Origin of the sequence: Paenibacillus sp. JZ16, from assembly GCF_015326965.1 — a bacterium.
GTDB lineage: Bacteria > Bacillota > Bacilli > Paenibacillales > Paenibacillaceae > Paenibacillus_AQ.
In genome coordinates this window covers 1,787,816-1,845,486 of the sequence record NZ_CP017659.1, presented here as the reverse complement: position 1 = coordinate 1,845,486, position 57,671 = coordinate 1,787,816, and the positions used below count along the sequence as shown (strand labels likewise).

Annotated in this window: 56 protein-coding genes (2 of these 56 running past the window's edge); 45 read left to right on the top strand and 11 right to left on the bottom strand. The window is 49.6% G+C overall.

Annotated elements, in window-relative coordinates:
- From dapG to BJP58_RS08190, 6 genes are all read left to right on the top strand, one after another.
- Positions 1-424, top strand: the 3' portion of a protein-coding gene (gene dapG, locus BJP58_RS08215) for an aspartate kinase (protein ID WP_194543540.1). 791 nt of this gene lie to the left of the window's left edge; 424 of the gene's 1,215 nt are visible here — the last part of the coding sequence; the start codon falls outside the window, past its left edge; it ends in the stop codon at positions 422-424.
- A gap of 106 nt (positions 425-530) precedes the next feature.
- Positions 531-1,412 carry a 4-hydroxy-tetrahydrodipicolinate synthase gene (gene dapA / locus BJP58_RS08210; protein WP_194543539.1) on the top strand — a complete coding sequence of 294 codons (882 nt, stop codon included), beginning with the start codon at positions 531-533 and terminating at the stop codon, positions 1,410-1,412.
- Positions 1,413-1,636: 224 nt separating this feature from the next.
- Positions 1,637-3,316 (top strand): ribonuclease J, encoded by a 1,680-nt coding sequence (locus tag BJP58_RS08205; protein WP_071220133.1) that lies wholly within the window; start codon positions 1,637-1,639, stop codon positions 3,314-3,316.
- Positions 3,317-3,602: 286 nt separating this feature from the next.
- Entirely contained in the window at positions 3,603-4,361 is a 759-nt protein-coding gene (locus BJP58_RS08200; RefSeq protein ID WP_374198234.1) for a ClpP family protease, read from the top strand.
- Complete coding sequence (locus BJP58_RS08195; RefSeq protein WP_194543537.1) at positions 4,358-4,600, top strand: YlzJ-like family protein; 243 nt, start codon at positions 4,358-4,360, stop codon at positions 4,598-4,600. The genes BJP58_RS08200 and BJP58_RS08195 overlap by 4 nt, the downstream gene beginning before the upstream one ends.
- A gap of 61 nt (positions 4,601-4,661) precedes the next feature.
- Positions 4,662-7,316 (top strand): FtsK/SpoIIIE family DNA translocase, encoded by a 2,655-nt coding sequence (locus BJP58_RS08190; protein ID WP_442953956.1) that lies wholly within the window; start codon positions 4,662-4,664, stop codon positions 7,314-7,316.
- Positions 7,317-7,391: 75 nt separating this feature from the next.
- Here the strand turns inward: BJP58_RS08190 and BJP58_RS08185 are convergent, their stop codons facing one another.
- Positions 7,392-8,252: a helix-turn-helix transcriptional regulator gene (locus BJP58_RS08185; RefSeq protein ID WP_194543535.1), complete on the bottom strand. Its 861-nt coding sequence runs from the start codon at positions 8,250-8,252 to the stop codon at positions 7,392-7,394.
- A gap of 196 nt (positions 8,253-8,448) precedes the next feature.
- On the opposite strand from BJP58_RS08185, the gene uxaC reads away from it, so the two are divergent.
- The 27 genes from uxaC to BJP58_RS08050 all read left to right on the top strand — a co-directional run bounded on the left by uxaC (position 8,449) and on the right by BJP58_RS08050 (position 36,803).
- Positions 8,449-9,873 carry a glucuronate isomerase gene (gene uxaC, locus BJP58_RS08180; RefSeq protein WP_194543534.1) on the top strand — a complete coding sequence of 475 codons (1,425 nt, stop codon included), beginning with the start codon at positions 8,449-8,451 and terminating at the stop codon, positions 9,871-9,873.
- Between the two features lie 3 nt (positions 9,874-9,876).
- The gene (locus BJP58_RS08175) at positions 9,877-11,388 is read left to right on the top strand and encodes a tagaturonate reductase (RefSeq protein WP_194543533.1); all 1,512 of its coding nucleotides are present in this window, start codon (positions 9,877-9,879) and stop codon (positions 11,386-11,388) included.
- Positions 11,385-12,899 (top strand): UxaA family hydrolase, encoded by a 1,515-nt coding sequence (locus BJP58_RS08170; RefSeq protein ID WP_194543532.1) that lies wholly within the window; start codon positions 11,385-11,387, stop codon positions 12,897-12,899. Before BJP58_RS08175 ends, BJP58_RS08170 begins: the two co-directional genes overlap by 4 nt.
- Before the next feature lie 44 nt (positions 12,900-12,943).
- Positions 12,944-14,056: a glycoside hydrolase family 88/105 protein gene (locus BJP58_RS08165; protein WP_194543531.1), complete on the top strand. Its 1,113-nt coding sequence runs from the start codon at positions 12,944-12,946 to the stop codon at positions 14,054-14,056.
- A 191-nt stretch (positions 14,057-14,247) separates the two neighbouring features.
- Positions 14,248-15,060, top strand: coding sequence for a spore cortex-lytic enzyme (gene sleB, locus BJP58_RS08160; protein ID WP_194543530.1), 813 nt, complete (start codon positions 14,248-14,250; stop codon positions 15,058-15,060).
- A 125-nt stretch (positions 15,061-15,185) separates the two neighbouring features.
- Positions 15,186-16,466, top strand: a complete 1,281-nt coding sequence (yfmF, locus tag BJP58_RS08155) for an EF-P 5-aminopentanol modification-associated protein YfmF (RefSeq protein WP_194543529.1) — start codon at positions 15,186-15,188, stop codon at positions 16,464-16,466.
- Positions 16,467-16,469: 3 nt separating this feature from the next.
- On the top strand, positions 16,470-17,750 hold the full coding sequence (gene yfmH, locus BJP58_RS08150) for an EF-P 5-aminopentanol modification-associated protein YfmH (RefSeq protein WP_194543528.1): 1,281 nt from the start codon (positions 16,470-16,472) through the stop codon (positions 17,748-17,750).
- On the top strand, positions 17,750-18,520 hold the full coding sequence (ymfI, locus tag BJP58_RS08145) for an elongation factor P 5-aminopentanone reductase (protein ID WP_194543527.1): 771 nt from the start codon (positions 17,750-17,752) through the stop codon (positions 18,518-18,520). Before yfmH ends, ymfI begins: the two co-directional genes overlap by 1 nt.
- A gap of 108 nt (positions 18,521-18,628) precedes the next feature.
- The gene (locus BJP58_RS08140) at positions 18,629-18,883 is read left to right on the top strand and encodes a DUF3243 domain-containing protein (RefSeq protein WP_009589302.1); all 255 of its coding nucleotides are present in this window, start codon (positions 18,629-18,631) and stop codon (positions 18,881-18,883) included.
- 203 nt (positions 18,884-19,086) lie between these two features.
- On the top strand, positions 19,087-19,854 hold the full coding sequence (locus tag BJP58_RS08135; protein WP_113058682.1) for a DUF3388 domain-containing protein: 768 nt from the start codon (positions 19,087-19,089) through the stop codon (positions 19,852-19,854).
- Positions 19,855-19,901: 47 nt separating this feature from the next.
- The gene (locus BJP58_RS08130; protein ID WP_194543526.1) at positions 19,902-20,939 is read left to right on the top strand and encodes a helix-turn-helix domain-containing protein; all 1,038 of its coding nucleotides are present in this window, start codon (positions 19,902-19,904) and stop codon (positions 20,937-20,939) included.
- Positions 20,940-21,016: 77 nt separating this feature from the next.
- Positions 21,017-21,190, top strand: a complete 174-nt coding sequence (locus BJP58_RS08125) for a DUF4175 domain-containing protein (protein WP_146746999.1) — start codon at positions 21,017-21,019, stop codon at positions 21,188-21,190.
- A 149-nt stretch (positions 21,191-21,339) separates the two neighbouring features.
- A complete protein-coding gene (locus BJP58_RS08120) occupies positions 21,340-21,831 on the top strand; it encodes a YajQ family cyclic di-GMP-binding protein (RefSeq protein WP_194543525.1) in 492 nt (163 codons plus the stop codon).
- Between the two features lie 258 nt (positions 21,832-22,089).
- Positions 22,090-22,677 (top strand): CDP-diacylglycerol--glycerol-3-phosphate 3-phosphatidyltransferase, encoded by a 588-nt coding sequence (pgsA, locus tag BJP58_RS08115; RefSeq protein ID WP_194543524.1) that lies wholly within the window; start codon positions 22,090-22,092, stop codon positions 22,675-22,677.
- 103 nt (positions 22,678-22,780) lie between these two features.
- Positions 22,781-24,055, top strand: coding sequence for a competence/damage-inducible protein A (locus tag BJP58_RS08110; RefSeq protein ID WP_194543523.1), 1,275 nt, complete (start codon positions 22,781-22,783; stop codon positions 24,053-24,055).
- Positions 24,056-24,329: 274 nt separating this feature from the next.
- Entirely contained in the window at positions 24,330-25,391 is a 1,062-nt protein-coding gene (gene recA, locus BJP58_RS08105) for a recombinase RecA (protein ID WP_194544872.1), read from the top strand.
- 142 nt (positions 25,392-25,533) lie between these two features.
- On the top strand, positions 25,534-26,271 hold the full coding sequence (locus tag BJP58_RS08100; protein ID WP_194543522.1) for a regulatory protein RecX: 738 nt from the start codon (positions 25,534-25,536) through the stop codon (positions 26,269-26,271).
- A gap of 360 nt (positions 26,272-26,631) precedes the next feature.
- A complete protein-coding gene (gene rny / locus BJP58_RS08095; protein WP_194543521.1) occupies positions 26,632-28,173 on the top strand; it encodes a ribonuclease Y in 1,542 nt (513 codons plus the stop codon).
- A gap of 127 nt (positions 28,174-28,300) precedes the next feature.
- Positions 28,301-29,104, top strand: a complete 804-nt coding sequence (locus tag BJP58_RS08090) for a TIGR00282 family metallophosphoesterase (RefSeq protein ID WP_113058861.1) — start codon at positions 28,301-28,303, stop codon at positions 29,102-29,104.
- 129 nt (positions 29,105-29,233) lie between these two features.
- Positions 29,234-29,494 carry a stage V sporulation protein S gene (locus tag BJP58_RS08085; RefSeq protein ID WP_006211249.1) on the top strand — a complete coding sequence of 87 codons (261 nt, stop codon included), beginning with the start codon at positions 29,234-29,236 and terminating at the stop codon, positions 29,492-29,494.
- Between the two features lie 90 nt (positions 29,495-29,584).
- A complete protein-coding gene (locus BJP58_RS08080) occupies positions 29,585-30,541 on the top strand; it encodes a dipeptidase (RefSeq protein ID WP_194543520.1) in 957 nt (318 codons plus the stop codon).
- A 178-nt stretch (positions 30,542-30,719) separates the two neighbouring features.
- Positions 30,720-31,292: a phosphate propanoyltransferase gene (gene pduL, locus BJP58_RS08075; RefSeq protein WP_071220154.1), complete on the top strand. Its 573-nt coding sequence runs from the start codon at positions 30,720-30,722 to the stop codon at positions 31,290-31,292.
- A 316-nt stretch (positions 31,293-31,608) separates the two neighbouring features.
- Complete coding sequence (miaB, locus tag BJP58_RS08070; RefSeq protein WP_194543519.1) at positions 31,609-33,168, top strand: tRNA (N6-isopentenyl adenosine(37)-C2)-methylthiotransferase MiaB; 1,560 nt, start codon at positions 31,609-31,611, stop codon at positions 33,166-33,168.
- 103 nt (positions 33,169-33,271) lie between these two features.
- Positions 33,272-33,721, top strand: coding sequence for a YlbF/YmcA family competence regulator (locus BJP58_RS08065; protein WP_071220156.1), 450 nt, complete (start codon positions 33,272-33,274; stop codon positions 33,719-33,721).
- Between the two features lie 163 nt (positions 33,722-33,884).
- A complete protein-coding gene (locus BJP58_RS08060) occupies positions 33,885-34,670 on the top strand; it encodes an NUDIX hydrolase (protein ID WP_071220157.1) in 786 nt (261 codons plus the stop codon).
- A gap of 63 nt (positions 34,671-34,733) precedes the next feature.
- Positions 34,734-35,291 carry a cysteine hydrolase family protein gene (locus BJP58_RS08055; protein ID WP_194543518.1) on the top strand — a complete coding sequence of 186 codons (558 nt, stop codon included), beginning with the start codon at positions 34,734-34,736 and terminating at the stop codon, positions 35,289-35,291.
- A gap of 57 nt (positions 35,292-35,348) precedes the next feature.
- Positions 35,349-36,803 carry a nicotinate phosphoribosyltransferase gene (locus BJP58_RS08050; protein ID WP_194544871.1) on the top strand — a complete coding sequence of 485 codons (1,455 nt, stop codon included), beginning with the start codon at positions 35,349-35,351 and terminating at the stop codon, positions 36,801-36,803.
- Positions 36,804-36,882: 79 nt separating this feature from the next.
- Here BJP58_RS08050 and BJP58_RS08045 read toward each other — a convergent pair whose 3' ends face one another.
- A complete protein-coding gene (locus BJP58_RS08045) occupies positions 36,883-37,683 on the bottom strand; it encodes a hypothetical protein (RefSeq protein ID WP_194543517.1) in 801 nt (266 codons plus the stop codon).
- 211 nt (positions 37,684-37,894) lie between these two features.
- On the opposite strand from BJP58_RS08045, the gene BJP58_RS08040 reads away from it, so the two are divergent.
- Positions 37,895-38,893 carry an NADPH:quinone oxidoreductase family protein gene (locus BJP58_RS08040; protein ID WP_194543516.1) on the top strand — a complete coding sequence of 333 codons (999 nt, stop codon included), beginning with the start codon at positions 37,895-37,897 and terminating at the stop codon, positions 38,891-38,893.
- 92 nt (positions 38,894-38,985) lie between these two features.
- Positions 38,986-39,513 (top strand): hypothetical protein, encoded by a 528-nt coding sequence (locus tag BJP58_RS08035; protein WP_194543515.1) that lies wholly within the window; start codon positions 38,986-38,988, stop codon positions 39,511-39,513.
- A gap of 60 nt (positions 39,514-39,573) precedes the next feature.
- Here BJP58_RS08035 and BJP58_RS08030 read toward each other — a convergent pair whose 3' ends face one another.
- On the bottom strand, positions 39,574-40,092 hold the full coding sequence (locus BJP58_RS08030; RefSeq protein ID WP_194543514.1) for a MogA/MoaB family molybdenum cofactor biosynthesis protein: 519 nt from the start codon (positions 40,090-40,092) through the stop codon (positions 39,574-39,576).
- 107 nt (positions 40,093-40,199) lie between these two features.
- Here BJP58_RS08030 and BJP58_RS08025 point away from each other — a divergent pair, with 107 nt between their 5' ends.
- The 7 genes from BJP58_RS08025 to BJP58_RS07995 all read left to right on the top strand — a co-directional run bounded on the left by BJP58_RS08025 (position 40,200) and on the right by BJP58_RS07995 (position 46,377).
- Positions 40,200-41,255 carry a CobW family GTP-binding protein gene (locus BJP58_RS08025; RefSeq protein WP_194543513.1) on the top strand — a complete coding sequence of 352 codons (1,056 nt, stop codon included), beginning with the start codon at positions 40,200-40,202 and terminating at the stop codon, positions 41,253-41,255.
- 126 nt (positions 41,256-41,381) lie between these two features.
- Positions 41,382-41,720, top strand: a complete 339-nt coding sequence (locus tag BJP58_RS08020; protein WP_194543512.1) for a four-helix bundle copper-binding protein — start codon at positions 41,382-41,384, stop codon at positions 41,718-41,720.
- Positions 41,721-41,930: 210 nt separating this feature from the next.
- A complete protein-coding gene (locus tag BJP58_RS08015; protein WP_194543511.1) occupies positions 41,931-43,151 on the top strand; it encodes an ROK family protein in 1,221 nt (406 codons plus the stop codon).
- Between the two features lie 60 nt (positions 43,152-43,211).
- On the top strand, positions 43,212-44,102 hold the full coding sequence (locus BJP58_RS08010; RefSeq protein WP_194543510.1) for an ATP-binding cassette domain-containing protein: 891 nt from the start codon (positions 43,212-43,214) through the stop codon (positions 44,100-44,102).
- Positions 44,102-44,830, top strand: a complete 729-nt coding sequence (locus tag BJP58_RS08005; protein WP_233355003.1) for a hypothetical protein — start codon at positions 44,102-44,104, stop codon at positions 44,828-44,830. The genes BJP58_RS08010 and BJP58_RS08005 overlap by 1 nt, the downstream gene beginning before the upstream one ends.
- A gap of 79 nt (positions 44,831-44,909) precedes the next feature.
- A complete protein-coding gene (locus BJP58_RS08000) occupies positions 44,910-45,374 on the top strand; it encodes a hypothetical protein (protein ID WP_071220184.1) in 465 nt (154 codons plus the stop codon).
- Between the two features lie 67 nt (positions 45,375-45,441).
- Positions 45,442-46,377: a protease complex subunit PrcB family protein gene (locus BJP58_RS07995; RefSeq protein WP_194543509.1), complete on the top strand. Its 936-nt coding sequence runs from the start codon at positions 45,442-45,444 to the stop codon at positions 46,375-46,377.
- Positions 46,378-46,498: 121 nt separating this feature from the next.
- On the opposite strand, the gene BJP58_RS07990 is transcribed toward BJP58_RS07995, so the two are convergent.
- Positions 46,499-48,604: an ABC transporter ATP-binding protein gene (locus BJP58_RS07990; protein WP_194543508.1), complete on the bottom strand. Its 2,106-nt coding sequence runs from the start codon at positions 48,602-48,604 to the stop codon at positions 46,499-46,501.
- Positions 48,605-50,362, bottom strand: coding sequence for an ABC transporter ATP-binding protein (locus tag BJP58_RS07985; RefSeq protein ID WP_194544869.1), 1,758 nt, complete (start codon positions 50,360-50,362; stop codon positions 48,605-48,607).
- Between the two features lie 584 nt (positions 50,363-50,946).
- Between BJP58_RS07985 and BJP58_RS07980 the strand changes: the two genes are divergently transcribed.
- Both BJP58_RS07980 and BJP58_RS07975 read left to right on the top strand, forming a co-directional pair.
- Positions 50,947-51,252 (top strand): HesB/YadR/YfhF family protein, encoded by a 306-nt coding sequence (locus BJP58_RS07980; RefSeq protein ID WP_100537990.1) that lies wholly within the window; start codon positions 50,947-50,949, stop codon positions 51,250-51,252.
- A gap of 46 nt (positions 51,253-51,298) precedes the next feature.
- A complete protein-coding gene (locus BJP58_RS07975; protein ID WP_113058703.1) occupies positions 51,299-51,748 on the top strand; it encodes an NUDIX domain-containing protein in 450 nt (149 codons plus the stop codon).
- 142 nt (positions 51,749-51,890) lie between these two features.
- Here BJP58_RS07975 and BJP58_RS07970 read toward each other — a convergent pair whose 3' ends face one another.
- A complete protein-coding gene (locus BJP58_RS07970; protein ID WP_194543507.1) occupies positions 51,891-52,403 on the bottom strand; it encodes an ADP-heptose synthase in 513 nt (170 codons plus the stop codon).
- A gap of 249 nt (positions 52,404-52,652) precedes the next feature.
- Between BJP58_RS07970 and BJP58_RS07965 the strand changes: the two genes are divergently transcribed.
- Complete coding sequence (locus tag BJP58_RS07965) at positions 52,653-54,398, top strand: ABC transporter ATP-binding protein (RefSeq protein WP_269468913.1); 1,746 nt, start codon at positions 52,653-52,655, stop codon at positions 54,396-54,398.
- 76 nt (positions 54,399-54,474) lie between these two features.
- Here the strand turns inward: BJP58_RS07965 and BJP58_RS07960 are convergent, their stop codons facing one another.
- The 5 genes from BJP58_RS07960 to BJP58_RS07940 all read right to left on the bottom strand — a co-directional run.
- Positions 54,475-55,767 (bottom strand): DUF6080 domain-containing protein, encoded by a 1,293-nt coding sequence (locus BJP58_RS07960; RefSeq protein ID WP_194543506.1) that lies wholly within the window; start codon positions 55,765-55,767, stop codon positions 54,475-54,477.
- Positions 55,768-55,831: 64 nt separating this feature from the next.
- A complete protein-coding gene (locus BJP58_RS07955; RefSeq protein WP_194543505.1) occupies positions 55,832-56,152 on the bottom strand; it encodes an EamA family transporter in 321 nt (106 codons plus the stop codon).
- Positions 56,142-56,483, bottom strand: a complete 342-nt coding sequence (locus BJP58_RS07950) for an EamA family transporter (RefSeq protein WP_194543504.1) — start codon at positions 56,481-56,483, stop codon at positions 56,142-56,144. The genes BJP58_RS07955 and BJP58_RS07950 overlap by 11 nt, the downstream gene beginning before the upstream one ends.
- Positions 56,471-57,103: an HAD family hydrolase gene (locus BJP58_RS07945; protein WP_194543503.1), complete on the bottom strand. Its 633-nt coding sequence runs from the start codon at positions 57,101-57,103 to the stop codon at positions 56,471-56,473. Before BJP58_RS07945 ends, BJP58_RS07950 begins: the two co-directional genes overlap by 13 nt.
- Before the next feature lie 29 nt (positions 57,104-57,132).
- A protein-coding gene (locus BJP58_RS07940; protein ID WP_194544867.1) for a decaprenyl-phosphate phosphoribosyltransferase crosses the window boundary here: on the bottom strand, positions 57,133-57,671 show its 3' portion. It continues 388 nt past the right edge of the window; 539 of the gene's 927 nt are visible here — the last part of the coding sequence; its start codon lies off the right edge, out of view — the gene reads right to left on this strand; the stop codon is at positions 57,133-57,135.

The following is a 57,671-nucleotide window of genomic DNA, read 5'->3' as shown; positions in this document are numbered from 1 at the left end:
GGGAGTTGCTTATGTAAGCAATATTACGCAAATCTCAGTGGAGTGCGATCGCATGGAAGGTCTTCAGCTGAAGGTTTTCAAATCGATGGCGGAACATTCCATCAGCGTGGACTTTATTAATGTTACCCCTACAGGAGTCCTTTATACGGTATTTGACAGCGATTCGGAGAAGGCGATTGAAGTGCTGCAGAGCCTGGATTTGAAACCAAAAAGCTTGTCCGGCTGTGCGAAGGTATCCGTTATTGGCGGGGGCATCAACGGAGTTCCCGGCATCATGGCCAAAATCGTGGAATCCTTGAGCGAGCACGATATTCCGATTCTGCAATCGGCAGATTCGAACACAACGATCTGGGTGCTTGTGAAGAAGGAAGATATGGCTCAAGCGCTGCGCGCGTTGCATCACAAATTCGAACTTCACCGATAAGGACCCGGGATGATCTGTTCGTTAAACGTTTGATAGGAAATACTATATATAAGATTACTTACGAAGGAAGCTTGCCCGCTGGGGACAGCTTTAAGGAGGAATCATTGTGGATTTCGGAAGATTGATTACGGCTATGGTAACCCCATTTGATCAGAATGGCGAGATCAATTGGGACGAGACTGCGAGATTGATTGAGCACCTGATTGTGGAACAGAAATCGGACTCCCTGGTCATTGCAGGGACGACGGGCGAATCGCCAACGCTTCGCGAAGACGAAAAGCTAGAATTGTTTAAGTTCGCAGTGAAGCAGGCGGATGGACGGAGCAAGATCATTGCAGGTACCGGCAGCAACGATACGGCACATTCTGCAGAATTGACGAAAAAAGCGGAAAGCTGCGGAGTCGACGGTATTTTGCTTGTCGCTCCGTATTATAATAAGCCGAACCAGGAAGGGCTCTACCAGCACTTTAAGGTTATCGCTGAGGCAACTTCCTTGCCTGTCATGCTGTACAACGTACCGGGGCGGACGGGCATCAGCCTAAGCACGGCCACCACCCTGCGTCTGGCTGAAATACCGAACATCGTTGCAACCAAGGAATGTGCTTCGATTGACCAGGTTACGGGCATTGCCGCAGGGGCTCCGGACGGGTTCATCGTATATTCCGGCGACGATTCCGCAGCACTGCCTGCTCTGGCCGTTGGTGCTTACGGAATCGTAAGCGTGGCCAGCCATATCGCTGGTGCCCGTATGAAGGATATGATCCAAGCTTATGTGGAAGGAAACGTGAAGGAAGCTGCCAAGCTGCATCAATCCTTGTTTCCGCTGTTCAAGGGCCTGTTTGAATGTCCTGACCCGCTTCCGAACCCGGCGGCGGTTAAATTCGCTCTGAATGAGCGGGGCTATCAGGTCGGCGGCGTTCGCCTGCCGCTCGTTTCTCCTAGCGAGAATGAGGCTGCATTTATCCGTAAGATGCTGTCATCCTTGTAACCTGCGCACCCACCATACTCAAGCCACTGCCTTCCACGAAGGCAGTGGCTTTCTTCGTTTTAAACCCTTCTGTTTCTGGGTATCCTATGGCTCACGAAGGTGGTTGACTTGTGTTTTCACTTTTTCATCATGTATAATGAATTCAAGTGACTGGGTGCGGTATTTTTTTGAAATTTAATATAACAATGGTACGACGTCCAAAACTATAGGAGGGTTAGATACATTTGTCTAAGAAAATAAGCAACGATAAACTATCGATTTTTGCCTTGGGCGGCGTCGGTGAGATCGGGAAGAACATGTATGTCATTCAATATGCCAATGACATCGTTGTCGTGGATGCGGGATTGAAGTTCCCAGAAGAAGATATGCTTGGGATTGATATTGTTATTCCTGATATTAGCTATTTAACGGAGAATCGAGACAAAGTGAGAGGGATTTTGCTGACTCACGGTCACGAGGACCATATCGGCGGCCTCCCTTACGTATTGAAACACTTGAATGTTCCTGTATACGGAACGAAATTGACGCTCGGACTCGTGGAAAACAAGCTCAGAGAAGCGAATTTGCTTGGTGAGACGAAACGGATTCTGATCCATGCGGATTCGGAAGTACAACTCGGAAACACATTGAAAGCGACCTTCTTCAAGACCAATCACAGTATTCCGGATTCCGTCGGAATCTGTATCGAAACACCGGAAGGCAATGTAGTGCATACGGGAGACTTTAAGTTCGACCATACTCCGGTAAATGACCAATATGCGGATCTGCAGCGTATGGCTGAGATCGGAAGCAAGGGAGTATTGGCTCTTCTGTCAGACAGCACGAACGCAGAAAGACCAGGCTTCACACCTTCCGAGAAAAACGTGGGCATCGTGCTGGAAGATATTTTCCGCAAGGCCGAGCAGCGGGTGGTTGTTGCAACGTTTGCATCCAATGTGCACCGCATCCAACAGGTTGTCAACGCAGCCGAATCCACGGGCCGTAAAATTACGGTTATCGGAAGAAGCATGGTCAATGTGGTGTCCATTGCCGCTGAGCTTGGGTACTTGTACATTCCGGACGGCATGCTGATCGAACCTGAAGAGGTTAACAAAATGGCGGCCGACCGCGTTGTCGTATTGTGTACAGGCAGTCAAGGTGAGCCGATGTCAGCGCTCACACGCATGGCACGCTCCACTCACCGCAAGGTGGATATTCTGCCAGGGGATACGGTTATCATTGCAGCAACACCGGTTCCAGGTAATGAAAAATATGTCGGCCGTACGATTGATGAGTTGTTCCGTCTTGGAGCAGACGTGATTTATAGTGGATCCAATTCGGGTGTCCACGTCTCGGGTCACGGCAGCCAGGAAGAACTTAAGCTGATGCTGAATCTGATGAAACCGCAATTTTTCATCCCTGTCCATGGCGAATACCGGATGCAGCGCCGTCACGCTTTGCTAGCAGAGTCCGTTGGTGTTGATCCCGATAACATCTTTATTACCGATATCGGTGAAATTGTGGAAATTCAGGGCGGCTCGGCCCGCAAAGCCGGCAAAGTAACCGCTGGCAATGTTCTGATTGACGGACTTGGCGTTGGTGACGTAGGAAACATCGTACTGCGCGACCGCAAGCTTCTGTCCCAGGACGGAATTCTGGTCGTTGTCGTTACCTTGAGCAAGCAAAACGGTTCCATCGTATCCGGTCCTGATATTATTTCGCGTGGATTCGTATACGTACGGGAATCCGAAGGGCTTCTGGATGAAGCCAATCGTATCGTTTCCAGCACGCTTCAGAAGCTGATGAGTGAAAACGTGAATGAATGGGCGTCACTGAAGACCAGCGTAAAAGACGCTTTGGGACGCTTCTTGTATGAACAAACACGTCGCAGACCGATGATCTTGCCGATCATTATGGAAGTCTGATACAAGATAACAACATAAATCAGGCACACAGTCGCCCCTTTTTCGCAGGTAATAATTGGACGGTTCCCGCGAAAGAGGGGCTTTTTATAGGTTAATCCTAAAACTTCTCCGAGTCATTTCGGCAGAAGTTTTTTTGTGGTTTCTGCAATGACGACCTCATGCTCAAAACATCGGATAAGCATAAAATAGTCCCGTCATTTGCCATACTAAGGTTTAGCTATGTGTTGGTTGCAGCAGCTAGACATTAAGATAAAGGCAGGGATGCGAAGTGGACAACGATCAATGGATGACCGGCAGCAGAAAAGGAGAATGGACTGGTGAAACGGAGGCTCCTCAGGTCGTCCCCACCGAGGAAGCCAAGAAAGCGGCCGTGACGGAAACCATACAGCAGCTGGGACAGACGGGCCTTCCGACCGGCGGGGAATCGAACGTATTTTGCATGACGATAATTGGACAAATCGAGGGCCATATCGTGCTGCCGCCGCAAAATAAAACGACCAAATACGAGCATATGATTCCACAGCTCGTGGCAGCCGAACAAAACCCGCGGATCGAAGGCCTCTTGATCATTCTCAATACCGTTGGCGGTGACGTGGAAGCCGGACTTGCCATTGCCGAGATGATTGCATCGCTCAGCAAACCGACCGTAACGGTAGTCATTGGCGGCGGGCATAGTATCGGCGTCCCGATCGCTGTAGCGGCAGACCACTCGATCATCGCGGAGAGCGCGACGATGACCATTCACCCGATACGCATGAGCGGGTTAGTCATTGGCGTGCCGCAAACCTTTGAATACATGGAGAAAATGCAGGAGCGTGTCGTTCGTTTTGTGACGAGCCATTCGAGGATAACAGAGGAACAGTTTAAGGATCTGATGTTTAAAACCGGTGAATTGAACAGGGATATCGGTACCGCGGTTTCGGGTACAGATGCCGTCAAATACGGCCTCATGAACGAAGTGGGGGGAATCGGGCAGGCCTTAAGCCGGTTGAACAGTATGATTGCAGAACGTAAAACGATAAGCCCTGGGGGGATCACGCAATGATATGGTACAGCGTCATCCCTTTGGATTCGGCCGGGCTGCTGCAAGGAGAGCAGGCAGCCGTTACGTCCAGGGAAATTCGGGTTGAAGGAATACTGATGGAAGTTGAACCGATGTCAGAGGACCAGGCGAAAATTGTCCGTTTACTCGACTGCGGGCTTCAAGATTACTTGAATCCACGCTATTCTCCGGGGGCAATGATTCGCTATATTCCGACGGTAGAAAATGAGGCTAAAGGCTGAAAACAGAACATAGGTACGCCACCGAATATTATGCTATAATATGGATTCGGGGGTGACACTTTTGGCAAAACGGAAAAGAAAGAAGAAGGCAGCCTTTGCAGCCGTTTTGAAGTATGAAATTTATGGGATTGTATTGATGACACTTTCGGTCATTGCATTATCCGGAGAAGCACCGGTGGGGCGTTCCCTGTCCAAGATGTCGGGATATCTGCTGGGCAAGTATTATTTTATCATCCCCCTAATCGGCATTTATTACGGGTTAATGGTGATGATTCACCGGAAATGGCCCAAACGCTGGAACAGCAGACGCACCGGTGTCCTTCTCTTGGTGTTATCGCTAACTTTAATGAGCAGTATTGCAGGTTTGGAGTCGAAGCTGGCCCCGATTGGACAATTGAATGCGTCAAATGCGATGAGCCAGATACATAGTGATTTGCAAGGCGAGCTCCTTCATGCCGGGGCAGATGATGGACATCATCCCGTCATGGGCAGAGACATTAGCGGCGGTTACATTGGAGCGTTGCAGTTTGCCTTTCTGTTAATGCTGTTTGGCAGCATAGGGGCCAAGTTGATTGTGATTGTCATGCTGGTTATCAGCTTCATGCTGATCACCAACCTGTCCTATGTTGATTTAATGCGGATGTTCCGCGTGAGGGTTGTAAAGGCCGGAGAACGGATTCAGAAAAAAGTGAACAGCCACCAGACCAAATCAAGAGCGGCAGCAAAATCAAGCGCGAAGGAACAACGCATGCAGCTGCCGGAGGATCTGGATGAGGACGATGATCTGGATGATATGGAGGGCATGAGGTTACCGCGCCGCAAAGCGCCGCAATTCTTTCAGCTGTTCGGTTCCAAAGGGGGCAAACGGGACGAAGCAGTAGAAGAGGCCCGGGATGCTGCGGATGAAGCGTCCCCGGTATTTACGGTTGGTAACGGACATGGTGCTAAGGAGAAAGAGGAGGTCGTCCTCTTCAACAGTCAGGTCCAACCGGAGGAAGAAGCGGACGTGATTTCTCCTGCAGTGGAATCCGTGCCTTCATCGCCGATTATTCGCGATTTCTTTGAGCAAGTGAAACAAGAAGGGCGCCTGGATGACGAGTACGATGATCACGAAGCGGTGATACCTCCTGTGCAAGAGGAATCTCCGGGGGATACCGCAGCGAGTCCTGAGGCCACTGTTGGCAGCCTTGAAGCTTCAAATGGCGAGTTGAGCGGAGCTACACCAGCTACTACGGATAACGGAGGGCAGGAGGGAACAGCACCGGCAGCGCCGCCGGCTCCCCCACCCAAGCCGTACAAGCTGCCTCCATTCCGGCTGTTATCCAAACCCAATAACGGCGGTAAGGGTGGAGACCAGAACGATTATATGCAGACAGCGCGCAAGCTGGAAGCGACGCTGGAAAGTTTCGGCGTTCGAGCCAAGGTGCTGGAGGTTGTTCGGGGGCCATCGGTAACCCGCTATGAAATTCAGCCGGACATCGGGGTTAAAGTCAGTCGGATCGTCAATCTGACCGATGATATTGCACTTGCGCTTGCGGCCAAGGATATTCGGATGGAAGCGCCGATTCCCGGCAAATCAGCCATCGGGATCGAAGTGCCGAACAACGAAGTTTCACTAGTTACGATGAGAGAGGTTATGGAGACGCCGACGTTCCAGGACGCGGAATCGAAGCTATCGATTGCATTTGGCCGTGATATTTCCGGCCAGACCATTGTCGGTAACTTGGCACGGATGCCCCATCTTCTTGTTGCAGGTGCAACGGGTTCGGGTAAATCCGTATGTATCAACGGCATTATTACCAGCATTCTGTATAAAGCGAAGCCGGATGAGGTTAAATTCCTGATGGTCGATCCGAAGATGGTCGAGCTTAATGTCTACAACGGGATTCCGCATTTGATGGCACCGGTGGTAACCGATCCGAAGCGGGCATCCTTGGCACTTAAGAAAATCGTGGTAGAGATGGAGAAGCGGTATGAGCTGTTCTCCAAATCGGGAACGCGAAATATTGAGGGCTACAACAATCTGATGAAGGATAATTTGCCGGCAGTGTTGCCGTATATCGTCGTTATCGTGGACGAGCTGGCCGATTTGATGATGGTTGCAGCCAACGATGTGGAAGACGCGATCACACGACTGGCCCAAATGGCCCGTGCTGCGGGGATCCACTTGATCATCGCGACGCAGCGTCCATCAGTCGACGTTATTACCGGGGTCATTAAAGCGAACATTCCGTCGCGCATTGCCTTTGGTGTGTCATCGCAGGTCGATTCCCGAACGATTCTGGACATGGCGGGGGCGGAGAAGCTGCTCGGCCGCGGGGATATGCTGTTTATGCCGATGGGCTCCTCCAAGCCGATCCGCGTCCAGGGTGCTTTCATGAGTGATCATGAAGTCGAGAATATCGTGGATTTTGTCCGGGACCAAGGACAGGCGGAGTATGACGAGTCGCTGGTGCCTGAGATAGAGGAATCCGCTGGCGCAGACGAAGAAGAATTGGATGAGTTGTATGAGCAGGCGGTGACTATCGTACTGGAAGCTAAGCAAGCGTCCGTATCGCTGCTGCAGCGGAGAATGCGCGTAGGTTATACCCGTGCAGCACGTCTCATCGATTCGATGGAGGCACGCGGGGTTATCGGACCTTATGAGGGAAGCAAACCGCGGGAAGTGCTAATGTCCATGGAGCAATATCAACAACAGCAGAATCGAATCAGTTAAGGGAGCCGATCCCACAACTTCAAACAAAGGAAGCGAACAACCAGACTGTTGGGTTGATCGCTTCCTTTTTTTTGTTTACGTGGTGCTATTCATTTTGCGGTATTTGCTTGCCGTCATTTTCATAATTTTCTTAAAGGTTCGGTCAAAATGCGTCAGGCTTTCAAAGCCGATGGATTCGGCGATGTCCACGATTTTCAGGTCCGTATCCGTTAGAAGGCGCTGCGCTTCGCGAATACGGGTGAGGTTCAAATAATTAATGATCGTAAAGCCTGTAATTTCTTTGAATATCCGGGACAGGTAGAACGGGCTGATGTAGAAGGTTTCGGCTAATTGCTGCAGCGTGATTTTGTCTGCATAATGGACGTGAATATATTTAACGACGTCCGTGATTTTCTGATGGAGCGGATTCATGGACGTGTGAGCAGGCAGCGAGGCGGAATGGGATAACCGAGAGGTTTTAATGAGTAACTCCGTAAGCAGCACCTGCAGCATATACTCGTACGAAGCGGAGCTTTCTCGTATTTCATCGGCCATTTTATTCAAAATTTGCATGATGATTGCTTGCTCTGGAACGGTTAAACGCAGCAGGGGTCTATCCTGATTAAACATGCCCAGCAATCCGGATGCCAGCAAGGGATGGCCTTTTCCCAGAAAAGAATCGCTAAAATTAATGACGATACGTTCATGCTCCGGATCGCCTTGTCCCGAAGTTTTATGAACGTCGAATTTATTGATGAGAATGAGGTCTCCCGCCTGGATGGTGTACAATTTTTCTTTTATAAAATAATGACGCTCGCCTGTAACCAAATAGTAGATTTCATAGGTTCCGTGATAATGGTTATTTCGTTCAAAGGGCTTGGTGCGATGAATGCGATGGTAGTAAAATTCCCCTTCTTCTTCCCCGTAGGTTACGGTATGGGTATCGCTGGATATCATAATCTGCCCCCGCTTCGTTTCAATTCATTCATGATCAGGTTTATTCTAATACTTCAGTTATATTGTACCAACTTCTATTAAGCAAAACAAAGCAAGATATGTTGAATGAGCCTTCAATTTCGCAATAAAAGTGAAGAAATCCAACTGATGATGCTGTAGCATAGTAGGTAAATCTACAGAAATGGACGGTGTTATCATGAGACCTTTTATGGATGAACATTTTTTGCTCAATAATGAGACTGCACGCACCTTATACCATGATTATGCAAAAGACATGCCAATCATCGACTACCACTGTCATCTGAGTCCGCAGATGATCGTTGACAATCACAGGTTTGAGAACTTGACCGAAGCGTGGATTAACGGCGATCACTACAAATGGCGGGCAATGCGAGCCGCTGGAGTAGAAGAGGCATACATCACGGGCGGCCCGGGTGTGAGTGATTATGATCGCTTCTTGGCTTGGACGCGCACCGTTCCGATGACGATTGGCAATCCGTTATTCCATTGGTCTCATCTGGAGCTGCAAAGACTATTCGGCATTCAGGATATCATTAATGAACAGAATGCTCCGCAGATATGGGAAGCAGCAAACAAGCGACTGCAGGATAATGATTTGACCACACGGGGATTGATCCTATCAAGCTGCGTGAAAGTGGTCTGCACGACCGATGATCCGACGGATAGCTTGGAATATCACATCAAGCTGGCGGAGGAAGGCGATGCCGGTTTTCAGATGCTTCCATCATTCCGTCCGGACAAGGGACTGGAGATTAACCGGGAGACGTTCCTTCCGTGGGTGAAAATGTTGGCGGACCGAAGCCGGATGGAGATTACGGAGTATTCGGCATTCCTGAAGGCACTTGAGCAGCGGGCAGAGTTTTTCCATTCGGTTGGCGGCCTTGTATCCGATCATGCGCTGGATTACGTGCCTTATCAAGAGGTTACCGAGACTCAAGCGGCTGACATCTTCCTGAAAGCGCTTAATGGGGAGCGGGTTTCCCGTCTGGAAGAGGAACAATTCAAAACGTATACGCTGCTTTTTCTGGGCCAAATCTACGCAAGACTCGGCTGGGTCATGCAATTTCATATTAACGCCCAGCGCAACAATAACACCCGGATGTTCCGACAATTGGGTCCGGATACCGGTTATGATTCCATTCACGATAGTCCAATCGCCGTACCGCTTGTAAAGCTGATGGATCGGCTCGATCAAGAGCGGTCACTTCCAAGAACGATTCTGTATTCGCTTAACCCAAGCGATAACGATATTCTTGCAGCACTTATCGGCAGTTTTCAAGGCGACGGTATTCCGGGCAAAATCCAGTTCGGTTCCGCGTGGTGGTTCAACGATACCAAAGACGGTATGGTCGACCAGATGAGCAAACTCGGCAATATGGGATTATTAAGCCGATTTGTCGGCATGCTGACGGACTCCAGAAGTTTCTTGTCTTATACCCGTCATGAGTATTTCCGGCGGATTCTTTGCAATCTCCTCGGAGAGTGGGTTACACGGGGAGAAGCACCGGATGATCTTCCATGGCTCGGGGGAATCGTCCAGGATATTTGTTACAACAACGCCGAGAGCTATTTTCGATTTGGCCGGACGGAAGGGAGATAAGACATGGATGCGAAGACAGATCGTGGCCGGGTAATGAGGTTGGTAGGACGCGATTCTTTACAAATACAACAGCGGCATGACCAGGATATGTTGAACCTTCCCGTTAAAGTGCTGCAAATAGGCGAGGGAAATTTTCTAAGAGGGTTCTTCGATTGGATGATATATGAATGCAATCGGCAGGGTCTGTTCCAGGGAAGCGTGGCCGTCAGTCAGCCAAGACCTGGTGGAGCACGCAAGCTGGAGCAGCTTCGGGAACAGGACGGGATATACGGCTTGCTGACCCGAGGCCTGCAGGATGGCCGGAAGATCGAGGAGGAGTTATGGATCCCGGTGTTCTCGGAGATGATTGACCCCTATGCGGAATGGGGGCATTTCTTGAGTGTGGCCGAGTTGGATTCCCTGGAGATCATAGTCTCCAATACAACGGAAGCGGGTCTCGTTTATCAGTTTAGTGACTGGAATCCGTCGGAAGCGCCGATGTCATTCCCCGCTAAGCTGACCATGCTTTTACATCGGCGTTATGAGCGTTATGAAGGCTCGCCGGACAAGGGCCTGTTGATCCTCCCATGCGAGCTGCTGGAACGAAACGGGGATATCTTGCGATCGATTGTGTTGCGGCATGCGGAGGATTGGGGACTTTCGCCGGCTTTTAGGAGCTGGGTTGAGGAATGCAACCTGTTTCTTAACTCGCTAGTGGATCGGATCGTAACCGGATATCCGGAAGAGGCCGAGCGCTATTTTGACAAATGGGGTTATGAAGACCGATTGTTGAACACGGCGGAGCCCTATTATTTCTGGGCTATTGAGGGCGACCCCTCATTGGAGTCCAGGCTTCCCCTCCAGTCAGCGGGTCTACAGGTAAGGTGGGTGCCCGATCTGACTCCGTACCAGGTAAGAAAGGTAAGAATCTTGAATGGAACGCATACGCTGATGGCTTCCATCGGCTTGCTTCACGGTTTCACTGAAGTGAAAGAAATCGCAGAGAGTATGGAATGGGGAGAAGATATTCGCAGCGCAATGCTGCAAGAAATCGTCCCCCTGGTGCCTCTCCCGCCGGAAGAGGTTACGGCTTATGCAGAAACGGTGTGGGAGCGATTCCGCAATCCTTTTCTTCGGCATAAGCTCCAGGATATTGCCATGAACAGCATCTCCAAGTTCAAGGTAAGGCTTTTGCCAAGCTTAAAGGAATATGTCAGTTCGCACAATACGCCCCCAAGCCTCATAACTGTGGGATTGGCCTCTTTGATCCGTCTGTATCATGCCAAACAAGTAGAAGGGCAGTGGTACGGAACGCGTCTTGATGGTGAACGGATGCTGTTAAGAGATGATCCGGACAGTCTGATGACATTCTATCAAGCGTGGCAAAAGGTAGAAGACGGCGAATGGAGCATACGTCAGCATGTGGCATCCATTCTTGGCGATCAGGCTTTATGGGGCGAGGATTTGAACCGGATACCCAATCTTCATGAAGCGGTAAGCCGTTATATCGAAGAAATGGAGCTGATCGAGACATGAGCGACATCGTCATACTTCATCACAAGGACGACGTCGGTATCGCGCTTCGTCCCTTGTCGGCAGGAGAACATGCCATCGGGCTTCTGAACGGGAAGGAGCATGCGATCGAGGTAACTGAGAATGTGCCAAAAGGTCACAAGGTAGCTCTTCGATTGATAGAGCCGGACAGCCATGTTTTGAAATTCGGCTATTCGATCGGATTGGCGAAGGAAGTCATTTTGCCGGGGAGATGGATCCATACCCACAATTTGAAAACCGGACTATCCGGTGAAGTGGAGTATCAGTATAAGCCTGGTGCAGAAGCAGCGGCTCAGGAATCACCGACGGTTATGGAGTCCCCAACGTTCCAGGGGTATATCAGACCCAGCGGTCAGGTTGGGATCCGCAACGAAATTTGGATCATCAACACCGTCGGCTGCATTAACAAAACCTGCGAGCTGTTAGCGCGCATGGCTGGCCAGCAGTTTCAGGGGAGAGGCATTGATGGGGTTTATCACTTCCCGCATCCCTACGGCTGCTCGCAGCTCGGAGATGATCTAAGCTATACCCAGCGTCTGCTCTCGTCCCTGGCGCAGCACGGCAATGCGGCAGGCGTGCTTATTATCGGGCTCGGCTGCGAGAACAACCAGATCGATCAAATGCAGGCCATGATAGGCGAGCAGGACGGGAAACGAATCCAATATATGCGTGCTCAGGACATGGAGGATGAATTGGAGGAGGGCTTGTCCCTCATCTCGGAGCTCGTGGAATATGCCGAGACTTTCAAACGGTCTGCGGTTCCTCTGTCCAAGCTGAAGATCGGACTGAAATGCGGCGGGTCGGATGGTCTGTCGGGCATTACAGCCAATCCGCTGGCGGGCCGAATTGCGGATACCATCACCGCTCACGGTGGTACTGCTCTTCTGACAGAGGTGCCGGAGATGTTCGGAGCCGAAACGATCCTGATGGACCGGGCCGCCGACGAGCAGGTGTTCCAGGATATTACGTTGCTGATTAACAATTTCAAGCAATATTTCGTATCGCACGGACAGGAAATCTATGAAAATCCTTCTCCCGGTAATAAAGACGGCGGCATCACAACCCTGGAGGAGAAATCGCTGGGGTGCACTCAAAAAGGAGGAAATGCCACCGTATCCGATGTACTCCGTTACGGCGTAAGATCAACGAAGCCGGGGTTAAACCTGATCGAGGCGCCAGGCAACGACCTTGTATCGGTGACGGCCCTGGCTGCAGCGGGGGCCCACCTTGTGCTGTTCACGACGGGGAGAGGGACGCCGTTTGGCGGTCCGGTTCCCACCGTCAAAATCGCGACAAATTCCGAACTGGCCGCTCGTAAAAAGCATTGGGTTGATTTTAATGCAGGTGCTTTGCTGGAAGGTAAAACCATGGATGAGCTTCATGAGGAACTCATGCATCGTATTGTCCAATTAGCCTCCGGCGTTGAACAGACGAGAAATGAACGCAATGGCTTCCGGGAAATATCCATTTTTAAGGATGGCGTCATTTTATAGCGTGAGCTGTTGGAACATGATTTAAAAAAAGAGGAGGAGCCTGTATGTCCAATCCTATTCAGCAGCAAGAACAGTTGACCTTGTCACCCCTAGAACTCGGCACCAAGGCTTGCCAATCGATCATGGAAATGTATTCGCCGGAGCAGCTGCCGCCCGCAGGTCGGTGGCATTACCACCAGGGTGTATTTCTGGTTGGAATGTCTCAATTATGGAAATTTAGCGGTGAAACAAAGTTTTTGGATTACGTTAAGGGTTATGTCGATCATCTGGTGGATTCCAACGGGAATCTGCTGCTGGAGCGGGGGGAGCTGGATTCCGTTCAAGCGGGCCTGCTCCTGATGGAGCTGGATGCTGTATGTCCCGAACATCGGTACAAGGCTGCCGCGGATAAACTGCTCCGTCTGTTATCTACTTTGAATCGGACCACGGATGGAGGATACTGGCATAAGGATCGCTACCCTTACCAGATGTGGTTGGACGGCTTGTATATGGGTGGCGTGTTCACGATGAAATATGCCCAGCAGTATAATAAGCCGCATTTATTTGATGAAGTGCTGTTCCAGGAGAGGTTGATGCGCTCTCATACCAAGGATCAGGCAACCGGGTTATTTTATCATGCCTGGGACGAGAGCAGGACGATGCCTTGGGCTGATCCGGTTAGCGGGCAATCTCCGGAATTTTGGGGACGCGCCTTAGGCTGGTATGCGCTGTCGATCGTGGAGTTCCTTGATTTACTGCCTGAGGATCATCCGGCGAGGGAAGAGCTGGCTGTTGTGCTCCGTGAATTAAGTGAGGCGCTGGTGCGTTATCAGGATCCGCTTACAGGGCTGTGGTATCAAGTTCTAGATAAAGGGGACCGGGAGGACAATTGGCTGGAAACCTCTTGCTCCAGCCTCTTCATATATACCTTGGCCAAAGGGATTCGACTCGGTTATCTGGATTCATCCTTGATCTCCCATGCAAGACATGGATATAACGGCCTGGCTCAATCCGTATATGTGGATGGTCAGGGGCATCTGGTCATGCCCAAGATCTGTATCGGTACAGGTGTCGGCGATTATAAGCATTATGTGGAAAGGCAGCAATGCGAGAATGACCTCCATGGTGTTGGGGCGTTAGTCATGGCGTGCGTAGAGCTTGGCAGGATATATGGATAAATCCGTGGATGAGCGTTAAATCTATTCCGAATATCAATGAGCTGTTCCTCTGAGGAACAGCTCTCTTTGTGCTGCGATGATGTGCTGTCTTCGTTCAGTCCACTCGGGAACAGGTGCATAGGAAACTGGCAGGCTTGTCATAATAACGGTAGCGAGGCTTGTTAAACCACAAGAGAAAGGTAGAGCGCAGCATGAAAAACTCAAGAATCTGGATTCTAATAAGCATTGCGATTCTGTTGTCTGCCGTTGTCTTCGCTCAGGGAGGCCTGGAAACAGATCATTCGAATCTTCAGGAAGCTTTGCCAACCTTTAGCCAGCAGACCATCAAATTTGGTTCTACCGGCGAAGATGTGTATGAGCTGCAAGGCCGTCTGAAACACCTGGGCTTTTATCATGGGAAAATTGACAGCGTATTTGGCTCCAAAACCCAAGGAGCCGTTAAATGGTTCCAATCGGAGTTTGGCATGAAGGTAGACGGTATCGTAGGACCGAAGGTCAAGCTTAAACTGTATAATGCAACCAAGGATTTCCGTCCGACCGCTCCTAAGGCTCATGAAGGTGGAGGCGGTGCAGCGGCCGGTGGTGGCGGAGGTTCAGCCAACAAAGAAAGCGGCAATAACAACTTAGCCTCATCTGATTCAATGGGCCTTTCAGAGAACGATTTGAGAATCATGGCAAATGCCGTATATGGCGAAGCGCGAGGAGAGCCGTTCGAAGGCCAGGTCGCCGTAGCGGCGGTTATTCTCAACCGGGTAAAATCACCAAGCTTCCCGAATACGCCGCATGGGGTTATATTTGAGCCGAGAGCCTTTACCGCGGTAGCCGACGGTCAAATATGGCTTGAGCCGAACGAGCAGGCGAAGAAAGCAGTACAGCAGGCGCTGAGCGGCTGGGATCCGACAGGAGGCTGCCTGTACTATTTCAATCCGAAAACGGCCACCTCGCCATGGATTTGGACCCGCCCTCAAGTCAAAACCATCGGTCAACATATCTTCTGTATGTAAGCCGTAAACAACAGCAACCGGGGCCTGTCTTCGGTTGCTTCTTCACTTTGCAATGGGTTAGAATGAAAGTTATCTATGAAGTAAATTTTGGCAACGACAATCCATGATGTAAGGGGATATGGACCTTGACGAAAACGGAATTTGAACACGGTACAGTCGGAGGAATTCGGATTCACGTATTACCGACCAACCGATTCAAGACATTTGCGATATCGCTTTACGCCGGAAGTCCGTTAGCAGAAGAAACCGTGACCTCGACCGCGCTTACACCTTTTGTGCTGCGCAGAGGGACCGTTTCCTATCCGGAAACGCGAGCTTTCCGAGAACAGCTGGAGCAGCTGTACGGCGCTGGATTTGGATTTGATGTGTATAAGCGTGGCGATTATCAGATCGTGCACTTTCGCATGGATACGATCAATGACTCTTTTGTTAAGAGTCCGGAGAGCCTGCTGCGCTCTTCATTTGCTTTTTTGGGCGAAGCTTTCACCCAGCCCGTGTTAGAGAATGGAGCATTCCGCAAATCTTATGTACAGACCGAGAGAGACACGGTTCGCAAGAAGCTGGAGTCCATCGTCAATGATAAGATTCGTTACGCTGCGGAGCGCTGCATCGAGGTTATGTGCAAGAACGAACCGTATCGGCTGCATCCGTTAGGAGAACGGAAGGATCTTGACGGTATCACGCCGGAAGGCTTATATGAGTCCTATCAGAACTGGCTTAATGAATCCGTTCTGGATCTGTATGTGGTTGGCGATACGAGTTTGGATGAGGTGAAGAAGCTCGTAGAGGAGCATTTTAAACTGAACAGAACAGCAAGCAAGGATTATGTTCCTTCCTCCACGCGAACGGCAGCAAGCGGGACGCAGACGGTCGTGGAGAAGCTGGACATTAATCAAGGCAAACTCAACATGGGTCTGAGAAGCACCATTACTTACGGAGATGATGAGTATGCCGCCGCGCTATTGTATAACGGGATTTTAGGCGGTTACCCGCATTCAAAGCTGTTCGTTAACGTGAGGGAGAAGGAAAGCCTGGCGTATTACGCGTCGTCCCGATATGACGGTCATAAAGGAATTGCAACCATCCAGTCCGGCATCGAGGTTCAAAATTTCGAGAAGGCTGTCCAAATTATTCAACAGCAGCTCGATGACATGGCCAACGGTGCCATTACGGATATCGAAATGACCCAAACGAAAGCCATGATCCGCAACGTCATTAAGGAAATGCAGGATTCGGCCTTTGAGATGATTGCGTATGATTTCAACCGCACGCTGTCGGGGCGAGAACGTACGCCGGATGAGCTGCTGCAGCAGGTGGAAGGCATTACAGTGGATGATGTGAAGCAAGCAGCTTCGGCATTTTCGCTGGATACGATCTATTTCCTGAAAGGTCAAAAGGAGGAATAGCCGGTGGAGAGCATTCATTATGACAACCTGCAGGAAACGCTGTATTACGAAGTGATGGATAACGGTCTGCACGTGTATGTGCTGCCTAAACCCGGCTTCCAGAAAACCTATGCGACCTTTGCAACCAAATATGGTTCGGTGGATAACCATTTCAAGGTTGAAGGCGAATCTGAAACTCGCGTTCCTGATGGCATTGCGCATTTTCTTGAGCACAAAATGTTTGAGGAGCCGGAAGGCGATATTTTTGCCAAGTTTGCCTCGAACGGCGCCTCGGCGAATGCCTTTACTAGTTTTGACCAAACGGTGTATCTCTTTTCTGCGACGGAGAACATCCATGAAAATTTGGAGACGCTGATTAATTTCGTGCAGAACCCTTACTTTACCGATCAGAACGTGGAGAAGGAAAAAGGGATTATCGGGCAGGAAATCAACATGTATCAGGACAATCCGGACTGGCGCGTATACTTCGGTCTTATCGAAGCGATGTACAAGGTGCATCCGGTGCACATCGATATTGCCGGTACGGTGGAATCCATCGGAACAATTACAAAGGAAGATCTGTATACGTGCTACAATGCCTTTTATCATCCGAGCAACATGCTGCTGTTCGTGGTGGGCGGCGTAGATCCAGTTGAAACGATGAACCTGATCCGTTCGAATCAAGCCGGAAAATCGTATGAGAAGCAAGGCTCCATCGAGCGCATATTCGATCCGGAGCCGAAGGGAGTTGAAGAGAAGCGGCGAGAGAGCCGGCTGGCCGTATCCCTGCCGAAATGCCTGTTCGGCTTCAAGGAGAAGCAGGTCGGTTTAACGGCTGAGGAGCAGCTGCGCCGAGATTTGACAACGAAGCTGATGATGGACCTCCTGTTTGGATCCAGTACGGAATTGTATCAGCAGCTGTATGACGAGGATTTGATATCCGACAGCTTCGGCCATGAATATAACAGTTCACCCCAATATGCGTTCTCTGCGGTGGGCGGAGATACGAAGGATCCGGACCAACTTCTGGAGCGTATCCGCACTGAGGTGGATAAGCTAAAGGCAACCGGATTTCAGGCATCCGACTTTGAACGTGCCCGCAAGAAGAAAATGGGCGGATACTTGCGCATGCTCAATTCCCCTGAAAATATTGCTCATGAATTCACTCGCTATCAGTTCCGCGGGGCGGATTTCTTTAAGGTTCTACCGGTTTATGAATCCATTACCATAGATGATGTAAACCGCCGTCTGCAGGAGCATATCGATTGGGATCAATTGGCCGTATCGATCGTTGTGAGTCCGTAATGAAGCAAGACATGGGAAGAGAATTGAAACCGATCGGGGAAATGACGGTCCTGATCACGGGTGCCAGCAGAGGTATTGGAGCGGCTGTTGCCGAGCGTTTTGCTTCGGTACGCATGAATGTCGTTATCCATTACATGAATTCGCATGAAGCGGCCAATGAAGTTGCCCGCCGCTGTATGGCCTATGGTGCTAAGGTATTAACCGTGTCCGCGGATCTTCGCGACAAAGAGCAAATATTGCGCATGCAAGAGAAGCTTCAGAGTCATGATATGGAGCCGGATATCCTGGTCAACAACGCCGGGGTATCCCATTACGGGCTTCTGTCTGACGTGACCGAGGAAGAGTGGGACACTTTGATGTCCATTAACCTGAGAGGGATGTTCCTGTGTTCCCAGGCGTTTATGGGGCGTATGATCTCCCAGCGATTTGGCAGGATTATCAATGTGTCCTCGATCTGGGGATTGTCGGGTGCCTCCTGCGAGGTATTGTATTCAACAAGCAAAGGCGGCGTTAACGCTTTTACGAAGGCCCTTGCGAAGGAGCTTGCCCCATCAGGCGTGACGGTGAACGCCGTTGCCCCCGGCGCGGTGGATACGTCCATGCTGGGGCATTTGGAATCGGATGAGATCCGCATGCTGGAGGATGAAATTCCGGTCGGCAGATTGGCGCAGCCGGATGAGATCTCATCACTGGTGTATTTTCTAGCGCTGCCCGAGTCGGGCTACATTACCGGGCAAGTGATCAGCCCGAATGGAGGTTGGGTGACCTGATCGTCATTCGTGGTGCAATTCACCACTCATAAGGGATTGGTTACGGGGACATATTACTATTGTTACTTTAAATCTGAATTGCCACCACGCAAAAGGAGGATTTAATTCATGTCATCCGTAATCAAAAACTTTGATTCCTGGAAGAAATTTCTGGGCGAGCGCGTCGTTCAAGCCGAGAAAGCGGGTATGAGTGAAGACACCATTTCTCAGCTGGCTTATGAGATCGGTGATTTCCTCGATGAGAAGGTTGACCCGCAAAACTCATCTAACCGGGCACTGAAAGAATTGTGGGATGTAGGTAACGAGGAAGAACGCCACGTTATCGCGCGTCTGATGGTGAAACTGGCCAAGAACAACGCATAACCCTCTTGCAAAAAGCCCCCGCCAACGGGGGCTTTTTGTCAAGAAAAAAGAATGTAATTTTCATGTCATCGTTAATACTTGCCTTTCATTTTTATTTTATATATCATTAACGTGACCCATTTTTCATTTGACCTGTTTTTGCGTGCAATTTTCGCTGGAATTTGTCGAATATTGATGGAAAAGAAGTGCAAAGAGGTGTCTTTGTGGAATCGAATCAATGGTACATGGAATACAAGATACATAAGAACCGGCCTGGTTTGCTCGGCGATATTGCTTCCGTATTAGGTATGCTCGAAGTAAACATCCTGACCATTAACGGTGTTGAAGGCCAAACTCGCGGAATGCTGCTGGAAACGGATGATGAAGAAAAAATTATCTTGATGGGCAAAATGTTAAACAAAATGAAAAATATTACGGTAACAGCCTTGAGACCCCCGAAACTGGTCGATATTTTGGCTGTCCGACATGGACGATATATTGACCGGGACTCGGATGATCGTAAAACGTTCCGTTTTACGCGTGATGAGCTCGGTTTACTTGTTGATTTTTTGGGTGAATTGTTCAAAAGGGAAGGTAATCAGGTTATCGGTCTTCGCGGAATGCCCCGCGTCGGCAAAACCGAGTCCATTATCGCCGGCAGCGTCTGCGCGATGAAGCGCTGGACCTTTGTTTCCTCGACGCTGCTCCGTCAAACCATTCGCAGTCAACTCTCTGAGGACGAGATGAATTCGAACAATGTTTTCATCATTGACGGCATTGTGAGCACGATCCGATCCAACGAACGTCATTATCAGCTCCTGCAGGATATCATGGGGATGGAGAGTACGAAGGTGATCGAGCATCCGGATATTTTTGTTCGCGAATCCGAATATTCCTATGAGGATTTCGATATTATAATCGAATTGCGAAACAATCCGGAAGAGGAAATCGTTTATGATACGTTCACGGGCTCTTATAGTGACGATTTATAATATTGTTTTGACTTTGACCACGAATTTCTAAAGTAGGAGGTGATGGCATGTCCGAACTGGGACAGCAATTAAGGGAGGCGCGTCTACAAAAAGGGATGAGCCTTGATGATGTGCAGGAAATGACAAAAATACGCAAGCGATACTTGGAAGCCATCGAGGCAGGGGATTACAAAGTACTTCCCGGCAGTTTTTACGTGCGGGCATTCATCAAAACCTATGCGGAAGCGGTGGGGATTGACCCGGACGAACTGCTTGAAGGCCATAAACAGGATGTGCCTAAATCCGAACCGGAAGCGACGATGGAACCGGTTATTCAAAAACGTGCCGCCAGACCTTCAGCCGAACGGAACATGAAATGGCTGCCTACACTGCTGATGTGGACATTCCCGATTTTGATCGTTGTTGTCATTTACTTGGTGGCCATCAATTCGAATGAGCCTAAGGAAGAACCTCCGGTAAGCAATAATGATCAGACGCAGACGGATCAAGCGCAAAAGCCGGAAGACACGGGCAATACGGATCCCGCCACGCCAGGTGACGGAGCGCAGGGCGGCGACAACACCACGGACGATACCGGTAATGGTAACGAAGGTACAGACGGTGAAGGAACAGACGCAACAGACGCAACGGACGGAACAGATGGCACGGACATCGACGAACCGGGAAATACAACGCCTGGAGAAACGACGGTGACGCAGGACCGGACGGAAGGCAAGAACACCGTATTTAAGGTAACAGGCTCGTCCGTGAAGGTTGAGATTGTGGCAACGAGCGAAGGTAAGAGCTGGGTAGAAGTGTATCGTGGCTACAATACCTCCGGAGAGAAGCTGGCTTTCCAAATGCTTGAGAATGGTGATTCTCTCAGCTTTGACCTGGATAGCCAGGGACTTTACGTGAAATCAGGGAACTCCGCTGCAACCACCATTACGGTTGGCGGCCAGCCCGTAACGGATGGAAAATCAACGTCGCGTATCTTGCTGGAGCCGGCTGATGGTTCCGCAGGCACGATGGACAACACGGGTACGGATGCCACAGGTACCACCACAGATACTACAGGTACATCGGATACGACAGATATCGAATAATTGCCTGTCCTCCAGGCCATCATAACAGCATGCAGCTGCATGCTGTTATTGCACTTCCTGGAAGAGGTGATGCTCTCGTGACGGTCAACTGGATTATATTCGGATTAGGTGTTATCGTCAGCCTCTTGGGCTACTATTTGATTCCAAGTGACTGGGGATATGGCATATTAGGCTTTGGACTGGCACATATTTTGCTCGGTATACTGAGCATGTTTCGCCGTCCGGTGCATGATGAGAAAGCTAGCAGTTGACGGAGCAGGCTTCGTTTTCGCCGGATGTTGGCGATAAGCGGAGTCTTTTTCGTTCACATTTATCCCGCTGATCTCGTAGAGGATTAGACTTGGCTCACGGTTTTACCTATAATAGAAGCATTATCGCCAAATGAAAGGAAGGATTCACCATGGCTTCAGAAAACTCATTTGATATCGTATCCAAAATGGATATGCAGGAACTTAACAATGCGGTTAATCAGGCGGAGCGGGAGATCGAGAACCGTTTTGACTTCAAGGGCAGCAAGAGCAGCTTGAAGCTGGACAAGGACGCACTGGTCATTGCATCCGATGACGAGTACAAACTCAACGCCGTTATTGATATTTTGCAAACCAAGATGGTGAAACGGGGCTTGTCGCTGAAAAATGTGGAGTACGGCAAGATCGAGCCGGCTTCCATGGGTACCGTTCGCCAGCGCCTGACCTTAAAGCAAGGAATCGATCAGGAAAATTCGAAAAAGATCAACATATTGATCCGTGATTCCAAGCTGAAGGTCAAGAGTCAGATTCAAGGTGACCAAATTCGGGTAACCGGAAAAAGCAAGGATGATCTTCAGCAGATCATGCAGCTGCTTCGCAAAGCGGATCTTTCTCTGGACCTGCAGTTCACGAATTTTAAATAAACGCCGCCACAGGCTCATATAGGATGGGATGGACAGGTTTGTTTCTTTTGACAGGGCGTGAGCGGAAATATTATACTAAAAAACGATATATAAGGATTAACGTATACATAGATTACTGGGGATGAATATGACAGACAGCGCTTCACGCTTCGAACCCTTTAGGCTCTTGGGAAGAGCGACCCTATTGAAGTACAGATGGATAACAGTCGCGGGGTCTGCGAAAATTTCAAGACAACCCGTTGCAAGGGAGGTTGCCCCATGAATTTACCCAATCGTATCACGTTGGCCCGCATTTGCTTGATCCCTGTCATGATGATTTTCCTGCTGGTGGATTTTGATTTTTATCCGGCTCCTATTGTGTGGAATGATTTCGTCCTTCCCTACAACCAATTGATTGCAGCATTGATATTCATACTTGCAGCAAGTACGGATGGGATTGACGGGTATTTAGCCCGGAAAAACAATATGGTGACGAACCTGGGTAAACTTCTGGATCCGCTTGCGGACAAACTGCTGGTGGCAGCCATCCTCATATCGCTTGTGGAGATGGGCAAATGCGAATCCTGGATTGCTGTAGTCATCATCAGCAGAGAATTCGCGGTTACTGGCTTGAGACAAATTGCACTCCTGGAAGGTTCCGTCGTTGCAGCAGGTCAATCGGGGAAAATCAAGACGGTGATTCAGATTGTGGCGATTGTCGCGCTTCTGATCAATAATTTCCCGTTTGTATTCTTGGGAATTCCGTTTGATGTCATTGCAATCTGGGCTGCCGCGATGATTACGATCTATTCGGGAATCGAATATTTTGTCCAGAACAGGCATCTTCTCAAAGGTGCCGGGGCGTAACGGCAATAGGAGCAATCCTATTGCTTTTTTCTTCCGCAGGGTAAGAACTTTATGAAAGCGGGTATTTGTGAAGAGATAGCAGACACAGGAGGATGGACGAATCATGAAAGCAGAAATCATTGCAGTTGGAACCGAACTTCTTCTTGGACAGATTGTGAATACCAATGCACAGTATTTGTCCAGGCAGCTTGCTTCAATGGGAATCGATGTATACTATCAAACCGTTGTCGGGGATAACATGGAGAGGCTCAAGGAGGCCTTGCGGCTGTCCAGCAGCAGAGCCGATATCGTTCTTCTGTCCGGTGGTCTGGGCCCCACACAGGATGACCTGACAAAGGATGCGCTCGCATCTTTTCTAAATCGTTCATTGCATATTGATCGGATGGCCATGGATCGGATTGAACGCTTTTTCCATGAACGAGGATCCGTAATGACCGAGAACAATCGGCGCCAGGCTCTGGCCATCGAGGGCGGGACTCCGCTTCCGAACGAAACAGGCCTCGCCGTCGGGAATGCGGTATCCTATGAAGGGACTCATTACATTGTGTTGCCGGGTCCGCCGAAAGAGCTGATGCCGATGTTTGAGCAGGAGGCCAAGCCTTGGCTTCTGCAGCATGTGCTTACGGAAGAGCTTCCCATCTATTCAAAGATGCTCAAATTCGCAGGCATCGGGGAGTCCGCGCTTGATAAGCGCCTGGAGGACCTGATTACGGCCCAGACCGATCCGACGATTGCGTTGTATGCCAAGGAGGGGGAGGTCACCGTCCGGATCTCCACGAAGGCAGCCAGCGAGGCTGAGGCCATGGTGCGGCTGAATGAACTGGAAGCCCGGATCCAGGAGAGAGGCCCGGAATTTATGTATGCTAACGAGGATGTGCCCATTGAGAAGGTCATCGTCGATATGATGGCGGATCATAGCTGGACGCTGAGCGCTGCGGAGAGCTGCACGGGAGGCCTTGTAGCGGAGACGCTGACCTCTATCCCCGGGAGCGCGTCCATGTTCCTTGGCGGGATCATCTGTTATACCAATCAGATCAAGGAGAAGCTTGTGCATATCCCGCATGCGCTGCTTGAGGGGGATGATGCGCCGGGAGCCGTCAGTGCAGAGGTTGCCGAAGCGCTTGCGGATCATGTCCGGATGGTAACCGACAGCGACTTTGGTTTATCGGTAACGGGCGTGGCAGGTCCAGGGTATGCTGAACGCAAGCCTATAGGTCTGGTTTACATTGGATTGTCTCAACGGGGAAAAGAAACGGAAGTGCACGAGCTGCACCTTCAGGGTAACCGTGAAACGATCCGGCTCCGAGCTACGAAGGCGCTGCTCTACCGGCTTTGGCAGCGTCTTGTTGCCTCCAAAAGGTTTAGGGTTGCAGAATAGGGATATCCGCTATTCAAAAAAAGTAAATAATTTACACCTTGCTTGGCAGCTCTTCTTGTATTTACGAACGGTTCCAAGTATAATGGGAAATACGGAAGAACCGTGGCATATCGTATGATGTTGCCACGGTTCTTGTTGTTTATACATAAGGCATGGAGCATATACGGGAAGGGGTGCGGAATAAAAAAAACGAATGTATGTTCGAAAAAAAGCTTGGCAAACGTGTCAAAACAAGGTATGATATGACTATCAACAGTGAAGGGTTGTGGAACAATTGTCAGATCGTCGTGCTGCGCTGGAAATGGCGCTTCGTCAGATAGAGAAACAGTTCGGAAAAGGTTCCATCATGAAACTGGGTGAATCCACCCACATGCAAGTAGAGATTGTGCCGAGCGGATCGTTGGCATTGGATATAGCTTTAGGAACCGGCGGCTTGCCTAGAGGCCGGATTATTGAAGTATATGGACCGGAATCCTCCGGTAAAACAACAGTAGCCCTCCATGCGATTGCGGAAGTTCAGAAGGCTGGTGGACAGGCTGCATTTATCGATGCCGAGCATGCTCTGGATCCATCGTATGCAAGCAAATTGGGCGTTAACATTGATGAATTGCTGCTCTCCCAACCGGACACGGGTGAGCAGGCGCTGGAAATTGCGGAAGCTCTGGTACGCAGTGGTGCAGTTGATATCATCGTTATTGACTCGGTTGCTGCACTGGTACCAAAAGCTGAAATTGAAGGCGACATGGGTGACTCCCACGTAGGTCTGCAAGCTCGTCTGATGTCCCAGGCTCTTCGGAAATTGTCGGGTGCTATTAATAAATCGAAAACAATTGCCATCTTTATCAACCAGCTTCGTGAGAAGGTTGGTGTTATGTTCGGTAACCCTGAGACGACTCCAGGTGGACGTGCTCTGAAGTTCTACTCGACGGTTCGTTTGGACGTGCGTCGAATTGAGAGCATCAAGATGGGCAACGATGTGGTGGGTAACCGCACACGGATTAAGGTTGTTAAGAACAAGGTAGCGCCACCTTTCAAACAGGCTGAGCTTGATATTATGTACGGTGAAGGCATCTCTAGAGAGGGAAGCCTGATCGATATCGGAACGGAACTCGATATCGTGGATAAGAGCGGCGCATGGTATTCTTATTCAGGTGACCGTCTTGGCCAAGGACGGGAGAATGCGAAGCAATTCTTGAAAGAGAATCCGGAGATCGCTAGTGTTATCGAGAACAAAATTCGTGAAGCGAGCAATCTGACCACGGCTGTTCCTGAGCCTTCCGAGAAGGATAAGGAACAAGAGGAATTAGAAGAGCAAGAGTTGTTTAAAGTAGAGTAGTTCATTGCTGGTTATCGATTACAGTGTTGAGGACCGTCCGGTGTTTGTAACGCCAGACGGTCTTCTTTGCATTTATTCAGACTTCCAGATGCAGTCTTGGTTATTTTACTCAGAAATGGTGCGGTAGTGAGAGGAGCGACATATGGAAGAAGAGAATAAGGAAATGTCGGAGCAGGCAGAAGCATCAGGTATAGGGCATTTTCCGGACCATGAGGATTTGATTGTAACGTCAGTCGAAATGCTGAAAAAGCCCAAGCACCGATACCAAATCGCGTTTGGTCCGTACCTTATGACCGTTCATGAAGATGTGATGCTGAAATACCGGATGTTCAAGGGGAATGTTTTTCGCAAGGAAGAGCTTGAGGAAATTATCGTGGCCGATGAACGACAGAGGGCTTATGTAGAGGCGCTGAATCATCTGTCCAGGAAACCCAGAACAGCCAAGGAGATCACCCAGCGTCTGCAGCAAAAAAGTTTCGAGCCGAGTTGCATAGAGACGACGCTGGAGCGATTGGAGAAGGACAAGCTGATTGATGACGCGTTATACGCCAAGATGTGGACAGAGCAGCGAATGACAAGCCATAAGAAGGGGAGGCTGTGGGTCAAACAGGAGCTGAGACAGAAGGGAATCGGCACGGAGCTGATCTCCGAGGCTTTGGGCGAGATCAGTGCAGATGCCGAATTGGAGAGCGCGCTTGCCGTGGGACGGAAAAAATGGCAGCAAACCCATGGAGAGTTGCTGGATCGCAAACGTAAAACGGGAGCATATTTAATGCGTAGGGGCTTCGGCGGGGATCAGGTGCGTCAGGTGCTCAAGCGTCTGGTTGACGAGGATCAGGAAAAGGGTGAGTGGGACGACGAGCTGGAAGATTTCGAATAAAGGGCAGTTTGGATACTTTTTCGTGAAAGAAATGGTTTCATTGGATGAAACTGACGTTTACCCATTGCTTTCCCTTGACAATATCTTTTTATAAATACTAAAATAAATATGAATCTTTTTATCATAAATTAGAATCCTTTTTCCTTCCAAAAAAGTGACTACTTTGTGAAAGATTCTTTTAATCGCCAATTCATAGTGAAATGTATTCCGCTGGCTAAGGCGGGATTTGCGTACGTGATACGGCGTGCGCAGTATGGACGGCAGCTTCCACTGCCGGAAAATTTTATGTATGAATGAGTAACCTGACAATTGAACATTTCCCAAGGAATGCCTTGGAGGAAACAACGAGGAGGTGATCAGATGCATCCAATTTGGTGGATCATAATCGTTCTCGCTGTAGCCGCTATATTCTTTGGGTTCGGTTATTTTATTCGCAAATCCCTTGCAGAAGCTAAAATTTCCAGTGCCGAGCATGCCGCTTTGCAGATCGTAGAAAGTGCGAAGAAGGAAGCAGAAGCATTGAAGAAAGAAACGGTTCTCGAAGCTAAAGACGAAGTTCATAAAATCAGAGCCGAAGCTGAAAAAGACACTCGTGAGCGCCGGAATGAAATTCAACGGCAGGAGCGCAGATTGTTGCAAAAGGAAGAGTCGCTGGATAAAAAAATAGAATCTTTGGAACGTAAAGAAGAACAAGTGGCGAACAAAGAGAAACGAATAGAAGAGACCCAGCAGCAAATCGATGCCATTTACAAGAAACAAACGACGGAACTGGAGCGCATCTCCAACCTCACGATGGAGGATGCCCGCAGCATTATTCTCAGTAATGTTGAACAGGAAGTTCGTCATGAAACCGCTCAGATGATTAAAGAAATCGAGCAGCAGGCGAAGGAAGAGGCAGATAAGAAATCACGCGAGATCATCACGCTGGCTATTCAGCGCTGTGCGGCTGATCACGTCGCGGAGACCACGGTATCTGTTGTCACTTTGCCGAATGAAGAAATGAAGGGCCGGATTATCGGACGTGAAGGCCGGAATATTCGTGCGCTTGAGACCCTTACAGGGATTGACCTTATTATCGATGATACTCCGGAAGCTGTTATTCTCTCCGGTTTTGATCCGATTCGCCGTGAAATTGCCCGTACAGCTTTGGAAAAGCTCGTGGCGGACGGACGGATTCATCCGGCTCGTATCGAAGAAATGGTGGAGAAATCCCGCAAGGAAGTGGACGAACGCATTCGCGAATACGGAGAACAAGCGACTTTCGAGGTTGGCGTTCACGGTTTGCACCCAGATTTGATCAAAATTCTGGGCCGACTGAAATTCCGTACAAGCTATGGACAAAATGTGTTGAAACACTCCATGGAAGTGGCCTATTTGACTGGCCTGATGGCCGGCGAACTGGGCGAAGACATCGTGCTTGCGAAACGGGCAGGACTGTTGCATGACATCGGGAAAGCGCTGGATCATGAAGTGGAAGGATCGCACGTTGAAATCGGCGTGGAGCTGGCGAAGAAGTACAAGGAACATCCGGTGGTTATCAACAGCATTGCCTCTCATCACGGTGATTGTGAAGCAACTTCGGTTATTGCCATGCTGGTTGGCGCAGCTGACGCATTGTCTGCTGCAAGACCGGGAGCACGCAGAGAGACGCTTGAGACGTATATCCGCCGTCTTGAGAAGCTCGAAGAAATTTCCGAATCCTTTGAAGGCGTTGAGAAATCCTATGCCATTCAAGCGGGACGTGAAGTTCGCGTCATGGTACAGCCTGAGAAAATCGACGATGCCGAAGCATTCCGCTTGGCACGTGACATTACCAAAACCATTGAGAATGAACTGGATTATCCGGGTCATATCAAAGTCACCGTCATCCGGGAAACCCGAGCGGTGGATTACGCGAAATAGAGTTTGGACCTTAAAAAGTGGCCGCAATCCGGCCACTTTTTATCTTTCAAGTACCAAAAATACAGTTTCGGACATTTATGAATCGGGAACGGTCCTGCCGGGAATCAGGACAAGCATCCCTGAAGGAGTGATTGACATCAAAGTATTATTCATCGGAGACATTGTCGGCAGTACAGGGCGTAAAGCTTTGAAGGCTTCTCTTCCGGAGCTGAAGTCCAAATATAATCCGCACATCATTATTGCCAATGGGGAGAATGCTGCTTCAGGACGCGGCATTACCTCGGCCATCGCCAATGAATTTTTCAATTGGGGCATTCATGGCATCACCTTGGGTAACCACACCTGGGATAACAAGGACATTTTTGAGTTTATTGATGATGAGCCGCGCATGATTCGTCCGGCAAATTTTCCGCCCGGCACACCGGGGCGTGGATACACAATCATCAAAGCGAACGGCAAACAGCTGGCGATCGTGAATCTACAAGGACGAACCTTCCTGCCAGCCATCGATTGCCCGTTTCGCGCAGCCGATGACATTGTGGATGAGCTTCGCCAGAAGACGAAGTGCATTCTGGTGGACTTCCATGCTGAGGCGACGTCGGAGAAGATTGCGATGGGATGGCATCTGGAAGGCCGCGCCTCGATGGTGGTCGGAACGCACACCCACGTGCAAAGCAATGACGATACCATACTGCCGGGAGGAACAGCTTATATTACGGATACCGGCATGGTGGGCTCCAAGGAAGGCATCCTCGGCATGCAGCGCGATGCGGTGATGTATAAGTTCAAGACCCAGCTTCCTGCCCGTTTCCAGGTCGACGAAGGCAAATGGCAGTTCCATGCCGTATGCGTGGATATGGATGAGGACACGGGAAGAGCCCGGAAGATACAGAAAATCCGCATGTACGAAGACGAATGGCGGATGGATTAAAAAAGGCGGAATCCGTTTAATTAAATTAGGAACGGATGGTAAAAAGCAGGAATTTTTTCCCCTCTCACGAATAACATCTAGTAAGCGGAAGCAAACCATCACTCAACATTCCCAGGGGAGGTACTTACCATGGAAGTATTAAAAGTTTCAGCAAAATCCAATCCTAATTCAGTTGCAGGGGCGCTCGCTGGAGTTCTTAGGGAGCGGGGCGGAGCGGAACTGCAAGCGATTGGGGCGGGAGCACTGAACCAGGCCATTAAAGCGGTAGCGATTGCCCGGGGATTTGTAGCACCGAGCGGGGTGGATTTGATTTGCATCCCTGCTTTTACGGATATTGTGATTGATGGCGAAGACCGGACGGCAATTAAATTGATCGTAGAACCTAGATAAATTTCGAATGTTGAGGTATTAGCCTGTTTACTCTCTTGGTGTAAACAGGCTTTTTGCTGTGACAAGTTCAGAAGGGAGATGAACGGCGCGATGCGGACGGTTGATTTTCACTGTGATGTTTTGAGCAAAATGTGGGAAGCCCCCCAAGCCTCCTTTGCGGACGACCCGCATTTGGATGTAACGCTGCAGCGCATGGAGGAGGGCGACCTGGCCCTTCAGGTGTTCGCTGTTTTTTTATCGGAGAAATGGGGGAGACCATCCTTTGAACGGGTGCTGGCGCAACTCGATACATATCGCAGCCGCATCGTTAAACCGGGATATCTTAAGCCCCTGCTTTGGCGGGAGCAACTTCAAGAGACCAGACAAGGTCAGCATGGACGGTTCGGCGTTCTGTCCTTGGAAGGCGTTGACGGGCTGGAGGGGAATTTGTATTACGTCCAGCTCTTGTTTGAGATGGGCGTGCGTTTGATGGGGGTTACCTGGAATTATGCCAACTGGGCTGCGGATGGAGTACTGGAGCAGCGAAATGGGGGATTCACGGAACGGGGACGGCAGCTGGTAGAGCTATCCCATTCGACGGGCATCATTCTGGATGTGTCTCACCTGTCCCAAGCTGGTTTCTGGGAGCTCGCGGAGCTGACCAAAGGGCCCATCATCGCCTCGCATTCCAATGCGTACTCCGTCTGCCAGCATCCCCGGAATTTGAATGATGAGCAGATAAGGGCACTAATCGCGCTAAACGGAATGATTGGAATCACGTTTGTGCCCTGGTTTATCCGCAGCGGAGTAGATCGTGTGAAGCCGGAGGACATATTGCCGCATATCGAGAAGATTTGTGAGCTGGGCGGTGAAGAGCACATCATGTTCGGTTCGGACTTCGACGGGATTGATCAATGGGTTGCCGGGCTTGAGCATCCGGGCCGGTATCCTGAATTTCAGGAGCTGCTGCTTAAACATTACCCGGAATCGATGGTAAAGGGCTGGATGTCGGAGTATGCCCTCCATTTTCTTGAGCAGAATTTACCTTCATTGTCAGGCCAAGCATAGCAACCTTTCGCATAACGACCATGATTCGAGGATAACTTTGACAATCCTGTAGCAGATTGCTCGTGAATCGGAAGAAGGCGGCCTGAATCACCCGGGTTGCCTTTTTATTTTTGGGTAATAGAGAGTATAATAGGTGATGGCATGTACAGCATATAGAGAAAAACAAGGAGTGAGACAGATGAGTAAAACTGTACCTGTGGGTGTATCCGCCCGCCATATTCATTTAACCCAAGAGCATATTGAGGCATTGTTCGGCCCTGGATATCAGCTGACAGAGTTCAAACCATTGTCCCAGCCAGGACAATTCGCAGCCAACGAAACGGTAGCGGTTATTGGAACGAAGGGACAATTCGATAAAGTAAGAATTTTGGGACCTGCACGTCCTGCAACCCAGCTGGAGATTTCCCGCACGGATTCCTTTGCCATCGGTGTGAAAGCACCTGTACGCGAATCCGGAAACATCGCTGGAACCCCGGGAATTACGATTAAAGGTCCGGCTGGTGAAGTAACGGTGGATGAAGGTGTCATCGTAGCCGCTCGTCATATCCACTTCCATACATCCGATGCGGATCAATGGGGTATTAAAGACAAGGACCTGCTGAAGGTACGCTTAGGCGGCGAACGCGGTCTTGTTCTGGAGAACGTCATTGCCCGCGTATCCGACAATTTTGCGCTCGACATGCATATCGATACCGATGAAGCTAACGCTGCCGGCGCCAAAAACGGAGACACTGCTGAAATTATTGATTAATCTATAGCTTCAGTAAACTTCATGAACATACTGTATGTGTCACGGATCTGCTGCTGTTAAGCGTTTTTAGCTTAGCGTTCACAGCTGGAAGAGCCTGAGTCGATTCATTTCGATTTCAGGCTCTTTTTTGAAATTTTCTACGGGTTCCATGTTTCGGTGGCCTATTTTGAAGGAAAGCGTTTGATAAGGTTTGGACTCATTAACGCCCAAGGTGGTAGCTTAGGCAATAAGATCATGATATAATTTAAAACAGTGCCTATTTAAGCAATATTGTCATGTAAACCAGAGATTTTGCGGATCTAAGGGGTGACCTAGCATGTCCAAAGAAAGTAAGGACTACTCCAAGTATTTTGATTTTTCAGGAGCCAAAGTTCTCTCCGAAGATGAACACGGGAAGAGAATTCGCATCAATGGCCGGGAAATCAACATCCTATCGGAGCCTAATCATAGACAGGAAAAACAGCGCGGCAAACAAAGTGTCGAAGTTTTGTACGATACCGAGCTGCCGGAAGCGTTTCGAACCCTCGGGGCTGGCAAGCATTATATCGTGTATACGTACGGATGTCAGATGAATGAGCATGATTCCGAAACGATCAAGGGATTGCTGGAGCAGATGGGCTACCAGGCAACCGAGGATCGGAAGCAGGCGGACATCATCTTGCTCAATACGTGCGCCATTCGTGAAAACGCGGAGGATAAAGTGTTTGGCGAACTCGGCCATCTGAAGCATTTGAAGACGGAAAAGCCGGATATGCTGCTTGGCGTTTGCGGCTGCATGTCGCAGGAAGAATCGGTTGTTAATCGGATTCTCCAAAAGCATGGCTTTGTGGATTTGATTTTTGGTACGCATAACGTGCATCGTCTGCCTCATCTTATTCAGGAAGCGCTCTTCAGCAAGGAAATGGTGGTTGAAGTGTGGTCCAAAGAGGGCGACATTGTTGAGAATCTACCGAAAAAGAGAGAAGGTCTCCGCGGCTGGGTCAACATTATGTACGGCTGTGATAAATTCTGTACATACTGCATCGTCCCATATACCCGCGGCAAGGAGCGCAGCCGGCGTCCGGAGGATGTCATTGCTGAGGTTCGTGAATTAGCCCGGCAAGGGTATAAGGAAATTACGCTGCTCGGTCAGAACGTGAACGCATATGGCAAAGACTTTGAAGATATCGAATACCGTTTCGGCGATCTGATGGATGATATTCACAAGATCGATATCCCGCGTGTTCGCTTCACTACATCCCATCCAAGGGATTTCGATGATCACCTGATTGAGGTGCTGGCGAAGGGTGGTAACCTGGTCGAGCATATTCACCTGCCGGTACAGTCGGGAAGCACGCAAGTGCTCAAAAAAATGAGCCGAAAATATACGCGTGAGACGTACTTGGAGCTCGCCCATAAAATTAAGAAGGCGATTCCCAATGTAGCATTCACCACCGACATCATTGTCGGATTCCCTGGTGAGACCGATGAGCAGTTTGAGGAGACGCTGTCCCTGGTTCGGGAGGTCGGCTACGACTCCGCTTACACGTTCATTTATTCTCCTCGTGAAGGAACGCCAGCGGCGGTGATGGAGGATAATGTACCGATGGAGGTCAAGAGCGAGCGTCTTCAGCGATTGAATGCCGCCATCAATGAGTACAGCCGCAAGAGCAACGACAGGCTGCTTGGATCTACGGTGGAGGTGCTGGTAGAAGGAGTCAGCAAGAACAATGATTCCATGCTGTCGGGACGCACGCGCACGAACAAGCTGGTGCATTTCGAAGGCTCGACGGACCTCATAGGCAGCTTCGTAAATGTCCGGATTACGGATACGAAGACCTGGTATATCAAAGGGGATAGAATCCCGGACACGATTCCTGCCTCGGATGCGGTATAATAGAGGAGCAGGCAGCATTCAAATGCAGCATAGGGCCGCGAACAAAAAACCGGCCGGTGCTGCATATTCCCATATAGATGATGAAGAATTGGAGCGATGAACCTTGGCACATGATCATGTTCGTACGAACACATACGGTATGTCAACTTACAACACGCGTGAATTGATTATACGTGACGATATTTTGGCAAAAGCCGGCGAGCTGGCGGAATTAATATCCACCAGTGAAGAAGTTCAGATGTTTAAGCAGGCCGAAGAGAAGATCCAGAACCACGAACGGGTTCAAAACCTGATAAAAACCATTAAGAAAAAGCAAAAGGAAATCGTGGCTTTTGAAACGTTCCAGAACAAGGATATGGTCGCCAAAATCGAACGGGAGATCGAAGAACTGCAAGAGGAGATTGACGGTATTCCGCTCGTGATGGAGTTCCAGCAAAGTCAAAGCGACATTAATTATCTTCTTCAACTGGTCGTATCCGTGATTCATGATACGGTTTCGGAAAAAGTGAATGTGGAAACAGGAAAAGATACGCCGCCAAGCAGCTGCGGATAGATGAAACGAGGTGCGGAATGGTTCCGCACCTTTTCTATTCTTGTTATTTCATGTACAGAATGAGAATGAATAGGGCATAGTAAACTTATTATAAAGGATGGGGTCAGGAAATCCTTGACATCATTTTTAAATATGTCATAATGAAATTATCAAAATAATAGTTATGGTGATGGAAATGACGGATCGCGAACAGGCTCCAAAGAGCAGTGCCAAGAAATACAGAACACCGGATGGTGTGCCCGCTGATATCGTGATGTTTACCTTAACGAAGCGGGAACGGAAAACCTTCACCAAGACATTGCCGATACGCGAGCTTAAGGTGATGCTGATCAGGCGCAGATCATGGCCATGTGCGGGTATGTGGGCACTCCCCGGCGGATTTTGCCGTGAGAGTGAGTCTATTTACGATGCCGCCAAACGGGAGCTGAAAGAAGAGACCGGGGTGGATGGCGGCCATTTGGAGTACTTGGGCGTGTACAGCGCACCGGGACGGGATCCAAGGGGCTGGATTATCAGCCATGCATTCTACGCGCTCGTAGAAGAATGGATGCTGGAGCATCGCCAGGCTGCCGATGATGCGGAAGAGGTAGGTCTGTTTACGGTCGCGGAAGCTTTGGAAGAGCTGGAGCTGGCTTTTGACCACAGAGATATCATAATGGATGCGTACCGCAAGATTCAGCAGCAAATGCTGCAGACGACGATTGCGCGGCAGTTTTTACCGGAGCATTTTACACTGAGCGAGTTATATCAGGTCATCCAGACGGTTGTGCCCGAGTTCAACGAGCCCAATTTTATCCGTAAAATCACGTCAACCCGCAGCAGACAGGGGATACTGGAAGAAGCACGGGATGAGAACGGCAAGCCGCTAAACTCCAATCAATATTCCCAGCGGCCGGCCCAATTGTATCGGTTTACGGATCATGCACCGTTGCTATCAATTTATACGTAGGATGGGATTCACAAGCTGTTATTTTATCGATCACATTAATCATGTCGTAGAGGAGTGTGTCAGATGAAAGCCTTGATCGTGATAGATTTCACGAATGATTTCGTGGATGGCAATCTGCCGGTAGGGAAGCCCGCCATTGACATTCAGAACACCATCGCGGAGCTGACCAAGTTGTACAGCGATCGTGGTGATTTTGTTGTAATGGCCGTGGACCTGCATGAGAGCAATGACGCTTATCATCCCGAAACGAAGCTGTTCCCTCCGCATAACATTCGGGGAACCCGGGGTCGGGAATTATACGGTGAACTTCAGCGGGTGTATGAGGAACGAGAAGACGCCATCTATTGGATGGACAAAACGAGATACAGCGCATTTTGCGGTACGGATCTGAACCAGAAGCTGCGGGAACGCGGGATTACCGAAGTCGATCTCATCGGAGTTTGTACCGACATCTGCGTGCTGCATACCGCAGTGGATGCTTATAATTACGGATATCGTATTACCGTTTATGAAGATGCCGTCGCAAGCTTTAATCCGGAAGGACATAAGTGGGCTTTAAGTCACTTTCAAGGCAGCCTCGGGGCATCGGTAGTGCGAAGTAAGGAACTTCTTAATCAATAGACAGCTTGAACCACCCGGAAGCCTAGATGAACCGGGTAACAGTGGAGGATGATCGTGATGCTGACAGCAGGATTAGCACTACACACGGACAAATACCAGATTAACATGATGTACGCTCACTGGATTAATGGCTCTCATCGTACGCGTGCGGTGTTTGAGGCGTATTTCCGTAAGCTGCCATTCGGTAACGGATATGCCGTTTTTGCCGGTCTTGAGCGGATTGTACATTATATTGAGTCCTTGCGTTTCTCGGATGAGGATATCGCGTATTTGGCCAAACAGGAAGAGAAGTATAAACCTGAATTTCTGGAAGAGCTTCGCCGATTCCGTTTTCAAGGGAATATTCATTCCATGAAGGAGGGGGCGCTGGTATTCCCGAACGAGCCGCTCATTCGAGTGGAAGGCACCATTTTCGAGACACAGCTGGTCGAAACGGCACTCTTGAACTTTATGAACTTTCAAACCTTGATCGCTACCAAAGCGTCCCGTATCCGGCAGGTTGCCAGCGGCGATACCTTGCTGGAGTTTGGTACAAGACGTGCACAGGAAGCGGATGCGGCGGTTTGGGGGGCGCGTGCTGCGTATCTGGCCGGTTTCCATGCCACGTCGAATATGCTGGCTGGCGAGAAATTCGGCATCCCGACAAAAGGCACGCATGCGCATTCCTGGGTGCAGACCTTCCGGAGCGAGCAGGAGGCCTTTGATATATTTGCCGAGGTTATGCCGGATCAAGTGACGCTGCTGGTGGATACCTTTGATACGTTAAAGAGCGGGATTCCCCATGCCATCGTAACGGCGAAGAAGCTGGAGGCCCAAGGGAAACGGATGAATGCCATTCGTTTAGATAGCGGGGATTTGGCTTACCTGTCGATTCAGGCACGAAAGATGCTGGATGAGGCCGGTCTTCATTACGTCGGTATCGTGGCATCAAACGATCTGGATGAAGGCACCATTCTGGATCTCAAGGCGCAAGGGGCCAAAGTAGATACTTGGGGCGTCGGTACCCAATTGATTACGGCAGCCGACCAGCCTGCGCTTGGGGGCGTTTATAAGCTGGTGGAGCGGGAGGTTGACGGGAAGATGGTACCGACCATCAAAATCTCGGGCAACCCCGAAAAAGTATCTACCCCAGGCAAAAAAGAGGTATACCGCATCATATCCAAGGGCAGCGGCAAAGCGATCGCCGATTACATCTGCTTCCCGGAAGAAGAGATGCCGCCGGAGAACGGGAAATTAAAGCTGTTTAATCCACTGCATCCTTATATGCGCAAAAATGTAAAGAACTTTGAAGCGGTGTCCATGCTTGAACCGGTGTTTGTGAATGGCGAACTGGTGTATGAGCTGCCGAAGCTCGAAGAGATTCGCAGCTATCATGATGCTCAGCTGGATCAGTTCTGGCCGGAGTATCTGCGGAAGCTGAATCCGGAAATTTACCGCGTGAATTTGAGTGAAGAGGTCTGGGAAGTGAAACAGCGGATGATGGCCGAGTTCATGGAACAGCATGAAGATTAGGTTATAAAATACAGAAATGAAAAAGACGCTTTCCCAATCTTGCCGCTTGGCAGGAGAAGGGGCGTCTTTTTGTACTCGGCTATAACTCAAGTCGATCCACTATACTTCCGTTGACGTCACGCGCGGTGAGGTGAACCTTGTCCTTGTTCTCTATCGTGTCGGGCTGGCGTTCGTAATACCACATGTACAAATCTTCACTGACATCAGGCCTCAGTTGTTGGTAGGGTATGGTATGTGCCGGCTGACCATTTACATGAATCTGAATGGGTTCTGTGCTTCTATACAGGCCAAACACGAGTGATGAATCCAGGTTTGTCTCCGAGAATACGGACGGAGAAGCGGGATTCTCAGGAGAAAGGTATAATGTAGTTACGGCGGACATATTCCATCCGAACCATCCTTTGGTATAGGTGGATAATTGCAGTCCCAGTCCAGGTGTACCCACGAAAGCATAAACATTCTCAGAGGTTAATTCGGATTGTATGATTTCAGCATGATCTATGCTGAAAGGTGCTTCAAGAAAAGCATGTTTCTCGTTGAATACCGCCGCTTCAACCGAGCGGTGTGTGTTTGTGTATTCGTAGATCCCTGTCATTAAAATGAAGAGGAGGCCGATTAGTACGTACACTTTGAGACCAGGCCAGGTAATTAAAGGGAAAGCCCTGAAGACTAGTCTAAACAGCGTAAGAATGAGACCCAAACTCAAAAAGAAAACGAGAAACGAGCCGGCAATGCCGCCTGATTGTGTATGAATACCAAGGAATCCAAAAACCTGGCTGATCGGCTTATGGACGAGCGGTAACAGAAGTAGTGTTACCAGCGTGAGCAAGTACGAGAAGCGGAAGGATCTACGTGTAGATCCATGATCGAAATGAGTCATAACGTGGATTTCAACTCCTGCTGATAATCTTTTATAAAAGTATTCTTTTTCCATAATAACACAATTCTGATTATAAATGACGATACTGAATCATTTCTTGGGAAAGCGCATAAGTCGCCATATTCCGAGAGCATGTATAAAGCTTCGACATATTCATAGTGCAAATCCGGATTGCTTTACAGCACCTAAACTAACCCAAGGAGTGATATGTGTGGACAACGAAACCAATTTTCAGGCCTACGTGCTGCGTCAAGATGAACAAGGGGTTCGCGGCAGCGTGGAGAACCTGTGTTTGAAGCAGCTGCCCGAAGGTGACGTTATTGTGCGGGTATTATACAGCGGGGTTAACTATAAAGACGGGCTGGCCAGCATACCGGAAGGGAAAATTGTCCGCCGATACCCGTTCATTCCGGGCATTGATCTGGCAGGAACGGTTGTGCGTTCCGCTCATGCTGATTACAAGGAAGGCGATGACGTTCTCTGTACCGGTTATGAATTAGGCGTATCTCATGAAGGCGGGTTCAGCCAGTATGCACGGGTTAAGGGAGAATGGCTTGTCCCGCTGCCGCAGGGCTTGTCTCCGCGTGATGCGATGGCTATCGGAACCGCAGGTTTTACGGCTGCATTATCGATAGAGGCCTTGATACGGAATGGACTGCGACAGGAACAGGGGGCCGTTCTAGTTACGGGGGCAACTGGGGGCGTGGGCAGCTTCGCGGTCTCCATCCTCAGTCAATTAGGCTATAGCGTAACGGCATCCACAGGCAAATCAAGTCAGAGGGACTGGCTCTTAAAGCTGGGAGCTCATGAAGTGATATCCAGGGAAGAGGCTGCGGCATCCTCCAAGGGGGCCATCTCTGCCGAGCGCTGGGCAGCGATAGTAGATCCGGTCGGAGGAAACCAACTGGGTTCACTTCTGAAAAGCGTAAAATATGGCGGAAGCGTCGCTGTTTCCGGTATGACGGGTGGCGGTGCTTTTGATTCGACGGTGTTTCCGTTTATCCTTAGAGGCATCAATCTCCTCGGAATCGATTCGGTATACTGCCCTATGGCCTACCGCCGATCGGTATGGTCGAAACTGGCGGATGAATGGAAGCCGGCATCCGTGCTACAAGAAGGAATTACGGAATACGGTCTACACGATCTGCCTGAAGTGCTGAACACCATTCTGCAGGGCAGAGCAGTTGGAAGAAGCGTCATCGCTCTATAATATTACCTTGATTTCTCATACGCATAATGTTCCTCATCCTCAGGCATTCTAAGGGAAGGCAACCTCTGACACCTAAGGAAGGGTGAGTGAACATGAATTATCGCAGAATCGTTACCGTTTTATTGCTTTGTTCCATTCTTGCCATATCGGTCGGTTGTTCCAGGCAGATAGCCAGGGACGAGATGCGCCTATATAACATGAGGGCTTACGAGGAAGGGTCCAGGGAGGCCCGGATATCGGGACGGGGTTTGAACGGAAAATTCCTTGAGGATCTCCAAGCCTCGTTTAACCAGGTGGGCATGCCGTTGACCAATGAAACCTATGCGGAAGACAACGTCGGCAATATTACGTATCAATACCGGATCAATTATGATGCAAGCCAGTTTATCACCGTATATGTCTATCAGGATCAAGCGGCCAGGGAAAAAGGGATCAAGGAGATATACGGCGTTACAGAAGGGGATGCCAATGCGGCCGGCGGACATAACCTGATCGTGAGCGACAAAGAAACGTCCATCGTATATACGTCAACGGGCGACAAAACGGATAACTATTATGACCAGGTCAAAAAAATAGCGCCCTCCCTGCTTGCCAAACATCAACGACGTGCCAGCAGTTAGGATACAGCTAAGGCCGGATGCCCATATGCATCCGGCCTTTTGTTTGTTGCCCGGCGTTGGTTATGATCTGTGTTTATCCAGCTCATATTTGATGTGCCGCAGCTCAGGCAGCAGAATCCGGTTCATCGCAAGCTTGACGGCTCCGCTAGAACCCGGCATGGAGAAGACGGCCGTGTGGCTTAGCGTGCCGCCGATCGCGCGGCTCAATATGGCCGCAGACCCAATATCCTCCGTAAAGCTTAGGAAGCGGAAGATTTCGCCGAATCCGGGGAGTTCCTTATCAAGCAATGAGGATACGGCTTCGTAGGTGGTATCCCGGCTCGATATGCCTGTTCCGCCTGTTAGTAGGACGACATCAATGTCCGGATTGCTAACCGCAGTATAGATCGTTTCGCGGATCGTTTCGTAGTCGTCCTGAACAATGCTGTAAGATACAACGGCATGCCCGGCTTCTTCAAGCAAGCTCATCATCAGTTTGCCGCTCTTGTCCGTGTCCTTGGTCCGCGTATCCGAGACCGTAATCACCTTGCAGTTCACGGAAGCGGGGGATTGCTGTTTATGCTCTTGCGATGAATTCATAGAAATGACATCTCCTGTTATAGTTAGTGGCGGCGCGCTTGCAGTAGATGGATGAAATGTAGTACACTCGCTAGCATAATCATGATGCACGCAAAGGAGTATGGAACGTGGAGCACGTAACACCCATTTATATTTTATCAGGTTTTCTTGGCAGTGGAAAAACGACATTGCTTAGCCGTCTTATTACCTCCTTCAAGCAGCAGGGATTGCGGCCGGCCATTGTCATGAATGAGATCGGCGAGGTCAACATCGAAGGGCTTGTCGCCGGTGAAGAAGTACCGACGGCAGAGATGCTAAGCGGCTGTATTTGTTGTACCATTCGATCCGATTTATCATCTGAAATCGCAATGCTAATCCAGCGGGAGCAGCCGGATGTCATCGTCATTGAAGCGACGGGGATCGCCAATCCGATGGAAATCCTGGACGCGGCGGCGGAAGCTTCTTTATACATGAGAATCGATGTGAAAAAACTGATCACTGTCGTGGATGCCGCGCATCTGCTGCATTTGAATATAGAGCAGAAGGGGAAAACCTATCGTTTGATGCAGGAGCAGATTCGTGCAGCCTCGGCGCTTGTCCTCAATAAGATGGACCAAGTAACGGATCAGGGCAAAGAGACGGTTCAGCAGCTGGTCGAGCGCTGGAATCCGTATGCTCCGATCATGCCTGCGGTGCGCTGCGACATAAAACTTGAAGATCTGCTTCAGAGCGATCCCAAGGACCGGGTTGAGCATTCTATTGTACATAATCGAGAGGGCAGGGATGCCTATGAGCATACAGACAAGAACAAGCAAGCCAACAGCCATGAGCATGACCACAGCCATGAGCATCATACACACAACCACGGCCAAACACATGATCATGGCTCTCATGATCATGTAATGTCCTACACCTACTATTTCAGCCATGCAGTAAACAGTGTGGAATTTGAGCGATTGATAGCCGGGCTGCCAAGGGATGTGTACCGGGCGAAGGGCATTCTCACCTTCAGCGATACGAACAGCCGTTTTTTGTTCCAGTACGCGTTCCGGGAATCCGATTTTATGAAAATTACACCCCAGGGTCAAGTCCCGGATGTGGTGGTATTTATCGGGGAGCACTTTCAGAAATCGCTGCTGCGAGAGCAGCTTGAAACACTGGAAGGGAAGACAAGTCGGGCATAAGTCAACGATTTGCCCAGTTAACTTGGGCAATTATACCTTGGGTCTTCTGGCCGGTGTTTGATTCAGAGGGCAGTCGAACGTTTAATAGAAAGGCATAGCGTAATAACTACAAGGAGGATCTATCCAATGTTAAATGAACTCAAATATAAAGAATGCATCGAAGCATGTCTCCAATGTATGAACGCTTGCAATGTATGTTATGTATCCTGCCTGAAAGAATACGAACTGGCCATGCTTCGCGATTGTATTACACTCGACAGAGAGTGTGCGGATATTTGCGCGTTTGCGGCTCAAGCCATGTCACGCAAAAGCCCTTACGTGAAGGAGATTTGCGAACTGTGCATCAAGGCATGCCTCGCTTGCGCGGAAGAGTGCGGGAAGCATGACCACGAGCATTGCAAACAATGCGCGGAGGCTTGCCGGAAGTGTGCCGAAGCATGCCGTGAAATGCTGAGCCACATCTAAGTCAACCGGCACCATCCTTCGATATAACAAAGCCTGATTTCCGAAGCGGGAGATCGGGCTTTTTTAGTTATAAGTATAATGTCTTCTGGACCGGTGCGCTGACCGTACTCCGCGAGACCACCCGGAGGAATTTTACTAACATCGTATTTTCCCCTATGATAGATGTGCTAGGAAGGTAGTACAATGAATGGTAAAGAATGAGGTTGTAACATGAACAATTCAGTTGGAAAAAACAATCGGTATGTCCGTAATATGAATCGGATCGGCATCGTCGGACTGCTTCGCGACTATGGCAGTTTAACGAAAGCGGAAATCGCAGCCAAGATGAACTTGACGTTTACGGCGGTTAACAATCTGGTGGAAGAGCTGATGAAGGAGCGAGTGATCATTGATGCCGGATTATATGATGATTCCAGCCGCGGCAGGAAGCCCAAGCTCATCTCGTTGAATCCCGCCGATAAGTATACAGTCGGCGTTCATATTAGCGCATCCTCCGTGCAGGCGGCAGTCATTAATTTACAGGGGAATGTGTTATTGGAGAAACGTTGCTCTTTTGAAGATGGCGCCAATCGCGGCAGCGTAGTGAATATGATTATATCCACGATACAAGCCGTACTGGACGAGTCAGGCCTGGAGTCCGAAATTATCGGCATCGGCGTAGGAGCGCCCGGACCGCTTGATCCGGTTCAAGGCAAAATTCTGTCTCCGCCCAACTTAACCGGTCTGCATCAAGTACGATTAAAGGATCTGATCGAGGAGAACACGGAGCTTCCGACCCATGTAGAGAAGGACGCTAACGTAATGGCTCTCGGTGAGCTATGGTATGGAAACGGTCGGCATTTCAACAATCTGGTGTACATGGATGCAGATATCGGGATTGGGTGCGGACTGATCTTCAACCAGAAAATATATCAGGGTTACCCTTGTGGTGCCGGTGAGATTGGGCACTGTACGATAGATATCAACGGTCCGCGCTGCCATTGCGGTAATGACGGCTGCCTTGAAGCGATGGCATCGGGAAATGCCATCGTCCGCAGAGTGTATGAGGAGTTGGGTCGCGGGGCAGCAAGTTCTCTTACATCTTATTTTAATAGCGATGATCAGGGTATGGATGTAGTCGATGTAATCCATGCCGGGCTGGCTGGAGATCCATTGGCTGCCAATGTACTGCACGAATCGGCACGATATGTTGGTGTATCACTGGCCAACATCATGAATCTGCTTACACCCGAGATCATCATCCTGGGCGGAGTACTGGCTAACCGTTACCCGGATTTCTTCAATCATGTTAAAGAAACATCCGTTAACAGAAGCCTATCCAGCCTCCATAATAAAATGGTGCTGCAGCCCTCCCAGCTGGGAGAAGATGCGTGCATCATAGGCGCAGGGACGATTGTGTTTGAAAAATACTTGGGTGACATAAGCGATTAGAGGGGGAAGGACACCCTCAAACGGGCCGCACCGGAATCCATGAACAGGAGTTGAACAGATTTGCAGGAGCTGTTGGAATTGATCGGAATAAACAAGCGTTTTGGTAAATTCGCCGTCTTACATAACATTCATTGGAGCATTTCCCGCGCTGAGTGCGTTGCGATAACAGGAAGCAATGGCGCAGGAAAGAGCACCATGCTGCATGTGATAGCAGGGCTTGCTAACCCGTCGGTAGGGTCACGGATCGAACATGGAACATCGCTGCGTGTCGGCTATGTACCGGAACGTTTTCCTGCGCTGCGGTTTCGCCCTTCCGAATATTTGCGCCACATGGCTGGCATTCAGGGCATGGACAAACAAGAAGCAGCGAAACGAATCGATGCCATGCTGAATGTGTTTCGATTGCAGGACATGAAGATGACGCTATGCTCCAAGGGGATGCTGCAAAAGGTCAATATCATGCAGGCCCTGCTTCGTCAGCCCGATTTATTGGTTCTGGATGAACCTCTGTCGGGATTGGACGAGCCCTCTCAAATGGAGATGATCGGCATTCTAAGTGAAATCAAAAGACAAGGAACAGCGATCGTGATGTCCGTTCACGAGCCGCTGCTTATTGCTTCGCTGGCCGACCGGGAGACGCAACTCCGCGAGGGGCGGATCGAGCGGGACGGCATGCTGGAAACCGATACGGAGATGGGACGGATGAAGCTGGAATTCACGCATGTTACTCAAGACAAAATGCTGGAACTGGAACGCCGTTCAGGGTTCCATTATTGGATATCGAGAGGTAATCCTGCATCGATGGTAGTCTCGCGGAAGGTCGCGGATGAAATGCTGCTGGATATTCTACAGTCAGGCGGATCGCTGACACGGCTGGAGCCTTGGAGCATGGAGAAGGCAGAGCAAGTGAAGCCTAACCTTGGTCAATCCATGGAAGGGGAGGGAGCATAATGGGATCATTGATTCATTACATGCTTGCCAGTTATACGAGATCCTATCGGTATTTCGCGCCGATTGCCTTTATGCTGATATCGGTAGTGTTTATCTACTCTTACCGGCCTAACCCCATCATGGACAGCTATGCCGTAACCGCTGCATTTCTGTTTGTCGGCTCCGCTTGGCTTGGTTTGAACTTTCTCAATCATGATCAAGGGCGTCAAACGATGCTCCTGATTGTTCATAGCGGGAAGGCCATACGATATTATGCCGCCCAGTATTTAACCGTAACGCTTCTATCTATCCTGTTCAGCTTATTTGCTGTCCTTTACCCGATCGCGTTTGGAATGTTTGATAAGCCGATTACATTATCCCAGTTTGTTTTGGGTTATCTGGGACATGCTGCTTTGTCCTTGCTCGGCATTTCAATTTCGGTATTTTTTCAGTTTGGCTTTATGGAGAATCAGGGAAGGGCGGCTGGTTTGCTGTTAATCGTTATCGTTATTTCCTTAGCCGGACAATCCATCGTTCAGGATGATCTTGCTTATTTGAGAATGATTCCTTATGTGCTGCCTCCCGTCTCTGTGATGATCGATATGCTCATTCATGCTGACGAGCGTTCCCGGGCCATGTTATTCATGACCCTTACATATACGTTCATATACAGCTTCATTTTGCTGGCTGTTTATCTATGGACGGCATGCCGCAAGGATGCGGCAACCATGATCCGAAAAGTAGGTTGAAGTAGGAGGTATCTTCCTTTACCATAGGGATATACACAAATAGAAACGGTAAAGACAGCCAATACTAGAGGAGGATACCATGAAACAATCTCGACTGATGGACAGCGACCACTCCAAAGAGCTGTTTGCCTATTTCGGATTAGCGGTGTATTATTCACAGGCGCTTGAGCAGCAGCTGGCGAATCTGTTGATGCTGATCAAGCTTTCCCAGGGGAATGTGCCTTCAGAAGAAGATTTCACCCAATTATATCAGCGGAAATTAAGCAGCTCTCTGGGCCAATTGGTACACGAGATCCAGCATTACTTTCCATTCTCCGAAGAAGAAACACTTCAATTAAAAGAGGTCTGGAAGCAGCGCAACTATATCGTTCATGATTATTTCAAAGAGCGGATTCATGAGACATTCAGCCCGGCCGGCCGATCCCGAATGATTCGGGAGCTGACCGCTTTTAAGGACCAGGCCCAAGCGCTGGAGCAGAAGCTGCAGGGCTATTCCCGCGAAATGTATGTGAAGCTTGGCCTGGACAGCGAAAAAAGCGTGTAAAAGAAATTAGGGCTGAGATGAAACATATTCCAGCACCTCTGCGTCAGAAAGAATAGGAGGTGTAATTATGAAAAAAACTACGAAATTGTTAACTGCAATGCTTGTCACTTCGTCATTGCTCGGTGCCGGCGCCGCCTCTGCTTTCCAGGATGTTCAAGAGGGGAAGCCTTTACAAATGGTGAAGGAGCTGCAAGCGAAAGGTATAATCCAAGGGGTTAGCGCCGACAAATTCGCTCCGGCCAAAACAATAACGACCGCCCAGGCGGTACAGATGATTGTGAATGTCGCCGACCTGAAGGTACAACCGAACTTTACGGGCCGTTCGTTTGACAGTGTGCCGAAGGATGCCTGGTTTGCTGATGCTGTGAATATAGCGGCTCAGAACGGATTGTCCGTATCCGCAGACATGAAATGGAATGAGCCGATAACGCGTGAAGGGTTCGCGACATTGCTCTCGGAAGCGATTCAGAAGACCGGGAATTATCCCGTGGTTATGATGTATTTGCATGTAGCCGACGAGGATCTGATGAAAGAGGAGAGCCGGGGAGCGGTGCAGTTCCTGCTGTTAACCAAGATCGCTGAGCTCGACGCTAACGCCAAGTTCCATCCAACGAAGAATTTAACGCGAATAGAAGCGGCAGAGCTTGCGTACCATTCGATCCGATTCATTGAGGAGCATCAGAAGAACATGATACCCCAGGAGCCGGGACAATCTGAACCGGATGTAAGTACAAAAGTTGTTAAGGTGGATGAATCGCAGAACAAAGTTACGGTAACCAAGGAAGACCTACCGAATCCGGGGTACGGCATTAAAATTACGTCGGTCGACTATGTTAGCGATACCGAAGCCGTGATCCACTACAAAGTTCTTCAACCCGATCCGGACAAAATGTACCCGCAAGTCATCTCGAAATCTTCCGATGACGTGCTCGTGCCTTCCAAGTACACCAAAATCACGGTCAAAGCAGAAGCTACAGAGGGAACTCTTGATTCGACAAAGTAATTCTTGCAATATACTGCCAGCATACCATGTTAAAAAGAAGGCTGTTCCCAAGCGAATGTTACATTCGACAGGGGACAGCCTTCTTGTTTAATCCTACAATGTTATAACGCAGCTGGAACTACTACACATGGCCACCGGCCAGCTTGCTGGTGGAGGTGGCAAGTACCGTTTCCTTAGTCTCTGCAATCGAAGCCGTGCTGCCTTGCTGGAGCTGGTACATTTTAAAGTACCTTCCGCCCAGGGCCATCAACTCGTCATGGGAACCCTGCTCCACAATTTCTCCACGGTGAAGGACCAAAATCTGATCGGCGCTGCGAATCGTGGATAAGCGGTGAGCGATGATAAAGGTCGTGCGCCCACGCTTCAGTACCTCCAGAGCTTCCTGGATTAAGGCTTCCGTCTCCGTATCGATGTTAGCGGTGGCTTCGTCGAGAATCAGTATGGCCGGGTTGAACGCCAATGCACGGGCAAAGGAGATTAACTGGCGCTGTCCGGCGGACAGCGTGCTGCCTTTCTCCAGAACCGGCTCATCAAAGCCTTGCGGAAGATGAGCGAGCAGCCGGTCGGCCCCTACGTCGCGAAGCGCCTGCTCCACCTGTTCCCGCGTGATCCCAGGATCACCGAGGCTGACATTCGAAGCAATCGTGCCGGTGAACAGGTACGGGTCTTGCAGCACGATGCCCATATGCTTGCGGAGCCATTGCTTCGGAATATCGGTAACGGGCTGCCCATCAATGGTAATCGTGCCTTTCTGCGGGTCATAGAAACGGAACAACAGATTGATGATGGAACTTTTGCCGGAGCCGGTATGACCGACAAGCGCCACGGTTTGGCCCTGCTTCGCTTCAAATGTAATGTCTTTTAGCACATAGTCTTTCTTGTATGCGAAGGAGACATTCTGAAACTCCACATTTCCTAAATACCGCGGCATGCTGCCGTCCGTTACTTTTTCGCCCGTTTCATCCATCAGCTCGAATACCCGTTTGGCGGAGACGATGGAGGTATCGAGCGCGGCCAGCTGGTTGACCATGCCCGTAATCGGCTGGAACATGCGGCCAAGCAGATCAACGAAGGCGTAGAGGACGCCGATCGATACGATGCCGGCACCGTTCAATGATGCCGAACCGAAATACCAAAGAACGACCACAAAGGATACGTTACGCAGCACATTTACCAGATTGTGCGTGGTGAAGGAGTTCAGATTGAGCATTTTGTTCTGATGGGCCATATAGTCCGCATTCAGGGACTCGAACTCTTCTTGGGTCGCTTTTTGGCGGCGGAATACACGAATGATGGCCATGCCCTGAATGGATTCATTAATGATGGCGTTGATCTCGCTCAGCCGGGAGCGGATGACCGTATTGTATTTGGTTGCGAATTTACGGTACAGGATGGTCCATACAATCAGCATTGGAATAACAAACAAACTGATTAAGCCCAATCGAACGTCCAGAAGGAACAAGGCAACATAGACACCCGTGATATAAACGGCGCCAGAGCTGAAGTTGGATAATACCGCAACAAACAGGTCCTTTACCGCTTCGGTATCATTGGTTACCCGGGAAACGACTTTGCCCGCCGGTAAATTATCAAAGAAGTTGACGGGCAGCCGCTGAATATGGGCATATACATCGGTACGCAGCTTCTGAATGACCCGGTTGGCTGCCGATTGCAGCCAGTAGGTTCTGCCGAATACCGTAATCATGGAGATCAGCAGACAGATCAGGAACAGGCCGACTAGCTTGTAAATGCTGGGCAGCTCGGGTTTATAAAATTCAAACAGCTGTTCTTTGGTTAATTTGACGGCTGGATATTGCAATTCTTCCGAGGCATAGGAAATCGTCAAAACACCATCCTGGAAGGAACGGTTTCCTTCCGTTCGGGCTACCGGCTCATCAATGAAATAGAAGCTGCGGCCAGCCTGGACGAGGCGTACTTCCTGTCCTCGCGTTTCTCCTTCTTGAAAGCGATCCTCACGTTTATAATAGGTTCCATTATAGGATGCAGCACCTTGGGCTTGCGTCGTCTCATAATAGGGACGCTCGATGCCCAGAATATGCTCGTCGATCATCGTTTTTGCGATGAAGGGCCCAGCAAGCTCTGCGGCAACACCGATGGCCAGCAGAATCAAGGCGGTAATGAAGGTGCCCTTGGCCGTTAAGGCATAGCGGAACAGCCGTTTGGCAATTCCGGATTCATTCGAGATGGTTGTATCGTTTGGAGTCAATTAAGACACCTCCTCGGAGGTCAGATTGTTTTCTACCTGCTGGCGTTCGAATTGCTCACGGTACCAGCCGCCGAGCTCCAGCAGTTCATCGTGGGTTCCCTGCTCCGTGATTCGACCGTCCTCCAGCACCACGATGATATCGGCATGCTGAACGGCCGAGAGTCGGTGCGTGGAGATCAGCGTCGTTTTGCCGGCGCGTTTGCTCCGGATATTATCGATGATTCTGGCTTCCGTCCGGGCATCCACAGCGGACAAGGAATCGTCCAAAATTAAGATGTCAGGGTCGCTGATAAAAGCTCGGGCCAGTGAGACCCTTTGTTTTTGTCCGCCGGATAACGCCACCCCTTTTTCGCCGACAATGGTATCAAGGCCATCGGACAGGGTAACCAGATCGCGGTCAAAAGCGGCAGTTGTAATGGCATCCATAATGAGTTCGTCGCTGGCATCCTTTTTGCCGAATTGGATGTTCTGGCGCACCGTCTTGGAGAACAAAATCTGCTCCTGGGGAACGTATCCGATCCAGCTGTGGAGCTGATCGGTCGCCAGCATCTCCATGGGGATGTCGGAAATGAGGATTTCGCCGGTTCCAGTAGGGTACTCATGGAGAAGCTGCTTTAGCAGCGTTGATTTGCCGCTGCCCGTGCGTCCTACGACGCCGAGCGTCTGGCCTTTTTCCAGTGTGAAGTTAATATTTTTCAAATTATCTATCGTAGAGGTCGGGTAACGGAAAGTGACATCCTTGAATTGAATTGTATCCGGAACCTTCACGTCTACAGGGCTCGCGGCGTCGGTAACATCCGGCGGGGTCTTTAAGGTTTCGTTGACCCGATCCAGTGAAGCGTTTCCGCGCTGCATAATGTTGATCAATTCCCCGATGGCGAACATCGGCCAAATCATCATCCCGAGGTACATGTTGAACGATACGAGATCTCCGAGTGTGATTTGATTCTGGAACACGAGGTACACGCCGTAGGCTAAACCGATGACGTAACTGAGACCAATGGAGAAATTGATGGTCGGTTCGAATAAGGCGTCTACTTTGGCTACCGCCAGATTTTTACGATATACATCATCCGTAATGTCCTGGAATCGCTGCTGATCGGCGCGTTCTTGTACATATGCTCGGACGACGCGCACACCGGCTACCGACTCCAGAACCTGATCGTTCATGTCACCGAAGGCATCCTGCGCCAGTGTGTAGCGCTTATGAATGGCTCTTCCGTAGATGACCATGCCAATGGCAATGATCGGCATGGGCAGTATAGCGGCCAGCGTCAGCTGCCAGCTGACAATGAAGCCCATGGCGAAGAGGACGACAATCAAGTATATGGTGGAGTCGGTCATGACGAGCATTCCGAAGCCGGCAGTTGCTGCCACGGAGCGAAGATCATTCGTGGCTTTTGCCATGAGGTCTCCGGTACGGTTGCGTTCGAAAAACGGCGGAAGCATCCGCAGCAAATGGTTCATGTACCGGGTACGGAGCAGGCGTTCCACGAGGTTCGCTCCTCCGAACAAACGGTGCATCCATATGTAAGTGGCGCAGTATACGACAGCAACGATGCCGAGAATCATGAGCAGATATTGAACGAGGGAAGCCCACGTTATGGAACTGCTGACGATATCGTCAATGGCGTTTCCGAGCAGAAGCGGCGGCAGTAGCTCAACCAGTCCGCAAAAGATGAGAAGCGCAAGGCCGATCAAGTAACGCTTTTTTTCTTGCTTGAAAAACCATCCTAAATTTTTAAGTACGGCAAACACATTATCCCTTCCTCTCGTAGGTCGTTCTGACATCATATCATCCACAAAAACCAAAAAAAGCACATCATCCGACGACGGACGATATGCTTCATTAATTTTGAACTTATCATACGCACGGTGATCCTGACTTCCGTGCAACGGTTAGCAGCTTCGTTCAGATCATTCTGGCAACGAATGAACGAGGCTTGATGATGATGAGACAGCACCATTGGGGAGTCGATCCATATTTAATTGTAGGAAATGATGATCAAGATGATCTTGATCCATTGCAAACAGTTTCAACATGTCACTCACCCTTTCTTCGTAATTTACATTTTATTCAAATCGATCTCGTATGGACTGAATTTTATCACCATGAACTGGAATGTGTCAAACTTATTTTTCAGGATCACTCGCAAGATATTCGATAGTGAAGGTAGGTTAGAACCTTATGTCACTATTTTATTATCAAAATGATTTGTATCCTAACGTACGTATGCGTTATGATAATATTGCAACTAAATATGGATACCGTCCCTAAGATCTCCGGTCTGCTAATAGATAGGGGTCAACATATTATGACGTCTAAGGAGGGTGTACGACACATGCAAATTCAAGTCAGCGATCAGGCGGCACGATGGTACAAGAAGGAACTAGACCTTCAGGCAGGCACGTTCGTTCGCTTCTTTCCACGATATAGCTCAGGCGGAGGCCTCCATCCCGGCTTTTCGCTCGGTATTTCGGTAGAAGAACCAAGAGAAGCGGGACTCACGGAGCGTTCCGAAGAGGTAACATTCTTTATGGAAGAACAGGATCTGTGGTATTTGAAGGGATATACGCTACGCGTGAAATATGAGGAATCCTTGGATGACATTTCGTATATTTATGAAGAAGAGGGCGCAGTGAATTAACCTGATGAGAGACTGCAGCGCCATCTAGGGAAAGGAGGTTCCCAAGATGAGCGTATATCACCGTGATATTCGCCAATACATCGGCAAACGTTCGGTGGTTCGTGTGAAAGCGGCGGTGCTTGTGCTGAACGATAATGGAGAGATTCTGCTCCTGAAACGGCAGAACAAGGACGAGTGGGGACTTCCAATCGGAACCCTGAAGCCCGGCGAAGCTCTTGAAGACACAGCGTCCAGAGAGCTGTGGGAGGAGAGCGGCCTGACAGCGGATGATATGCGACTCTTGGATCTTGTATCTGGTCCGGAGTATATGAAGAAGCAAATTGGTGGAGATGAAGTGTATTATGTGATAGGTGTGTATGAGGCAACCGGTCTGCACAGTGCCATTCATTTGTCCCCTAATACGGAAGTATCTCTTAAATATTTTGATTTTCAAGCATTGCCCGCAATGGATGCGATCACGGTCCGCTTGCTGGACAAGATTAAAAAGAACAGCTGAGGCTTAGTTAGTGGTGGCAGTTTTATACGCTTTAAATTCCCCGCATGGGGAATTTTTTTCGGTCAACATGAGGAGTCCCTGCCCCATTCAAACCGGGGGGAAGGGACTCCTTTTGCCATGCGAAGGTGTGCACATATGATCATTAGGGCTGCCCGGACAGCGGGACCTCCAATGCAAAGTCAAAATCGTCGATATCATATACCTGAACGGGAAGAGCGCTTTCGACGATACGCTGAATCAATTCGTATTGATCAGTCAGTATGGGAGCCTCGGTTCTTTGGGATGCCAGCAGCAGCTCAGTTTCAACAGGATCAAAGGATTCCCCATAAGGTGCGGTGTCCATGGTGTTCATGACCGAGACCCGAGTAGTTTCACTAACGGGAATGGTAGGGCTCTTGGACCAGGGAACCTGCAGGGCACGCTCAATTTTCTTTTTGTTCAGCGGCTCTTCAAAATAGGAAATCAATTCGCCGATCTTTATCTTGACGTGCTGGTCATCAGCACTGCTATTCATGAGATGCTCTTCGGTGGTATGAAGCTCATATAATTCCAAAATGGTTGTGTACGGAATGATATACTCGACGGGTTTCGGTGGTACTAACAGCTGACCGTAAATAGCCAGCATGACGGCCTCCGTCACGAAAATTCTGGTCATGACTAAATCCTCCTGCAAGACATGATACAATTCATAAGTTTAGAACTAATAAAGCATTGAAGTTCATAAATGTCAACTGCTCTTCGCCTAACAAGCGCGTGGATCCTACTTAACAATAACGTCCATCGACTTACTTTCGCAGAAGACAGACCGCGGGTTAAAGGTGCTTTTCTTGCGATTATTGAATGGATTCAGCTTCGCAGAAAACTCGTAAATTCTATAATCTAAAGAAAGGGGCTTTGATCACCATTGAAATCATGGAAAATCTATTATCCGTTTGTTAAGCCATACATGAAGTGGATCATTCTGACCCTTATTATTGGCATGATCAAATTTGCAATTCCGTTATTACTGCCCATGATCATGAAATATGTCGTGGATGATTTGCTGATCAACCAGCAGATGACGATCGAACAGAAAATTCAGGATCTGATGTGGATTCTTGCCGGGACACTGGTGCTGTTTGTCGTGGTGCGTGGTCCGGTGGAATACTTGCGGCAGTATTTTGCCCAATTCATTACCAGCCGTATTTTATTCGATATGCGTAACCGGTTATATGCCCATCTGCAGCGGTTATCCCTCCGTTACTATCAGAATACCAAGGTAGGCGAGGCGATATCACGTTTTATCAATGATGTGGAACAATCCAAGAACCTGGTGGAAGTCGGTATGATGAACATCTGGCTGGATATGTTTACACTGCTGTTCGTGTTAATTGTCATGTTCTTCATGAATCCCGTATTGACGCTGGTTGCCATCTCGATTCTTCCTCTATATGGACTAGCGGTGAATTTGTTGTATAAGCGGCTTAAACGTCTGACTAAGGACCGGTCGCAGGCTCTCGCCGGCATCCAAGCGTATCTGCATGAACGGATTCAGGGGATCTCGGTTATCCGCAGTTTTACCCTGGAGCGTTACGACCAGAAGAAATTCGAAGGGATCAACGGCAATTTCCTGAAAAAAGCGATGGCCCAGACCCGCTGGAATGCGCTCACCTTTTCCATTATCAACACGCTCACCGATATTGCGCCTATTCTGGTTATCGGTTATGGGGGATACCGGGTGATCCAGGGAGATCTGACATTAGGTACGTTTGTTGCCTTCTTTGGTTACCTCGACAGGCTGTATGCGCCCCTTCGCCGTCTGATCAATTCGTCAACGGTGCTAACGCAGGCTTCAGCGTCGCTGGAGCGGGTCAAGGAGCTCATGGACGAGCCGTATGACATTGTGGACCGTCCGGATGCCAAAACGCTTAAAACAGCGGGACAGATCGAATTCGACCGTGTCTCCTTCAAATACAACGACGCTGCCGGTTGGGTGCTTCAAGATATAAACTTAACCATTCGGCAGGGGCAGACGGTTGCGTTTGTCGGCATGAGCGGCGGCGGTAAATCGTCTCTGATCGGACTGATTCCGAGATTCTACGATGTACAGCAGGGCGCGGTGAAGATTAACGGTCACGACGTCAGGGATCTGACGCTGGACAGCCTGCGCGGATCGGTGGGCATGGTCCTGCAGGACAACTTCCTATTCAGCGGCACTGTCCGTGAGAATATTCTGTTCGGCAATCCGGAGGCGGATGAAGAGAGAATCGTCGCCGCTGCCAAAGCTGCCAATGCGCATGATTTCATTACCCAGCTGCCGCAAGGCTATGAGACGGAAGTGGGTGAACGCGGCGTCAAGCTCTCTGGCGGACAGAAGCAGAGATTAGCGATCGCTCGTGTCTTCCTCAAGGATCCGGACATTCTGGTGCTGGATGAAGCGACGTCGGCGCTGGACTTGGAGTCCGAGCATCTGATACAGCAGGCGCTGCAATCCCTGTCCAACAACCGCACCACATTGATCGTGGCCCATCGCCTGTCAACGATTACGCACGCCGATCAAATCGTTGTGCTGGAGAATGGCAGAATTACAGAGCAGGGAACGCACGGCGAGCTGATGAACCTGGATGGAAGTTATGCCAGACTATATAACGTGCAGCATCTAGAGAGTTAATACGAAAGACCCGTCCTTCTGAGGCATGGTGTTGGGCCATGCTTCAGGGAACGGGTCTTTATTTTAGGGTAAAGGCTTATTTCTCGATATTCTTGAATACCGTATCATAGGTCATCTGAATATATTCTAGCGTCTGCCCGTGTAATACCATATTGTTCACTAAGGTGATCAACAGGAACAGAATCATGATGCCGGTCAGAGCTTGTTGAATCCGGAAATTCTTCGTTTTGGCAATAAACAGCGCTGCAAGCACAAACACGGCAAACAGATAATGTCCTGCGTACAAGTACAGATCGTAAGCATAAGTGGCCAAACCGAACCCAACGATGATGTGCAGCAGAATCGCGAACAGGATATAGATGGCAAATGCCCAGGTGTCGCGGGAGCGGATGCCTTTCATGAAGGACAGAATCGCAAGAATAAGCATTCCGATCCCGACGATATGGACATGAATCGGATACGGCTTGGCCAAATTCGTCACGAATGCCGCGATCCCCGGATCAATCATGGCAAGCTCCGGCGACAGGATCGGGCTTACAAACAGCATGTAGAAGACCCGGGAATGGTGCTCGAATGAAAAAGGAGAAACATAGCTGAGCGCACCGTTTTGAACGCTTGAAAACACGTTGGCGATCCAGGACTTACCTGAGAACAGCAAGTGTTGAAGCAGGGTTACGATAATCACCATCCCCAGAAAAGCCAGCATAATGAGGATGAAGCGTTTAAAGGCATCCTTCCAGCGTCGATCGAACAGACTGATCAGGAGCGCACCTGCGAACGTTGCCACATTCGTAGAGGTGATGCCGAAATTAATCAGGGCCAGGGAAGCATTCGGCATGACGGCATATCGATTCGTAAGCCGGCAATAGTGTAAGTAGGCGGCTGATAAGATGATCATGAACTGCGCATAAGCATAGGAATCCGGTATGAACGCCGTGAACAGCGTATACGAGCTGATACCGAAGAAAGCCGCAGTTACGAAGGACAACAACCAGCCGGCTCCGCTTCTTCGGACGATATAGTAGACCAGCGCAGCGCTTAAGGCATTCAATACCGATTGAATCAGAAGATAAGGGAGGTTCGCACTCCCGATCATCGTCGTTAACGGACTGGTCAGGAAATTAATGAATGGATGGATGATCGAGATATTCTCCGGTCCATATTCCATGGAAGGATCGAAGTTGAACAGATTCAATGTGAAAGGCGCACCATAGAACGGGCTGTGCGGCATCAACTCGGCTGCATGATCCTTAATGTAGGTCACGAACGGAAGGTTCATGAAAACATACCATAGGACAAGACAGATACTTAGGCCGATCGCCGTGTAATTATCTTTTTTATGTCGGAATAAATAACTGAAAAAAGTCATGTTTTACGCTCCACCAATCTTTCCATTATATATGTACCGTGAAGGGGCTTTAAGCTGCGTTCGCTTACCAGATCAGCAGAAGCAATCCGGAAATAATAAAAGCGACGCCGGCGATCTTGCGGATCCCGATGGTTTCCTTGAATACCCATTTGGCAAACAACAAGGCCCACAGGAACGTCAGTGCGTTGGCAGGCATAACCAGCGTATAGGGAAGCTCACCCAGAAGGTATATGTTTAACAAGGCTCCCAATCCGTAACTAAGAAAACCGACTAGCAGCAGCTTGATTTGTTTGTTTGCGGTATACCCCTTGAAGAATACGCTCCCCAGCGAGCCAAGCAAAGTCATCAGAAGCAGGAGCAAGTATAGGAACCCGTCATTTTTCATAGGACGTTAATGTCACCCCGATTCCGAGCAGGGCGACGGCTGCCAGTTTTTGCAGGGTTAACGGTTCATCCAGAAAAAAGTCACCATAAAACAGAGCCACAATATAGCTGATGCACATTAGGGGATAAGCAACGGACAGCTTCTCCATTGAAAACGATTTGATCATGAGTATGGCTCCGAGGCCATAACAGATAAAGCCGATTCCCATATACAGCAAGTTGGCGTGTCCCCATTTCCAGAACAGCTGGCCGGTAGCCGTCAAGAATGCCGATAAGACCATGAGCAGCTTGCCCAAATGGCGCGGGGAGCTCTGCGCTTTTATCTGTTCCATGTTAATCCCTCGCATCCCTGAGCGGATTTGTGATTGATCAAATACTTGTGTTTGACGAGCCCGAACATCGGGAGGTCGGACAAGGAGTCGGAATAAGCGCAGGAAGCTGCATAGTCAATGGTCAGCTGCCGCTCGTTCAAGTACTGCTGAATCCGGTTCACTTTTTCCTCCCCCTTACAATTGTTCCCTTCGATCATCGATGTAAAGCGTCCGTCCCGTACGGAAAGCTTGGTAGCGATCACCGTGTCGACACAAGGAAGCTCTGCAAAGTATCTCATGTAAGCATCGGGGGACGCCGTTACAAGGAGCACATGATAGCCCTCGCTTTTTTTTCGCTGCATTTCCTCCAGCGCAGCCGGGAAGATCGCAGGTTTCAATTCCGTTTCGTAAAAATGTTTCAGGTCGGCATCATCCATATGGCGCATCGCATGAAAATAAGCGCTCTTTGCTTTTTCAGCTCCCAGAAGACGGAGCTTGTACAGTACGGAGTGAAGCAGGACTTTCAGTATAACGGGGGCCGTGGACGGTTTTTTTCGTATGCCATACTTTAAAAATTGAAACATGGAGTCCGAATGGATGACCGTTTTGTCGATGTCAAAGATTGCGAATTTCTGATTCATATCATTTCCCTCAATTTACCGATTCTGTATTATTCAAAGTATACCAAAATTCCGATGACGCTGATGACATAAAGGATCACGGTGACCAGGATGTGAGCGTCCTCCAGGAGCACCCGGTCCGGAGCCCCGCCTTTTTTCTCGATGTGAATCAGATAAAGATAGCGGAACATCCCGTAGATAACGAGTGGTATGGTCCACATAAGATGAACGGTTCTGCCGGACGTAAAGGTAAACAGCGAATAACTGATGATGGTTGCTGTGGTGACAATGCTGCTCATCTGATCCAGCAGATCGAACGAATATTGATCGAGCACCTTGCGGTGAGAGCCCTTGTCATGCTGCAGCAGATGAAGTTCATGTCGTCTCTTGCCAATCGCCAGGAAGAGCGATAACAGCATCGTACAGAGAAGAAACCATGGCGTGAACGGGACGTGGATGACCAGTCCGCCTGCGATGGCACGCAGCACAAACCCGGCCGCGATAATCATGATGTCAATGATGACAACATGCTTCAGCCGGAAGGAATAAGCTACGTTCATGGCAAAATAGAGCACCAATAATACGGTAA

What these genes read in the sequence shown, in the direction of transcription:
- BJP58_RS08045 (WP_194543517.1), bottom strand. Translation starts at nt 37,683, where the DNA reads ATGACTCATTTCGATCATGGATCTACACGTAGATCCTTCCGCTTCTCG.
- BJP58_RS08195 (WP_194543537.1), top strand. Translation starts at nt 4,358, where the DNA reads ATGATATGGTACAGCGTCATCCCTTTGGATTCGGCCGGGCTGCTGCAA.
- BJP58_RS08050 (WP_194544871.1), top strand. Translation starts at nt 35,349, where the DNA reads ATGCTGACAGCAGGATTAGCACTACACACGGACAAATACCAGATTAAC.
- BJP58_RS08110 (WP_194543523.1), top strand. Translation starts at nt 22,781, where the DNA reads ATGAAAGCAGAAATCATTGCAGTTGGAACCGAACTTCTTCTTGGACAG.
- uxaC (WP_194543534.1), top strand. Translation starts at nt 8,449, where the DNA reads ATGAGACCTTTTATGGATGAACATTTTTTGCTCAATAATGAGACTGCA.
- pduL (WP_071220154.1), top strand. Translation starts at nt 30,720, where the DNA reads ATGAGTAAAACTGTACCTGTGGGTGTATCCGCCCGCCATATTCATTTA.
- ymfI (WP_194543527.1), top strand. Translation starts at nt 17,750, where the DNA reads ATGAAGCAAGACATGGGAAGAGAATTGAAACCGATCGGGGAAATGACG.
- BJP58_RS08055 (WP_194543518.1), top strand. Translation starts at nt 34,734, where the DNA reads ATGAAAGCCTTGATCGTGATAGATTTCACGAATGATTTCGTGGATGGC.
- BJP58_RS08030 (WP_194543514.1), bottom strand. Translation starts at nt 40,092, where the DNA reads ATGAATTCATCGCAAGAGCATAAACAGCAATCCCCCGCTTCCGTGAAC.
- sleB (WP_194543530.1), top strand. Translation starts at nt 14,248, where the DNA reads ATGAAAAACTCAAGAATCTGGATTCTAATAAGCATTGCGATTCTGTTG.
- BJP58_RS08100 (WP_194543522.1), top strand. Translation starts at nt 25,534, where the DNA reads ATGGAAGAAGAGAATAAGGAAATGTCGGAGCAGGCAGAAGCATCAGGT.
- BJP58_RS08020 (WP_194543512.1), top strand. Translation starts at nt 41,382, where the DNA reads ATGTTAAATGAACTCAAATATAAAGAATGCATCGAAGCATGTCTCCAA.
- BJP58_RS07955 (WP_194543505.1), bottom strand. Translation starts at nt 56,152, where the DNA reads ATGAAAAATGACGGGTTCCTATACTTGCTCCTGCTTCTGATGACTTTG.
- BJP58_RS07970 (WP_194543507.1), bottom strand. Translation starts at nt 52,403, where the DNA reads ATGACCAGAATTTTCGTGACGGAGGCCGTCATGCTGGCTATTTACGGT.
- BJP58_RS08000 (WP_071220184.1), top strand. Translation starts at nt 44,910, where the DNA reads ATGAAACAATCTCGACTGATGGACAGCGACCACTCCAAAGAGCTGTTT.
- BJP58_RS08015 (WP_194543511.1), top strand. Translation starts at nt 41,931, where the DNA reads ATGAACAATTCAGTTGGAAAAAACAATCGGTATGTCCGTAATATGAAT.
- miaB (WP_194543519.1), top strand. Translation starts at nt 31,609, where the DNA reads ATGTCCAAAGAAAGTAAGGACTACTCCAAGTATTTTGATTTTTCAGGA.
- rny (WP_194543521.1), top strand. Translation starts at nt 26,632, where the DNA reads ATGCATCCAATTTGGTGGATCATAATCGTTCTCGCTGTAGCCGCTATA.
- BJP58_RS08080 (WP_194543520.1), top strand. Translation starts at nt 29,585, where the DNA reads ATGCGGACGGTTGATTTTCACTGTGATGTTTTGAGCAAAATGTGGGAA.
- BJP58_RS07995 (WP_194543509.1), top strand. Translation starts at nt 45,442, where the DNA reads ATGAAAAAAACTACGAAATTGTTAACTGCAATGCTTGTCACTTCGTCA.
- BJP58_RS07980 (WP_100537990.1), top strand. Translation starts at nt 50,947, where the DNA reads ATGCAAATTCAAGTCAGCGATCAGGCGGCACGATGGTACAAGAAGGAA.
- BJP58_RS08165 (WP_194543531.1), top strand. Translation starts at nt 12,944, where the DNA reads ATGTCCAATCCTATTCAGCAGCAAGAACAGTTGACCTTGTCACCCCTA.
- BJP58_RS07975 (WP_113058703.1), top strand. Translation starts at nt 51,299, where the DNA reads ATGAGCGTATATCACCGTGATATTCGCCAATACATCGGCAAACGTTCG.
- BJP58_RS08005 (WP_233355003.1), top strand. Translation starts at nt 44,102, where the DNA reads ATGGGATCATTGATTCATTACATGCTTGCCAGTTATACGAGATCCTAT.
- BJP58_RS08130 (WP_194543526.1), top strand. Translation starts at nt 19,902, where the DNA reads ATGTCCGAACTGGGACAGCAATTAAGGGAGGCGCGTCTACAAAAAGGG.
- pgsA (WP_194543524.1), top strand. Translation starts at nt 22,090, where the DNA reads ATGAATTTACCCAATCGTATCACGTTGGCCCGCATTTGCTTGATCCCT.
- BJP58_RS08120 (WP_194543525.1), top strand. Translation starts at nt 21,340, where the DNA reads ATGGCTTCAGAAAACTCATTTGATATCGTATCCAAAATGGATATGCAG.
- BJP58_RS07960 (WP_194543506.1), bottom strand. Translation starts at nt 55,767, where the DNA reads ATGACTTTTTTCAGTTATTTATTCCGACATAAAAAAGATAATTACACG.
- BJP58_RS08170 (WP_194543532.1), top strand. Translation starts at nt 11,385, where the DNA reads ATGAGCGACATCGTCATACTTCATCACAAGGACGACGTCGGTATCGCG.
- BJP58_RS08035 (WP_194543515.1), top strand. Translation starts at nt 38,986, where the DNA reads ATGAATTATCGCAGAATCGTTACCGTTTTATTGCTTTGTTCCATTCTT.
- BJP58_RS08085 (WP_006211249.1), top strand. Translation starts at nt 29,234, where the DNA reads ATGGAAGTATTAAAAGTTTCAGCAAAATCCAATCCTAATTCAGTTGCA.
- BJP58_RS08060 (WP_071220157.1), top strand. Translation starts at nt 33,885, where the DNA reads ATGGTGATGGAAATGACGGATCGCGAACAGGCTCCAAAGAGCAGTGCC.
- BJP58_RS08175 (WP_194543533.1), top strand. Translation starts at nt 9,877, where the DNA reads ATGGATGCGAAGACAGATCGTGGCCGGGTAATGAGGTTGGTAGGACGC.
- BJP58_RS08185 (WP_194543535.1), bottom strand. Translation starts at nt 8,252, where the DNA reads ATGATATCCAGCGATACCCATACCGTAACCTACGGGGAAGAAGAAGGG.
- BJP58_RS07945 (WP_194543503.1), bottom strand. Translation starts at nt 57,103, where the DNA reads ATGAATCAGAAATTCGCAATCTTTGACATCGACAAAACGGTCATCCAT.
- BJP58_RS08140 (WP_009589302.1), top strand. Translation starts at nt 18,629, where the DNA reads ATGTCATCCGTAATCAAAAACTTTGATTCCTGGAAGAAATTTCTGGGC.
- BJP58_RS07950 (WP_194543504.1), bottom strand. Translation starts at nt 56,483, where the DNA reads ATGGAACAGATAAAAGCGCAGAGCTCCCCGCGCCATTTGGGCAAGCTG.
- BJP58_RS08200 (WP_374198234.1), top strand. Translation starts at nt 3,603, where the DNA reads ATGACCGGCAGCAGAAAAGGAGAATGGACTGGTGAAACGGAGGCTCCT.